Here is a 43,358-nt window from a genome sequence, read left to right on the forward strand (position 1 = left end):
CCCGCGGCGCCGCCGCCGCCGGCGCCGGCGACGAGCAACGGCGACGCGCCCGGGTCGCCGCCCCAGAGCGCCGTCGTCCCGCCACCCGCCGAGCCGCGCGGCGTGCTGCCCTGCGCGGTGCCGCCCGGGCCGCCGTCGCCGAACGGGCGGAGGTCGCTGGCCGCGTACCCGCCCCAGCCGATCGTCACGTTCCAGGTGGCGCCGCCGGCGCCGGTCACCGGTACGGTGCCGGCCACGAACGCGCCCGCGCCCCCGCCCGGCGCGGCGGCGAACGGTGTGGCCGAGGCGCCGCCGCCACCCGCGCCCCACATCCGGGCGTCCACCTCGGTGACGCCGGGCGGGACGCGCACGGACTGGTTCGCCGGCGGGTTGGTGAAGGTCACGACGACGCAGTCGGTGAACGCTCCCGTCGGCGTGCAGCCGGCGACGTCCGCCGCGGCCGGCTCGACCTCGCCGAGCACCGCGCTCCCGCTCGCGAGTGCCGTCCCGAGGACGAGCGCGCCCACCGCCAACGCCCCGCGCCAGCCGCGCCGGACCGGCCCCGGGCGCGCGCCGTCCCGGTGGCGTCGCGCCCCCGCGCTCGTGTGGTGTGACCGCACCGGACCTCGCAGCAACGTCGTCACGGCGCCGCCCCCGCGACGCCGTCCCCCCCTGACGCCGGCCGGCGGCGCCCTGCCCCCGAGACCGTCGCCCCGGTCATCGCGAGGCTAACCAGCGCACGCCGATCGCGCATGAGATACGCGACTTACCCCGGCTCACCGGTCGCGGTCCGAGGGCGCCACCCCGACGATAAGAACGCGGCGGCGCGGCCGTGCACGGTCCGGGAACGTCGAGCGGAAGGCGGTGGTGTCGTGCGCGTACGGCCTCGTGCATGGATCGGCGTGGCGGTGCTCCTGGGGTACCTGGTGATCGTCGTGGTGGTGGGCGCGATCGCCGGGGTGCCGTTCGACGAGGTCGGGACGAGCGCGGAGTCGATCTACCGCTCCACGGTGCCGTCGTTCGTGGTCGGCGCGGTCTACCTCGTCGCCGTGACGACCGCCCTCGGCTGGTGGCGGCCCGCCCTGCACGACCGGCACCCCAGCGCGCGCCGGTGGCCGATCGTCGTGCCCGTGCTCATGGCGCTGCTCGCGCTGGTGAGCTTCGCGCAGACCGAGTGGTCCGCGTTCGACGCGTCGTTCCTGATCGCGCTGCTGCTGCTCGGCGTCGGGGTGGGGTTCTGCGAGGAGCTGGCCGCGCGCGGCGTCCTGCTGGTCGCCCTCCGGTCGCGCTACCGGGAGGTCGGGGTGTGGCTGCTGAGCACCCTGCTGTTCGGCGCGATGCACCTGGCCAACTCGCTCTCCGGGCTGGCGCCCGAGAAGGCGCTGCTCCAGGCCCTGATCGCGGCCGGGTCCGGCGCGGTGTTCTACATCCTGCGTCGCGTCACCGGATCGCTGGTGTGGGCGATGGTGCTGCACGGGCTGTGGGACGTGTCGGTGTTCACGGTGAACTTCGTCGACGACGAGACGATCCCGGTCGCCGGGCTCGCCACCCCGCTGATCGGCCTGCTCGGGCTCGCCGTCGTCGCGTGGGTGATCCGCGGCGCCGACGAGCGCACGGGGGCCGACGCGCCCGCTGCCGTCGAGGCGGAGGGCGCCGACCGTGCGCGTCCGTGACCTGCCGTTCGTCCGCGCGATCGACGAGGGGCGACGCCGCACACCGATCTGGCTGACGTACGTCGTCGGCATCCTGCTCGCCGTGCTGGTGGTGCAGGTGCTGATCGGCGCCGGGATCCGGCTCGCGACCGGCCACAGCACCGACCTGTCCAGCTTCGCGTCGCAGGTGATCGAGGGCGTCACCGACCTGTGGCCCATCGTCATCGTGCTGCTGTGGGTGGTGCTCTACGAACGGCGCCCGGCGGGGTCGCTCGGCCTGCGCGACCGCCGGTGGTGGGCCCGGATGCTGGTGGGTCTCGTGCTCGGCGGGGTGCTCGTCACGCTCGGTGCGCTGCCGTCGATCCTGTCCGGGCAGCTGGTCGTGACCGAGGGCGGGCCGGGCACCCTGGACGGCACCGCCGCGCTCGGCCTGGTGCTGGCCACCCTGCCGATCTGGCTGATCCAGGGCAGCAGCGAGGAGATCGTGTTCCGCGGCTTCCTGCTGCAGCGGCACCTGTACTCGTGGCCCGCCTGGCTGGCCGTCGTGTTCCTCGCGGCGCTGTTCGCGTTCATCCACCCCGGCGGCAACCTCCTGGCCAAGCTCAACATCACGCTGTTCGGCATCTTCGTGAGCCTGCTCGTGCTGCGGCAGGGCACCCTGTGGACGGCGATGGGGATCCACGCGGGCTGGAACATGGTGCAGGGCAACGTGCTCGGCATCGCGGTGAGCGGTGAGGGCCGGGACAACACCCTCGTGCGGCTCGCCCCCGCGGACGGGTCGAGCGCGGCCCTCACGGGCGGCGAGTTCGGCACGGAGGCGAGCGTGTACCTCACCGTGGTGCTGGTGGTCGTCGTCGCGGTCGCGTTCGTCGCGCTGCGCCGCCACCTGGCCCGGTCCGACGACAGCGCGGCCACGGGCCCGGCGGCCGGGGTGGCGGCCGCCGCGTAGCGGGGCACGAATCACCTTGCGGCGCTTGAGAGAATGGGACGTCGTGAGCACCGAGCCCAGCCCCGCACCGCAGTCGTCGTCGGACGACGGCGGTGCGCGTCGTCCCCAGGACCGGGAGCACGGTCGGGGTCGCGGCCGTGGTCGGAAGCGGGGGCAGGGCCGCGGGAACGCCGGGAACCGGCGCGGCCCGCAGCGCACCGGCCCGCGCCGGGTGAGCCGCGAGCAGCTCGAGAAGGCCGCCGCGCTGCGCGCCGCCGTCGAGGTGCCGCCGATCGTCTACCCCGAGCAGCTGCCGGTCTCGGCGCGGCGGGAGGACATCGCCGCCGCGATCCGCGACCACCAGGTCGTCGTCGTCGCGGGCGAGACGGGGTCCGGCAAGACGACGCAGCTGCCGAAGATCCTCCTCGAGCTCGGCCGCGGCCGGAAGGGCCAGATCGGGCACACGCAGCCGCGCCGGATCGCGGCGCGCAGCGTCGCCGAGCGCGTCGCGGAGGAGCTGGCCACCCCGCTGGGCGGCGTCGTCGGCTACCAGGTGCGGTTCACCGACGAGTCCAGCGACGACACGCTGGTCAAGGTGATGACCGACGGCATCCTGCTGGCCCAGATCCAGCGGGACCCCGACCTGCTCGCCTACGACACGATCGTCATCGACGAGGCGCACGAGCGGTCGCTGAACATCGACTTCCTGCTCGGCTATCTCTCGCGACTGCTGCCGCGGCGGCCGGACCTCAAGCTCGTCATCACGTCCGCGACGATCGACTCGGAGCGCTTCGCGGCGCACTTCTCCCCGTCGCACCTCGCCGAGGTGGGCGGGGCACCCGAGGCCGTCGTCGACGTGCTGCCGGACGCCGCGCCCGTCGTCGAGGTCACCGGCCGCACGTACCCGGTCGAGATCCGCTGGCGCCCGCTGTCCCCGGACACGGACCCGGACCAGCCCAAGAAGGCCAAGGGCGAGGAGAAGGACCTGGTCACGGGCATCGTCGAGGCCTGCGACGAGCTGATGCGCGAGGGCCCCGGCGACATCCTCGTGTTCCTGTCCGGCGAGCGGGAGATCCACGACGCCGCGGACGCGCTCGAGGGCCACCTCAAGGACCGCGTGCGCGACGCCAAGCGCCCGGACCACGTCGAGATCCTGCCGCTGTACTCGCGGCTGTCGGCGGCGGAGCAGCACCGGGTGTTCCAGTCGCACCCGGGCCGGCGCATCGTGCTGTCGACGAACGTCGCGGAGACGTCGCTGACGGTGCCGGGCATCCACTACGTCGTCGACCCGGGCACGGCGCGCATCTCGCGCTACTCCAAGGCGACCAAGGTGCAGCGGCTGCCGATCGAGCCGATCAGCCAGGCGTCGGCGAACCAGCGGTCGGGGCGCTCGGGCCGCGTGGCCGACGGCGTCGCGATCCGCCTCTACTCGCAGGACGACTTCGAGAACCGGCCGGAGTTCACCGAGCCGGAGATCCTGCGCACGTCGCTCGCGTCCGTGCTGCTGCAGATGATCTCGGTCGGCGTCGTCACGACGCCCGACGACGTGGCGAAGTTCCCGTTCGTCGAGCCCCCGGACACGCGGGCCGTGCGCGACGGCGTGCAGCTGCTGTCCGAGCTCGGCGCGCTGGAGACGACGGACGGCGCGACCCGGCTCACCGACGTCGGCCGCACGCTCGCGCAGCTCCCGATGGACCCGCGCCTGGCGCGCATGATCATCGAGGGCTCGAAGCGCGGCGTCGCGCGCGAGGTGGCGATCGTCGCGGCGCTGCTGTCCATCCAGGACCCGCGCGAGCGGCCCACGGAGTCGCGCGCGCAGGCCGACCAGCTGCACGCCCGGTTCACCGACCAGACGTCCGACTTCCTCACGGCCCTGAACCTGTGGGAGTACGTGCGCGGCCAGCAGCACGAGATGGGCTCGTCCGCGTTCCGCCGGATGTGCAAGGCCGAGTACCTCAACTTCCTGCGCATCCGCGAGTGGCAGGACGTCGTCGCGCAGCTGCGCGAGATGGCCAAGCCGCTCGGCATCGACATGTCGTTCAAGCCCCGCGCTGCGTCCTCGGTCGAGGACGAGGCGGTCGAGGTGGACCATCGCCTCACCTGGGACGACGACACCATCCACCGGTCGCTGCTGGCCGGGCTGCTCAGCCAGATCGGCATGCAGGACACGGGCGAGATCAAGGCGTCGTCGGTGGCGCACCTGCGCGGCGAGGCCCGCGCCCGCGCGCTGCGGCAGGCCGCGAAGCGCGCCCGCAACGAGTACGTCGGCGCGCGCGGCGCCCGGTTCGCGATCTTCCCCGGCTCGCCGCTGAGCAAGAAGCCGCCGGAGTGGCTCATGGCCGGCGAGCTCGTGGAGACGTCGCGCCTGTGGGCGCGCGACGTCGCCCGCATCAAGCCGGAGTGGGCCGAGGAGCTCGCGGGCCCGCTCGCCAAGCGCACGTACTCCGACCCGCACTGGTCCACCAAGCAGGGCGCGGCCATGGCCACGGAGAAGGTGCTGCTGTACGGCGTGCCGATCGTCGCCGACCGGCCCGTGCTCTACGCCAAGGTGGACCCGGAGGCGGCGCGCGAGATGTTCGTGCGGCACGCGCTCGTCGAGGGGCAGTGGACCACGCACCACAAGTTCTTCGCGGAGAACCGGCGCCTCCTCGCCGAGGCGGAGGAGCTCGAGGCGCGCTCGCGGCAGCGCGGGCTCGTCGCGTCGGAGGACGACCTGTTCGCCTTCTACGACGAGCGCGTGCCCGACGACGTCGTCAGCGCCGCCCACTTCGACCGCTGGTGGAGGACGGCGCAGCGCGAGACGCCGGACCTGCTGACCTTCACGCTCGACCAGCTCGTCGACTCGGGCGCCGTGGACACGTCCGAGTTCCCGGAGACCTGGACGCAGGGCGAGGTCACGCTGCCCCTGACCTACCAGTTCCAGCCCGGCGCGGCGGCCGACGGCGTCACCGTGCACATCCCGCTGTCGATCCTCAACCGGGTGGCCCCCGAGGGCTTCGACTGGATGGTGCCCGGCCTGCTCGACGAGCTGTGCGTCGCGACCATCAAGTCGCTGCCCAAGGCCGTGCGCGTGCAGCTCGTGCCCGCGCCGGACGTCGGCCGCGCCGTCGCCGGCTGGCTGCGGGAGAACACGCCGGCGTGGGAGGACATGACCCGCGCGGGCGACATGGCCGAGCCGTTCCACGTCGCGTTCTCGCGCGCCGTCCGCGCGCTGCGGGACGTCGTCATCCCCGACGAGGTGTGGGACGCCGAGCGCGTCGAGCGGCTGCCCGCCCACCTGCGCATGACGTTCCGGGTCGAGGACGCCGCCCCCGCGCCGTCGAGGGGCGCCGCGAAGGGCAAGGGACGCGGCAAGGGACAGGGGCGACGTCCCGCCCCGGCTCCGCTCGACGAGTCCAAGGACCTGCTGTCGCTGCAGAAGCGCCTCGCGGCGCAGGCCGAGGCGGCCGTCCGCGCGGCCGTGAAGGGCGCCGTCGGGCTGGCGCTCGAGGAGGCCCGGCGCTCGGCGGGCAGCCCCGCCTCGCCGACCCTCGCGCCGACGCCGGGACGCCCCGCGCCCCGGCCTGCCGCGTCGTCCTCCGCGCCCGGCGCGAGCTCGGTCGTCCCCGAGCAGACGGACCTGACGACGTGGCCGGAGGGCCTGCCCGACGGGCGCCTGCCCGACGCGGTGTCGACGGACCTCGGGGGCGGCGTCGTCGTGCGCGGCTACCCCGCCCTGGTCGAGGAGGAGGATGCGCGGCGCAAGCCGTCCGTCGCGCTGCGCGTGCTCGCCGACGCCTCGGGGCGCGACGTCGCCCACGCGCGCGGCGTCCGGCGCCTGCTGCTGGCCGAGACCGCCCTGCAGACGGGGCGCGTCACGTCACGCTGGTCGTCGTCGCAGTCGCTGACGCTGGCCGCGGCGCCGTACCGGAACACGGAGTCGCTGGTCGCCGACCTCCGGCTCGCCGCCGTCACCGCGCTGACCAGCCCCGACGCGGAGAAGGCCCCCGGCACACCCACCGGCGGCCCCGTGGCGGCGCAGGTCCGTGACGCGGACGCGTACGCCGAGGCGCGCGCGTTCGTGCGCCGGCACCTGGAGGACGAGGTGCACCGGGTCGTCGGGCACGTCGTCGCCGCGCTCACCGCCTGGCGGACCGTCGAGGGCGAGGTGCGCTCGTCGTCGTCGCTCGCCCTGCTCAACACGCTGCAGGACATCCGCGAGCACGTGGCCGGGCTGGTGCACGACGGCTTCATCGCCCAGACGCCCCCGCGCCGCGTGCCGCACCTGGTGCGCTACCTGCGCGCGGCGTCGTACCGGCTGGAGAAGGCGCAGACCAACCCGGCGCGCGACGCCGAGCTCGCCTGGCGCGTGCACGACGTCACGGAGGCCTACGACAAGGCCCGTGCCGCGTACGGCGCCGGCCCCGCCGACCCGGTCCGGGCGGCGGAGCTGGCCGACGTGCGCTGGCTGATCGAGGAGCTGCGCGTCTCGCTGTTCGCCCAGCAGCTCGGCACCGACGGCGCCGTCAGCGAGAAGCGCATCCGCAAGGTGCTCAGCCCGAACGGCTGGTGACCCGGCCCCGACGCCGCGTCAGCTGCGGTAGGCGGCCCTCCCGTACCCGCTGCGCGGCGCGGCCTCGCCCTTCGGCACCAGGAGCACCTGCACCGCCGTTGGCCGCGTGGTGTACGACGACGTGCCGGACGCCGCGCCGTCGTGCGCCCAGCCCAGCCAGCCGACGCCCTGGACGTACGTGCGGTAGTAGAGGCGGTAGTGGTCCGCCATCGCACCCGTGAGCCGCATGCGGTACGCCGAGGTCGGCGAGCCGTAGCCGGTCGACCCGGCCGTGCGGTCGTTGCCGACGTACGGCCGCCATCCGTCGCCCTTGACCTTGGCGGAGACCTGCACGCTGCCGGAGTACCGGCCGTCGAGGTCCACCCGCACGGCGTTGAGCCGCTGGGGCGCGCTGACGCTGTCGGCGCGACCCGCCGTCGAGCCCCCGCCCATGGGCACGCGCCACACCTTGCTCGGGTGCATGAACGCCTCGACGTGCACCTGCTTCTGCGTCGTCCGCGAGTAGTACGGCGCGTTGCCCGTCCCGGACGCCGTGGGCGTCGTCCCGTGGCGCAGCACCTTGATCTGCACCGCCTCGATGCGGCTGCCGTAGCCGACGGTGCCCGACGTGCCGCCGTTCGTCGCCCAGCCCAGCCAGCCGCGCCCCGGCACGTAGACGCGGTAGAAGACGTCGTAGTACGGCGAGACCGGCCCGGCCGTGTCGATGCGGATCGCCTCGAGCCGGCGCTTCCCACCGATGCTCCCGACGTAGGGCACGTTGTCGGTCTTCTGGATCTTCTGCCCCGACCACCCCTGCCCCTGGACGTAGCCGCTGATCTCGAACCACATCGCGGAGTATTCGCTGGGGCCAAAGCTCGTGGCGTAGGCCCGGGATCCCGGCGTCGCCGACAGCATCTCGACGGTGTACCCGCTGCCGGGCCAGCCCGCCGTGTCGCCGTCGCGGGTGGTCCGGTAGGTGAACCGGTGCTCCCAGTCGAACCTCGTGAACTTCACGCCGTAGTCGACGTGCATCTCGTCGCGGTCGCCCACCAGGACGGACGACGACGTCACGGAGCGCGGCGTCATGCGCGGGCCGTGCGCGGTCACCCTCACCGAGAGCCGATGGCCCTGATCGGTCGGGACACCGAAGTAGTCCTTCGTCGTCGCGCCCTTGAGCGCCTTGCCGTCGCGCAGCCACTGGTAGGTGTAGGACCACGGAGCGGGCGAGAACCCGGACACTCGGGCAGTCAGGTCGGTGGTCACGCTGACCCTGCCGCTGTCCGAGCCGACCGAGACCTTGCCGCCGCTGAAGGGGCACGAGCCGGCGCACACCCGCGCCGTCGTGACGACGGGCGCGGCCCCGGCGAACTGCCGGTACTCCACCTGCAGGTCGCGGAACCCCGTCCCGAGGGCCGCCTCGTCGACCAGCACCGGCTCCGACATCGAGTCGAAGGTGGTGCGCCCGAGCTCCGCCCCCGTCGACGAGCGGACGATGGCCTCGCCCATCGGGAACGATTGGCCGTCCCTGCCCCTGAGGTCGGCGGAGAGCCTGACGTTGACTGGGACGCGTCCGTCATCCGGCGCGGTGTCGTTCCCCACGCTGAGGGTGACAGCCGGTGCGGGGCTGACCGCGCTGCCTGCGGCGACCTTGAACCTCCGCGTCTCCCAGGCCCCCCGCACCCCGTCGGCGTCGATGCCCGCCACCACGAGGAAATGGGTCCCGGGCGTCGACGGGACGACGGGGATCTCGGCGGTCCCGTCCTCGCTCGCCTCGATCTGCGTCAGCTCGGTGGGCTGGGTGCCGTCCGCGTCGGTGAAGCCGTACTCGAACGCGACGGCGTCACCTCGCACCTTCGGGACCGCCACGAACGCCCCGGGGACGCCGACGCCTCCGCTGTTCACGGAGGTGTACACCCCGGGCTTGCCGAGCACCGGGAGGACCTCCGGCCAGTGCGGGCCGCCGTGCAGCTCGAAGGCGCAGTCGAGCGCTTCCTCGGAGAGCCCCTCGGCCGACACGCCGCGCACCCGGTACGTGTACCGCTCGCCCTCCACGATCCCGTGCGTACCGCGGACGAGACTCACGCGACCCCGACGGTCGCGCACCTCGACCTGCGTCGCGTCCATCCGGACGTCGCCGTCCTGCTCGAGCACCTCGACGCGTGCGGTCGTCACCTGGGCGTCGGCGAACGCGAACTCGAGGAGGACCGTGTCGTCGGCCTCGCCCTCGAACGTCGTGACCAGCGGCTCGGAACGACACACCTCGCCGTTCACCGCCAGCACCGTCGGCGCAGGCGGCAACCCTGCGGGCGTCGCTGCCGTCGCTGGCCCGAGCCCGGCCGTCACGACCGCCAGGGCGCTCACGCCGACCCACAACGGTCGTAGCCTCCGGGCCGTCCGCGTCAGACGCCCGCGCGCCAGACCTCGCTGCTGCATCGTGCTCCCCGCTCCTGGCAGAACACCCGGACGGCGCCGTCCGAGGGCGAAGACGCACGCTCGCCGAGCGGGAGCATAGCGCCAGGTCAACGGCTGCTGGAAGCGCCCTGGAGAGCCGCGGTCGGCGCGGTGGTCCGGGTCGCCCGTGCCGGCTTCTCCGTCAGCAGCAGCACGCCGGTGACGACCAGCGCGAGGGCGGTCAGCCCGTGCACGGCCAGCGCAGTAACGACGGACCCGCCGGTCGTCAGGATGAGGACGGCGTCGGCCAGCGGGACCACGGCCCAGAGGGTGAGCACCCACCCGAGCGCGCGACGCTGCCCCGTGAGCAGGAGGGCGAGCGGGACGAGCCCGGACGCGAGGTCGCGGGCCCCCTTGGTGGCGAGGAAAGACGCGGCGTCGCCCTCCGGCCAGACGGCCATGCCGAACTGCGGCGCCGTGGCCGCGGGGAAGAACAGGTAGCTGATGCCGACGTAGCCGATGCCGAGGGCGAGCAGCACGGTGAGGCCGGTGGCCAGGTGCCGGCGCATCAGGCGCGCCCGCCCCGGGAGAACGGACCGAGCACGCGGACGGCGGCGCGGGTGACGGCCGACGTGGGCCGCATGACGTCGCGATAGGCGTGCAGCACGCCGGCGAGCGGGACCAGGCCGGCCCGGCCCTCGCGCTGCAGCCGGTCCATGGCGGTGAAGAACTCCTCGACGCGGCCGGCCGGGGTGCTGAGCCAGCGCAGCACGGCCGGCTCGTCCCCCGGGTTCCACATGTGGTGCGCGGTGCCGCGCGGGACGACGAACGACTCGCCCGCGGCGTAGTCCCGCTCGCGGTCGGCGAAGCCGACCCGGATGGTGCCCGCGAGCACCGTGAACTCCTCGTCGTGGTGCGGGTGCACGTGCTTCGGGGGTCGCTCGCCCCGCGGCTCGTAGGTGGCCTCGACCTCGAAGCGGTCTGCGGCGGAGTCGAGCACCACCAGGGACTCGGACCCGTTGAGCGTCAGCGTCGTCGTCATTGCTCCTCCTCAAGTTACTTGCGTACGAGTGACTTGGAACGAAGCTAGACCCCAAGTAACTCGCGCGCAAGCTAAAGTGGCCGGGTGGACGACAACGACCGCATCGACGCCCTGGTCCAGCAGTGGGCCGACCAGCGCCCCGACATCGACCGCGACACGATGGCGCTCCTCGCGCGGCTGACCCGCGCGGCGGCGCTCGTGGACGCCCGGACCGAGAGCGTCGCGGCGGACTACGGCGTGAACCGCGGCGACGGGGACGTCATGTTCGCCCTGCGCCGCGCGGGCGAGCCGTACCGCCTGTCCCCCACCAGCCTCGCCCGGGCGCTCCTCATGACCACGGGCACGATGACGGGCCGCCTCGACCGGCTGGAGAAGCGCGGCTGGATCGTGCGCGTGCCGAGCGCCCACGACCGGCGCAGCCTCGACGTCGAGCTCACCGCCGAGGGCAGGCGCCTGGTGGACGAGGCCGTCACGAAGCACGCCGCCGGACAGGCCGAGGCCGTCGCCCCGCTCACCAGCCGTGACCGCGCCGATCTCGACCGCGTCACGCGCAAGCTCGTCGCCCACCTCGCGCAGGGCTGAGCCCCCGCGACGACGTCAGCAGGCGTCGTACAGGTAGCCGTCCTCGCCGGCGGCGACGAGGTTCCGGTCGCGCAGCACGGTGAGCGGCGCGCGGTCGGGGAGGCCGCACACGTCGTCGAACGTCAGCCCCGCGTCGTCGAGGGCGTCGGGGTACTCGACCTGCAGCACGTGGTCGCCGTAGACGTCGGTGTACGCGGCGCACTCGTCCCACGCGGCGCACTCCTCGGTGACGGCGAGGTCGAAGCCGAGGTCCTCCTTGGCGGTCCGGGTGATCTCGGCGGCGTTCTTCTGCGCGACCGCGAGCCCGGCGCCGTGCGCGAGGTCGACGTACGCGCGGGCCAACGCGTGCGCCCCCGCCTCGTCGATCTCGTCGAACCGCGTCCACGTGTCGAGGTTGTCGAGCTCGACGGCGTCGAAGCCGGCCTCCGCGCACCCCGTCACCACCGGCCCCAGCACCTCGAGGATCCCCGCGCGCTGCTCGGCCGTCGACGGGTCCAGCACGTGCTCGTCCGGCCAGTCCGGGTCGACGACGAGGTCGCCGTCGGCGTCGTGCAGCAGCAGGTCCTCGTGGCCGGCCCACAGGTCGTCCTCGCCGGGCTGCGTCTGGAAGCCGTTGACGTAGCAGACGGAGTACGCCCCGGGCAGCGGGTCGGCCGTCGCGTCACGGACGACGACGTCGATCGCCGTCGGCCCGTCCCCGGCCTCCACCTCGTCGTACGCGCCGCCGAGCTGGTAGTCGAAGGTGCCGCTCGTCGGCGGCAGCGCGACCTCCGGCGTCGTGCCGGAGGTCGCGGGCGACGACGAGGCCGCCGGTCCGGACGTGCAGGACGACGTCGCCGCGAGCGCCAGCGCGCCCGCCAGCACAGGTGTGAGCACCGCCCTCGTCCGTCGCATGCCCCGAGTATCACCTGGCTGCGGCGGGTGACGCGCGCCTACGGTCGGCCCATGCCGCTGCACGACGACGAGGTCCCCGTCACCGCCGACGACGTGCGCCGCCTGGTCGCGGCGCAGCACCCGCGGTGGGCCGCGCTGCCGGTGACGCCGGTACGGGAGTCCGGCACCGACCACCTGCTGTTCCGCCTCGGTGACGAGCTCGTGGCGCGGATGCCGAAGGTGGGATGGTCCGGGGAGCACGCGCTCGCCGACGCCCGGTGGCTGCCGCGGATCGCCCCCCACGTCCCGCTGACGGTGCCGGCGCCGCTCGCCGTCGGCGAGCCCGACGACGCGTACCCGTTCCACTGGTCCGTGGTGCCGTGGGTGCCCGGCGCGGCCGCGTCCGACCCGCTCGACCCGGACGCCGTCCCGAACCTGGACCCCGCCGGCGCCGCCGTCGACCTCGGCGCCTTCGTCACCGCGCTGCGCGCCGTCGACCCCACGGACGGGCCCGTCAAGGAGGGCACCGGCCGCGGCGTCCCGCTCGCCCGCCTGGACGACGACGTCCGCCGCGCCGCCGCCGAGGCCGGCGACCGCGTCGACGGTCCTGCGGTGCTCAAGGCGTGGGACCGCGCACTGGAGGCCGCGTCCGCCCCCGTGCCCGGCGCGTGGCTGCACGGCGACCTCATGCCCGGCAACCTGGTCACCGGGGGCGGCCGCCTCACCGCCGTCATCGACTGGGGCGCGCTCGGGGTCGGCGACCCGGCGGCGGACCTGCCGCCCGCGTGGTGGCTGTTCGCCGGCCGCGACCGTGACGCGTTCCGCGAGGCGGCCGGCGCCGGTCCCGGCGGCGACCTGGACGACGGCGCCTGGGAGCGCGGGCGCGGGTGGGTGCTGGTGCAGGGCATCATCGCCCTGCCGTACTACTGGGACCGCTGGCCCCAGTTCGCCCGGGCGTCCCAGCGGCGCGTCGCGGCCGCCGTCGACGGCTGACGCCAGGAGCTCACCGGAGGTCGAGCACGCGCCGCATCGCCGCCGGCACCGGCTCGACCACGGTCCCGATCCCGCTCGCGGCGATCCGCCGCGCCGCGCCGCTGAGCGGGCCGCCCGCGATGATGACGGCCTCCGCGCCGTCCTCCTCGAAGCACGCCCGGGCCGCCTGCTCGAGCTCCAGGTCCTGGAGCTCGGGTCGCTCGGCGAGGGCGGTCGGACCGGTCCGCGTCAGCCGGATGCCGGCGAACCCCGCCGCGACGTCGTGCCGGCGCACCATGGCCTCCAGCGAGCCCACCAGGCCCGGGGTGGTGGTCGCCATCCCGAAGCGACGGCCCCCCGCCGCGGCAAGCATGAGGGAGGACTGCCCGATGCCGACGACGGGGACGTCGACGGCCGCCGCGAGCGCCTCCCGACCGGGGTCACCGAACGCGGCGACCACGATCGCGACGACGCGGCCTTCGTCGTCCGCCAGCCCGCGGCGGGCCGTGTCCAGGACCTCGCCGGCCGAACGCTCCAGGTCGGTAGCGCCGACGATCATGGCGGGCCCGGACGCCGCGGTCACGCCGCGGACCTCCAGGCCGACGGGATCGAGGGTGGTCCGAGCGACGTCGACCATGAGCGCCGTCGTCGACGCGTTGCTGTTGGGGTTCACCAGGAGCACGAGCGGGCGGCTTGTCTGCGACAACGCGGTTCCTCCAGGCGTACGGCACGAAGTCCGAACGCTAGCCTGACTCCCGACACGGATGGTCGGACGAGGGGCGGCGACAGTTGGCAAGGCAGGCTTCGAGCCGTCTGTACCGCAACAGCAAGCCGCTGCGCGACATCGTGGGGGACGCGCTCCGCACCGAGATCTTCGACGGTCGGCTGCAGCCGGGGGATCGCCTGGTGGAGCGCGACCTCGCTGAACGGTTCTCCGCGTCGCGCCACCCGGTGCGCGAGGCGCTGCGCATGCTGGCGCGCGAGGGGTTGGTCGAGAGCCTGCCGTCGCGCGGTCTCGTGGTCAGCGGGCTGGGCGAGAAGCAGGTCTCGGAGCTGTTCGGCATCCGCGAGGCGCTGGAGGTCCTCGCCGTCCGCGAGGCCACGGTGCGGATCGCCGCCGGGGAGCCGCACGGGCTCGGCGAGATCGTCGAGGCGGCGTCCCGGGCCATCGCCGACGGCGACGACGACGCCGCGCACGCGGCCAACGCCCGCTTCCACGACGAGATCATCGCGCTGGCCGGCAACGAGCTGTTGCAGGACATCCTCCAGCCCCTGCTCGGCCGGCTGCACTGGCTGTTCCGTCAGATCCTCGACCTGGATCTGGTCAACCAGGAGCATGCCGCCCTCTACGAGGCGATGACGGCGGGCGACCCGGAGCGCGCGGCGGAGCTCGCCCGCGACCACGTCACGGCTTATCGCGCGCGAACCATGGCGTACCTCTTCGGCGACGACGCCGAGAAGTCCTGACGCGCCGCTGAGACCACCGGGGACACACCCCGGGAACCCCGACGACACGTCGGCGTAACTTGGGCTCCCAAACTCTTGACAGATGGGATCCCGAGTTGCCACGATCGCCGCACAACTTCATGCACGGGTCCCGGCGGACGGAAACCGCCGCGACCCGTGACCGGTAGATCCGCACGACGCCCGCAACGCCGCGGGCAGACGGCCGCCCGTCGCTCCCGTGCCACCTCGACGACGAGGTCACCCCGCACCGAGGCATCCGAACACCCGGTTGGAGAGACTCGCATGAACGCACTTCCGTCCACCGACGTCACCGACGTCCGGACCGACAAGAAGACCCTTCGACGCGTCGTCGGCGCCAGCGCCGTCGGCACCACGCTGGAGTGGTACGACCACTTCATCTACGGCTCGGCCGCAGCACTCGTCTTCCCCCAGCTCTTCTTCCCCGAGGGCGACCGCCTGACCGCGACGATGCTCTCGCTCGTCACGTACGCCGTCGCCTTCGTCACCCGGCCGCTGGGCGCCGCGATCTTCGGCCACTTCGGTGACCGGTACGGCCGCAAGAACGTCCTCATCGTCACGCTCGTGCTCATGGGCACCGCGACCGGCCTCATCGGCGTGCTGCCGACGTACCACACCGTCGGCATCCTTGCCCCGCTCCTGCTCACGATCCTGCGCTTCGTGCAGGGCGTCGGCCTCGGCGGCGAGTGGGGCGGCGCGGCGCTGATGGTCGGCGAGTACAGCAGCTCGGGCAAGCGCGGCTTCCTCGGGTCGCTGGTGCAGATCGCGAGCCCGCTCGGCCTGCTCATCGCCAACGCGGTGTTCTCCGTGACCACCTACCTCGTCTCCGAGGACGCGTTCTTCGCCTGGGGCTGGCGCGTGCCGTTCCTGCTCAGCACGCTGCTCGTGGCCGTCGGCCTGTGGATCCGCTCCCAGGTGCAGGAATCCCCGTTGTTCGAGGAGGAGGCGTCCGACAAGGACGAGAAGACGCCGCTGCGCACCGTGCTCACCGAGCACTGGCGCCCGCTGCTCATCGCCATCGGCTCCCGCGTGGGCAGCGACGTCGCGTTCTACGTCGTCAACGTCTTCATCCTCGTCTACGGCACCACCCAGCTCGACCTGCCCCGGCAGCTGCTCCTCAACGCCGTGCTCGCGGGCGCGGCGAGCCAGGCGCTGTCGATCCTCTTCTGGGGCCGGCTGTGCGACCGGCTCGGCCGGCGCCCCGTCCTCCTGCTGGGCGCGGTCGGGTCGATCGTGTGGGCGTTCGCGTACTTCCCGCTGCTCGGTTCCGGGAACACGGCGCTGATCGTCCTCGCGCCGGTGGTCGGCAACTTCTTCATCGCCGCCATGTGGGGCCCGCTCGCCGCCTACGTCCCCGAGCTGTTCCCGACGAAGGTCCGCTACACCGGGGCGGGGCTCGGCTTCCAGAGCGCCGGCGTGTTCGGCGGCGCGGTCGCCCCGATCATCACGACCGCGATGATCGCCCGCCTCGACTCCTGGGTGCCCGTCGCGATCTACCTCGCCGCGACGCTGCTGGTCCTGGTCGTCTGCGTGCTCCTCGCGAAGGAGACGGCCTCGACCGACCTGCGGGAGGTGGGCCGGTGACCGTTCCCACCGTTCCCACCGTCCCCCCCGTTCCCGCCGGTCGCGACGACGAGCGGTTCCTGCGTGCCGCCCTCGCCCAGGCCCGGCGCGCCGGGGACCGCGGGGACCTCGCGGTCGGCGCCGTGGCCGTCGTCGACGGGGACGTCGTGGCCGCCGGCGGCAACGAGGTGATCACGAGCGGCGACCCGTCCGCGCACGCCGAGGTGGTGGTGCTGCGTGCCCTCGAGGCCACCGGCCTGCCGCCCGGGGACGCCGTCCTCTACACCACCTTCGAGCCCTGCCCGATGTGCCTGGGCGCGTGCCTGGTGCACGGCGTCGGCGCGGTCGTCGTCGGCGGCACGCGCCGGGCCGGCGACCGCGCCTGGGGCGGGTACACGCCCGCCGGGCTCGCCGCGCAGGTCGCCGACGGCGGCCCGCGCGTCGAGGTCCGCGAGGGCCCCCTCGCCGACGAGTGCCGCGAGCTCCGCGCGGCCTCCTTGCCCTGGGCCGACCCGGCCCGAGAGAGGAAGCACGCATGACGACGGCCACGAACACCGCCCGCGACCTGGTCGGCTACGGCCGCGAGGGTGCCGCGATCGAGTGGCCCGGCGGCGCGCGCGTCGCCGTCTGCCTGGTCATCAACTACGAGGAGGGCAGCGAGCTCTCCTACCCGGTCGACGGGCGCAACGAGGTGCCCCAGGAGTTCGACTACCCGCCGCTGCCCGTGCGCGACCTCGGCAACGAGTCGATCTTCGAGTACGGCTCCCGCGCCGGAATCTGGCGGCTTCAGCGGATCCTCGACGAGCGCGGGCTGCCCGCCACGATCCAGGGCTGCGCCGAGGCGCTCGAGCTCAACCCCGAGGTGGGCGCCTGGATCGCGGAGCGTGGCCACGACGTGTGCTGCCACGGGTACCGCTGGGAGAACGTCAGCGTCCTGGAGCGGGACGTCGAGCGCGAGCGCCTGCACATGGCGGTCGAGTCGATCGAGGCCACCTGCGGGGAGCGGCCACGCGGCTGGTACAGCCGGCAGCCCGCGTCGGTCAACACGCGCGAGCTGCTCGTCGAGGAGGGCGGGTTCCTCTACGACAGCGACTCGTTCGCCGACGACGTGCCGTTCTACACGCCGGTCCACGGACGCGACCACCTCGTGGTGCCGTACTCGTTCACCCTCAACGACGGCTTGTTCCTCCCGGGCCAGTCGTACTCCAGCCCGGACTCGTTCCTGGACTACGGGCGGCGGGCGTTCGACCTCCTCTGGGAGGAGGGCGCCACGCGGCCGAAGCTCATGAGCATCGGGCTGCACGCGCGGCTCATGGGGCAGCCCGCCCGGGCGCACGTGCTGCGGGAACTGCTCGACCACCTGCTCGACCACGAGGGGGTCTGGTTCACCCGCCGGCTCGACGTCGCCCGCTGGTGGCTCGACCGCTACCCGACCGCCACCTCGCGACCCGCCTGACCACACCACCCCACGAGCGAAGGAGCACACCGTGGACGCAGTCACCCTCCTGACCCACGCGACGGTCGTCACCGTCGACCCGCAGCGCACGATCCACCAGGACGGCGCCGTCGCGATCTCCGGCCGGCACGTCCTGGCCGTCGGGAAGACGGCGGACCTCGAGGTCGCCTACCCCGACGCGACGCGTGTCGACGCCCGCGGCCAGATGGTGCTGCCCGGCTTCGTCAACCTGCACGTGCACTGCGCGATCGGCGTCACCCGAGGGATCGGCGACGACATGGGCGGCGCGCCCATCTACCGGCGCGACATCCCCCAGGGCGTGATGATGTCGCCCGACGACACACTCACGATGTCGCGGCTCGGGGCGATGCAGGCCCTGGCGATGGGCTCCACGACGATCGTGGAGAACTACATCCACGCCGAGAGCAACGTCGAGGCGCTGGCCGAGGTCGGGATCCGTGCCGTCGTGAGCGAACGGGTGCACGACGCCGACCTGTTCAGCGTCCGGCACGGGCAGTACACCTACGACGAGGCGCGTGGCCGCCGGCTGCTCGCCGCGAACGCGCGACTCATCGAGGACTGGCACGGCTACGACGACGGCCGGATCACGTGCCATGTCGGGCCGCACGGCCCGGACACCGCGTCCCCCGACCTGCTGCGCCGCGCCCGGGCGCTGGCCGACGAGGCCGGCGTCGGGATGTTCGTCCACCTCGGGCAGAGCGCGGGCGAGGTGGACCAGGTCCACGCGCTCACCGGGCGGGGCTCGGTGGAGCACCTCGCCGACGTCGGCGTGCTCGGCCCGGACCTGGTCGCCGGGCACTGCGCATTCCTCGGCGACGGCGAGGCCCAGCTCCTCGCCGACTCCGGCGCCACCGTGTGCCACCTGCCGGCGGTGAACGCGAAGAGCGGCTGGATCGCACCGGTCCCCGAGCTCCGCAGGCTCGGCGCCCGGGTGGGGCTCGGCACCGACAACATGGCCCACGACATGATCGAGGCCATGCGCTTCGCCGTCGCCGTGAACCGCGTCGCGGCGGCCGACGCCGGCACGATCAGGGCGATGGACGCGCTCGAGATGGCGACGATCCAGGGCGCCCGGGCCCTCGGGCGCGAGCACGAGCTGGGGTCGATCGAGCCGGGCAAGCTCGCGGACCTGATCCTGGTGGACCTGGACGGCCCGCACGTGGCTCCCGTGCTCGACCCGGTCGCCTCCATGGTCTACGCCGGGCACGGCTCGGACGTACGGTCCGTGCTGGTCGGCGGGCGGTTCGTGGTCCGCGACCACGAGGTGCTCACCGTCGACGCCCGCACCGTCGTCGCCGACGCCCAGAAGCGGGCCGAGCACCTCTGGGCGCACGTGGCGGGCTGGGCGCCCGCCGACGGGCCGACCGGGCACCGGTGCTGACGTGTCCGTCGTGACCCCGCCCGTCCCCACCCTCGCCGACGCCGCCGCGCGCCTCGCCGACGGCACGCTGACCAGCGCCGCGCTGGTGGACGCCGTCCTCGACGTCGCCGCCGCCACCGAGGGCGACGTGCACGCCTACGCCGCCCTCGACCCCGGTGCGGCGCGCGCCGCCGCCCGGGCTGCGGACGCCGCCCCCGAGCCACGCGGGCCGCTGCACGGTCTCCCGGTCGGCGTGAAGGACCTGATCGCGACGGCCGGCCTGCCCACGCGGGCCGGGTCGGCGTCCTGGACCCCGCCCGGGCCCCCGCGGGACGCGGCGGTCGTGCGGGCGCTCCGGGCCGCCGGGGCGGTCGTCGTGGGCAAGCAGCACACCCACGAGTTCGGCTACGGCACCAGCGAGCCGCCCACGCGCCGCCCCGACCGCCCCGACCTGTATGCGGGCGGGTCCACCGTGGGGGGCGCCGTGTCCGTGGCCGTGGGGTCGTGCCTCGCTGCGATCGGCACCGACGGCGGCGGCTCGGTCCGTAAGCCCGCCTCGCTGCTGGGCCTGGTGGGCCTCAAGCCGACGCACGGCGCGGTGAGCACCGACGGCCTCCTGCCCGGCGCGACGTCGAACGACCACGTCGGCTGGATCACGCGGGACGTCGCCGGGTCGGCGCTGCTGCTCGACGCGCTCACCCCGCTCGGCGGCACGCTGGAGCGCACCGTCGGCGGGCTCCGGATCGGCTGCCCCGGCGCCCTGTTCCGGGACCTGGAGCCCGGGATCGAGGCCGCCGTGCGCCGCTGCCTCGGCCTGCTGGCAGCCGCGGGCGCGGAGGTGGTCCCGGTCGAGATCCCCGAGCTCGACCTGGCGGCGGACGCGCACGGCACCCTCGGCGCGTTCGAGTCGGCCGCCATGCACCGCGACGTCGCGGCGGCGGTGCGGGACGGGTACCACCCCGGCACCCGACGCTTCCTCCACGAGGCCGCCCGCGTGACGCCGGAGCAGGCCGCCGGCGCCCGCACCGTCCGCGCGCGGGTGCGCGCCGCGGTCGACGCGACGCTCGACGACGCCCACCTGGACGTCCTGTGCTCCCCGACCCTCGCGCTCGGCGCGGTGCCGCTGGCCGGGATGCGGCCGGAGGCGGACCTGCCCCGCTACTGCCGGCTCACGATGCCGTTCAACCTCACCGGCCACCCGGCCGTCAGCGTCCCCTGCGGGGTCGACGGCCCCACCCCCGTGGGGTTCCAGGTCGTGGCCCGGCACGACGCCGACCTCCTCGCCCTCCGGGTGGCCGCCGCCGTCGAGGACCTCGTGGCCCCCGGCTGACCCCGCCCGTCGCCCACCCCGTCCCCGAACCCCACGGAGCCCTCGTGCAGCTGCTCGTCGTCAACCCCAACATCAGCGAACCCGTCACCGACCTCGTCGCCGCCGAGGCCCGCCGCGTCGCGAGCCCCGGCACCGAGGTCGTCGTCCGGACGGCGGCCAGCGGCGTCGCCTACATCGAGACGCCGCTCGAGGCCGTGCTCGCCGGGGCCGCGGTCGCGGAGGTGCTCGCGGCCGACGGACGCACCGCCGACGCCGTCGTCGTCGCCGCGTTCGGTGACCCCGGGCTGCCCGGGCTCAAGGAGCTCCTCGACGTGCCGGTCGTGGGCATCACGGAGGCCGCGTTCGCCACCGCCTCCCTGCTCGGCGCCCGGTTCTCGATCATCGCCATCTCGGAGCGGATCACCGCCTGGTACCGCGACTGCGTGGAGCGCCACGGCCTCGCCGGTCGGCTCGCGTCGATCCGGTCCCTGCGCGACCCTCTGCGCGGCATCGGCACCGTGCAGGAGGACTTCGGCCCCGAGCTGGTGCGGCTGGCGAACGAGGTCGTCTCCCGCGACGGCGCCGACGTCGTCGTCCTGGCCGGCGCGCCCCTCGCCGGGCTGGCCCGCACCGTCGCGCACCGCATCCCCGTGCCCGTCGTCGACGGCGTCTCCGCGGGCGTCGCGCAGGCCGAGGCGCTGGTCCGCCTCGCCCCCGGCGCCGCCCGCGCCGGTTCGGCCGCCCCGCCGCCCCGCAAGGACACCGCCGGCCTCTCGCCCGCGCTCCGCGCGGCGCTGCGCCGCGAACCCCGCCCCTGACCACCCGCCCACGGCACCGCCGCCACCGGCCCTAGGAGGACCTGTGCTCCACGACCTGCTCATCACCCACGCCACCATCGTCAACGCCGACGGCACCACCCGGGGGCACATCGGCGTCACGGGCGGCACCGTCACCGCGATCTACGCGTCGGAGGTGACGGACCTGCCGCCCGCCGTCCGGACCGTCGACGCCACCGGCATGCTCGTGATCCCGGGAGGGGTCGACGCGCACTGCCACGTGGAGCAGGTGACCGGGGCGTACAGGTCGCTCGACACCTACGAGACGGCCACGACCGCGGCGCTGCACGGCGGCACCACGACGATCGTCGACTTCGGGATCCCCGCCGACGCGAGCGAGAGCCCGCTCGCCGCGCTGCGGAACAAGCTCGGGCTCCTCGACGGCGCCCGCTGCGACGTCGGGCTGCACGGCGCCGTCGTGGCGTGGGACGACGACGTGCCCGCCCAGCTGCAGGAGATGGCCGACCTGGGCGTGCCGTCCGTGAAGGTGTACACCACCAACCGCGGCACCACGATGGCCGACGAGGACACGATCCTGCGGGTCATGAAGGAGACGGCCCGCCGCGGCGGGCTCGTCTACGTCCACTCGGAGCACGACGCGATCGTCGTCGACCGCACCGCCGCCTGCGCCGCCGACGGCCGCATCGGCATCGAGGACCTGCCGCGCTCGCGGCCGGAGATCTCGGAGGACGCCTCGGTGCGCGAGATGTTGGCCGTCGCCGCGTACACGGGCGCCGCCGTCTACTTCGTGCACCAGACCACGCCCGCCGCGGTCGAGGCCGTCCGGGAGGCGCGCGCCCGGGGCCAGGTCGTGTACTCCGAGACCTGCCCGCACTACCTCCTGCTCGACGAGTCCGTCTACGCCTCCGCGGCTCCGGAGAAGTTCGCGTGCTGCCCGCCGATCCGGCCCGCGTCGGCGGCCGCCGGCCTCCTGAACCGGCTCGCGCGCGGGCAGGTCGACACCGTCTCCTCCGACCACTCCTGCTACGACCTCGCCCAGAAGCAGCGGTCCCGCCACGACGTGCGCCGCATGCCCCACGGCCTGCCGGGGGTCGAGACGCGGATGCCGGCCGCGTTCACCGCGCTGGTCACGCGCGGGGGCCTGCCGGTGGAGCGGTTCGTCGAGGTCTTCGCCACCGCTCCCGCCCGGATCAACGGCCTGTCCACGAAGGGAGTCGTCGCCGTCGGCTACGACGCGGACCTCGTCCTCGTCGACCCCGCGGAGCGCAGGACCGTCGACGGGGCGGCCCTCCACCAGGGCACCGACTTCTCGCCCTTCGACGGGATGATGCTCTCTGGCTGGCCGCGGACGGTCGTGTCCGGCGGTCGGGTCGTGCTTGACGAGGGCACCTTCCACGACCCCGGCCCCGTCGGCCGGTTCCTGCCCCGCACCGGCCCGGGTCAGGGTTCCTCAGGGTCGAACGGGGGGACCACCCGATACCGAGCGCGCGGCGCCGCTCGTACCGTCGAAGCATGACCACACCGACCTCGACCCCCTACGTCCAGCCCTCCCCGGCACCGAGGCGCAAGCTGTTCCGCCCGAAGCACGGCCGCGTGCTCGGCGGCGTCTGCGCCGGCCTCGCCGACTACCTCGGCTGGAGCCGCGGCCTCGTCCGCGTGCTCTCCGTGGCGTCGATCCTCATCCCCGGCCCGCAGGTGCTCGCCTACATCGTGCTGTGGATCCTCATGCCCGACGAGGACAAGGCCCTGCGCACGGCCTGACGCCGGACCCGTTCCCGACCCACCAGGAGGAGCCGTGGAGCTCACCCTCGAGCGCGGCGACCTCACGACCGTCGCCACGGACGCGATCGTCAACGCCGCGAACTCGTCGCTGCTGGGCGGCGGCGGGGTCGACGGCGCCATCCACGCCGCCGCGGGCCCGCGCCTGCTGGAGGCGTGCCGCGAGCTGCGCCGCAGCACCCTGCCCGACGGCCTGCCCGTCGGCGACGCCGTCGCGACCCCCGGCTTCGACCTGCCCGCCGCGTGGGTGATCCACACGGTCGGCCCGAACCGGCACGCCGGCCAGACCGACCCCGCGCTGCTCGCCTCCTGCTTCACGCGGTCGCTGGACGTCGCAGCCGACCTCCGCGCCCGGACCGTCGCGTTCCCCGCCGTCGGCGCCGGCGTGTACGGCTGGTCGCCCGACGACGTCGCGCGGGCCGCGCTCGACGCCGTCCGCGCGTGGGACGACGCCAACCCGGCCGCGATCGACGAGGTCCGCTTCGTCCTCTTCAACGCGCCCGTGCTGGCGGCCTTCGAACAGGCGCTCGCGACCGCCTGACCTGCGAGAACGGTTGTCCACAGGCGGTCGTCCACAGCCTTGTGGCGGCACCTCGCGAGCGGTAGGTTCGAACACGTGTTCGAGACCGTGTCCGGCTCCCCCGACCCGCCCCCGGCGGCGCCGTCGCTCGCGACCGTGTCGACGGCCATCGACGAGGTCGTGGAGCTCCAGCGGCAGGTCGACGCGCTCGAGGCACGCAGGCTCGCCGCCGTGGCGCGGGCCGGGATCGCCGCAGAGCGCGCCGAGTCGGCGCTGCTCGTGCACGACGACGTGGAGCTGGGCCGCGCCGGTGCAGGACGGCGCCGCGACCTCGCCCGGCGCGCCTTCACGGCCGACCTGGCGACGGCGCTGCGCCTCACCGAACAGGCGGCCGCCCACCTCGTCGACACGGCGCACACCCTGGCGGTGCGCGCCGGAGAGGCGGGGCACGCCACCCTCGACGGGCTCCGGCAAGGCCGCCTCTCGCTGGCCCACGCCACCGCGATCGCGGACACGCTGGCAGAGCTCCCGACCACGGAAGCACGCGCCCTGGTCGAGGCCGGCGTGCTGCCCCGCGCCGCGGCCTGCACCGTGCCGCAGCTGCGTCGGCACCTGCGTCGCGCACGAGACCTCGCCCACCCCGAGCCGTTCGTCGAGCGGCATCGCCGGGCCGTGGAGTCGCGAGCCGTCTACGTCGACCCCGGTGCCGACGGCATGGCCTGGCTCACCGCTCTCCTGCCTGCGCACGCGGCCCATGCCGCCCACGACCGCCTCACCGTCGCGGGACGACGGGCGCAGGAGGCCGGAGACCCCCGCACGCTCGCGCAGCTTCGCGCGGACGCGGTCGCCGACCTGCTCCTCACGGGCACCGACGACGGCACCGACGGCGGCGTCGAGGGCCAGGGTTCCGTGCCGGACCTCGCCGAGATCGCCCGCCGCATCACGCCGACCGTGCGAGTGACGGTGCCGATGCTCTCGCTGCTGGGCGCCTCGGACGCGGCGGGCGACCTCGACGGCCACGGGCCGGTGGACGCGGCGACCGCCTCGACGCTCACGGCCGGGGCGCCGTCGCTGCGCCGGCTGCTCGTCGACCCGGTGAACGGCAGCGTGCTCACCATCGACCCCGGCACGTACACGGTCCCCGCGGCGCTGCGCGACTTCCTCCGGGCGCGCGACGGCGTCTGCCGGTTCCCGGGCTGCACCCGCGCAGCGGCGCGGTGCGACGTCGACCACGTGGTCGCATGGTCCGACGGCGGGCGCACGGTCGCGAACAACCTGGCACACCTGTGCCGGCACCATCACGTGATCAAGCACCAGTCGACGTGGCATGGCGTGCTCGGCCCGGACGGCACCCTCACCTGGACCTCGCCGACCGGGCGGGAGCACCACGACCCTCCGGCGGAACTCACCGGCCCCGACGGATCCGGTCCCTCGACACCGAAGCCCAGTGCACCCCGACCGGGCGCACCCGTGCGCCCTGATGCCGACCCGCCTGAGGCCGAAGCACCAGAGCCCTGGTCCTGAGGCGACGCCTGAGGGTCGGTGCACGGACGCGGCGACGAGCGTCTGCCGCAATGCGCGTGCGCCGCCCGCCGGCGACCTGCCACGATCCGTCCGTGAGCACCCCGGAGGGCACCCCCGAGACCTTCGTCCGTGTCCAGGCGACCTACCGCGGCCGACTGGGTGTCGAGGTCGGGATCTTCGTGGCCGTCGACCATCTCCGTCGTGCGGGCGTACTCACCGACGGGGAGGTGGCGGAGTATCTCGACCTCCACGACTGGTTCCTCGAGCACCTGCAGAACCCGGACTTCTACGCCGACGGCAACACGGTCGGCGCGGTGACATGGTTCCGCACCCCGCTCCCGGTTGCCGTGCAGGACGGCGTGGACCGGCTGTGCGCGATCCTGGCTGCGCACGGCGTCGCGGTCGACGTCGTGCGCAGCACCGACCCGGGCACGCGCGTGTACGAGGACGAGCTCCAGGTCGGCGTCGTGCCGTACGTCCGTCACGACCCGACGCCGCTGCCCGACGGCCTCGTGCAGGCGCCCACCAGCCCGGGGTCGCTGCGCGCCGTCGCGGAGTCGCCGATCCGGCACGTGCTGTTCGACGCCGACGACGTGCTGCAGGTCGTACCCGGCGGGTGGTACGCGCTGATGGAGCCGCACGCCGGGGAGCGTGCACGCGACGTCGTGCACCGGGCGTGGAAGGCCGAGCGGCCGACGCTCGCAGGCGAGGGCGACCTGCTGCTCCTGCTGGCCGAGGTGCTCACGGAGCAGGGCGTGACCGCGCCGGTCGAGCAGGTGTTCGCCGACGTCTGGTGCCGCGTCGAGACGGCGCCGCAGACGTTCGCGGTCGTCGACGCCCTGCGGCGCAACGGCTACGGCATCCACCTGGGCACCAACCAGGACCGCCACCGGGCGGCCTACCTGCGCGGGACGCTCGGCTACGACGACCTGTTCGACGTCAGTTGCTACTCCCACGACCTGGGCGTCGCGAAGCCGGACCCGGCGTTCTTCGTCGAGGCGGCACGCCGGATCGGCGCGGACCCCGCGTCGATCCTGTTCGTCGACGACCGGCCGGCGAACGTCGAGGGCGCCCGCACGGCCGGTCTCGCGGCGGTGTGCTGGACGGTCGACGACGGCATCCCTGCGCTCGCCGACCTGCTGGCCGAGCACGGCGTCGACGGCCGGGTGACTCCTTGAGTCGGCCGACCGCCGGACGCGCCCGTCAGCGCTTCGGGTAGCCCGCCTGCGGCCGGTCCTCGTCGAGCTCCTCGACGTGCTCGAACTCGGTGGGCTCGTGCCGCACGGTGCGGTTGTACAGCCAGGTGACGAACGACAGCACGATGCCGACGGCGAGCAGCCCGCCGGCGATGACGTACTGCTCCTGCTGCTCCTCGTTGCGCGCCCACGGACCCGCGAGGAAGGCACAGGTGACGGCGCCGAGCAGCGCGATCCACGTCTTGGTGCGGAAGTGCTCGTGCTGCACGGGCTTGCGGCGCAGCACCAGCAGCGCCACGTTCACCACCGCGAACACGGTGAGCAGCAGCAGCGACGTCGTGCCGCCCAGCAGGCTGATCGCGTCCGAGCCGGCCTCGGTCGCGCTGGCACGGACCACGTAGATGATGAGCCCGAACGAGATGAGCGTGGTGACGATGATCGACACCCACGGCGTCTTGCGGGTGCGGTGCACCCTGCCGAAGCTGCGCGGCAGCACGCCCTGGTGCGCCAGCCCGTACAGCAGGCGGGACGCCATGAGCATGTTGATCAGCGCGGAGTTCGCGACGGCGAACATGCCGATGAACGGGAAGATCGTGTCGAACGGCAGGCCCGGCGCCCCGGCGGCCACGACCTGGGTGAGGGCGGACCCCTTCGAGTCGTCGGCCAGGTCGCCGACCGGCACCAGCGCGACCGCGGTGATCGCGACGAGCACGTAGATGAGCCCCGTGATGGACAGGCCCGTGAGCATGGTGCGCGGGAAGTCCTTCACGGGGTCGCGGCACTCCTCGGCCATGTTCACGGAGTCCTCGAAGCCCACCATCGCGAAGAACGCGAGCGTCGTCGCCGCCGTGACGGCGAGGAAGACGCTCTTGTCGTCGGCGCTCTCGAAGACGACCACGCGGGAGAAGTCCGCCCGCCCCTGGGTCATGCCCCACATTCCGACGAAGATGACCATGAGCAGGCCGGACAGCTCCACGAGAGTGAGCACCACGTTCGCCTTGACGCTCTCGCCGACGCCGCGGAAGTTCACCAGCGCGACGAGGGTCATGAACCCGAGCGCGATGAGCAGCAGCCCGGAGCCGCCGGGCTCGAGGCCGAGCCCGAAGCCGTCGTTGAGGAAGCCCGCGAACGCGTTCGACGCCGTCGACGCCGACGTGATGCCGGAGCACATCACCATGAACGCGATGATGAACGTGACGAAGTGGATGCCGAACGCCTTGTGCGTGTACAGCGCGGCGCCGGCGGCCTGGGGGTACTTGGTGACCAGCTCCAGGTACGAGAACGCGGTGAGGGTCGCCACCAGGAACGCGATGAGGAACGGCGCCCAGGCCGCGCCGCCCACCTCGCCGGCGACCTGCCCGGTGAGGGCGTAGACGCCGGTGCCGAGGATGTCCCCGACGATGAAGAGCAGCAGGAGCTTGCGCCCCATCACCCGCTTGAGGCCCGGTTCGGGGGCGGTGCCGCCCGCCCCGCCGCCCGCCTGATCGATCGTCTGGCTCATCGCGACCTCCTGGATCCTGCAGTGGATCGTGCTCTCGCGTGGATCGTGCTCTCGCACGGTTCGTCCGTGCCCCTCGCCTCGTCGCGCGGGCCTGGCCGTCCTTCAGTCCCCTCATGGAACCGCGCCGAGGCCTGACCTGCATGGGCGACGCGCGGGCGGGCAGGGCAGAGTTGCGCGCAACAAGGTCTCGCACGGTGCGGGTGCAGGGGGCAACCGGACTGACGAGGTGCATGCGGGTGCGACGAACGGTGGTCACGGGAGCGGGGGCGGTCACGCCCGTCGGCGGCACGGTCGAGGAGACGTGGGCGGCCCTGCGGGCCGGTGCGAACGGTGCCGGCGCGATCACGGAGGAGTGGGCCGGCACGCTGCCGGTGCGCATCGCCGCGCGGGCGGACGACTCCTTCGCCGCCGGGCTGAGCGTGCCCGAGCGCCGCGCTCGCGACCGGGTGGAGCAGCTGACGCTGGTCGCGGGCCGGGAGGCCTGGACGTCGGCGGGGTCGCCGGACGTGGACCCCACCCGGGTCGCCGTGGCCGTCGGCACCGCGCACGGCGGCATCGCGACGACCGTCGCCATGCAGGACGTCCTCGGGACGGCCGGCTACCGCCGCGTGTCCCCGCACACCATCACGATGGCGATGGCGAACGGCCCGGCCGCCTACCTCTCCCTCGACCTGCGGGCCAAGGCCGGGGCCCGCGCCCCGGTGAGCGCGTGCGCCGCGGGGGTGGAGGCGATCGCCCAGGGCCGCGACCTGATCCGCTCGGGGGCGGCGGACGTCGTCGTGTGCGGCGGGGCGGAGGCCAGCATCGTGCCGCTGTCCCTCACCGGGTTCGGCCGGGTCCGCGCCCTGTCGACGCGCAACGACGAGCCGCTGCGCGCCTCGCGCCCGTTCGACGTCCACCGCGACGGCTTCGTCATGGGCGAGGGAGCCGTGCTCGTGGTGCTCGAGGCCGAGGAGCACGCCCGCGCGCGGGGCGCGACGGTCCTGGGGGCCGTGGACGGCGCGTCCCTCACCTCCGACGCGTTCGACATCGTCGGCGGCGACCCGGCCAACCAGGCCCGGACCATCACGCTCGCGCTGCGCGACGCCGGCCTGGAACCGGGCGACGTCGGGCTGGTGCACGCGCACGCGACGTCCACGCCGATGGGCGACGTCAACGAGGCCGCGGCCCTGCGCGCCGCGCTCGGCAGCCCGCCTGCCGTGACCGCCACGAAGGCGTCCACGGGTCACCTGCTCGGGGCGTCCGGCGCCCTGGGCGCGCTGGTCGCGCTGCTGGCGCTGCGCGACGGCGTCGTGCCGCCGACCATCAACCTCGACGACCCCGACCCGGCCGTCGACCTCGACGTCGTCACCGCTCCCCGGACGACGACGGCGCGGCACGCGCTCGTCGACGCCTTCGGCTTCGGCGGGCACAGCGCCGCGCTGGTGCTGTCGCGGGGATGAGCGCCGGAACCGGCGCCGGAACCGTCAGGAGAGGGCGGAGGCCAGGAAGCCCTCGACCGCCTCGAAGTAGGCGTCGGGCTGGTCGCGGCGCACGCAGTGGCCGGCGTCGGCGACGACGACGGTGCGCAGCAGCGGGTTGGTCGGGCCGGGTTCGTCGGGCGCCGGGCCGACGCTGTCCCGGTCGGGCAGGACCAGCAGGGTCGGCACCGTCAGCCGGGACACGAGGTCGGCCCAGCTCTCGCGACCGAGGTGCAGCCCCCGGCGCAGGTAGTCGCGCTGGACCTGCGGCTTGCACCGCGCCCAGGCCCGGGCCTCGGGCGGGCTCCACGCGCTCTCCGTGACGAGCGCGTCGAGCTCGCCGTGCGCGACACGCGCGCTCACGCCCTCGACGAACGCGAGGAACCCGGCGGCGTGCTCGGCCGGGCTGGCGCCGCCGTCCGCACGCGGCGGGTCCTCGAGCACCAGCGCGCGCACCGCCGCCGGCCGGGCGACCGCCGCGCGCAGCGCGAGCGCGCCGCCCATCGAGTGCCCCAGCAGCACGACGGGCTCCGGCTGGTCGTCGAGGACGGCGAGCACGTCGGCGAGCATCAGCTCGGCCGTGCCGCCCAGCTCGTCGTCGCGGAACCGTGGCGACGTGCCGTGGCCGCGCATGCTCGGCGCGACGATGCGCCAGTCCTGCTGCCAGCGGTGCACCAGGTCGGGGAAGTTGTCGCCCGCGTCGGTGAGGCCGTGCAGCACCACGACCGTGGGGGAGGCGGCGTCGCCGGCGGTGTGGATCGTCAGCTCTGAGGTCACGGCCCGGGAGCCTAGCGTCCCGGAGTTCACCCGAGCCCGGCGTTCCGGGGCTGCGTCTCCTCCCTCTTCTTCGGTACGTCGACGACGATGTCCGACGGGTGACTTCCGGTCACGATTCGGGCGAAGGTTCCCCGGGTGCCTTGACACCGTGACCGCGCCGGTCGTGCGATGAGAGCGAGACCGGGGCGCAAGGACGCGCCAGGCCGGTGCCGCGCGCACCGACCCCCCACCGGCCCGAGGGCGTAGGGGTGAGGCACATGCGAGGAGCTCCCAGGACGTCGGCGGTCGCCGCGGTCGCGGCCGTGGCGGCGTTGGCGTTGGCCGCGTGCGGCAGCAACGGCGGTGAACCGGAGAGCGGCGGCAGCGGCAGCGGCGGCGCGGACGAGGTGGAGGTGTTCACCTGGTGGGCCGCCGGGTCGGAGAAGGCCGGCCTGGACGCGCTGGTCAAGGTGTTCGACGAGCAGCACCCGGACGTGACGTTCGTCAACGGGGCCGTGGCCGGCGGCGCAGGGTCGCAGGCGAAGGACCTGCTGCAGACCCGCCTGCAGGCGCAGGACCCGCCGGACACCTTCCAGGCCCACGCGGGCGCGGAGCTGCAGGACTACATCGACGCCGCGCAGATCGAGCCCGTCTCCGACCTCTACGACGAGTTCGGGCTGACCGACGCCTTCCCGCCCGACCTCGTGGACCGGCTGAAGGCCGACGACGGCGAGATCTACTCGATCCCGTCGAACATCCACCGCGCCAACGTGGTGTGGACCAACCGGCAGGTGCTCACCGACGCCGGTCTCGACCCGGACGCCACCTACCCCGACCTCTCGTCGTGGATGGACGACCTGGCCAAGCTGAAGGACGCGGGCGTCACGCCGCTCGCGATCGCGCAGGCGTGGACGCAGGTGCAGCTCCTCGAGACGGTGCTGCTGTCCGACCTGGGTGCCGAAGGCTACTCCGGGCTGTGGGACGGCTCCACCGACTGGAGCGGCCCCGAGGTCAAGGCGGCGCTGGAGGACTTCGAGACGCTCATGGGCTACACGAACACCGACCGGGACGGCCTCGACTGGCCGGAGTCGCAGCAGCTCGTCATCGACGGCAAGGCCGGGTTCACCGTGATGGGCGACTGGGCGGAGGCGTCGTACGTGGAGCAGAAGCAGGAGCTCGGCACCGACTACTCGGCGTACGCCGTGCCGGGCACGGACGGCGTCTTCGACTTCCTCGCCGACTCGTTCACGCTGCCGGTGGGCGCCCCGCACCCCGGCGGGGCCAAGGCGTGGCTCGAGACGGTGGGTTCGGCCGAGGGGCAGGAGGCGTTCAACAAGGCCAAGGGCTCCATCCCGGCCCGCACCGACATCGACATGTCGACCTTCGGCGAGTACCAGCAGTCCGCCGCGGAGGCGTTCAAGAGCGACACCATCGTGTCCTCGTTGGCGCACGGTGCCGCCGTCCCGGTGGCGATCTCGACGGCCATCACGGACGCCACGAGCAAGTTCACCTCGGGGGCGTCGGACCTGGCGACGTTCCAGTCGGAGCTGGCCGCCGCGGTCGCCGGCTGAGGCGCGATGCCCGCCGCCACGCGCAGGCGGACGGGGGTGCGCCGGGCGGTCCGCCGCGCCGGCGCGCCCCTGCTCCTGCTGCTGCCCTCCCTCGTCCTGGTCGGGGTGTTCGTCTACGGCCTCATCGTGGCGAACGCGCGCCAGTCCGCGACCGACAACCACACCGCCGCCCAGGCGACGGGCCAGGCGCCGACGACGGGCGTCGGGCTGCGCAACTACCTCGACCTGCTGGCCAGCGACGAGTTCCAGCACTCGCTGACGAACCTCGTGCTCTACACCGTGGTGTTCCTGGTGGGCACGATGATCATCGGCTTCCTGTGGGCCTGGCTGCTCGACAAGCCGCTGCGGGGCGAGGGGTTCTTCCGGTCGATCTACCTGTTCCCCATGGCGGTCTCGTTCATCGCGTCGGGCGTGGTGTGGCGGTGGCTGCTCAACTCCAACCAGGGCGAGCAGGCGTCGGGCCTCAACCGGCTGTTCCAGATGATCGGGCTGGACGCGCTGCAGAACAACTGGTGGAACAACGTGTCCGTGGGCATCGTCGCCATCGCGATCCCCGCGATCTGGCAGCTCTCGGGGTACGTGATGGCGCTGTTCCTCGCGGGCTTCCGCGGCATCCCCGTCGAGCTGCGCGAGGCCGCCCGGGTGGACGGCGCGAGCGAGTGGAAGCTGTACCGGCACGTGCTGTTCCCGCAGCTGTCGCCCATCGCGCTGTCAGCGCTCATCATCATCGGCCACATGTCGCTCAAGGCGTTCGACCTCATCATGTCGATCTCCAAGCCGGCGAACTACCAGACCAAGGTGCCCGCCGTGGACATGTACGTGTTCAAGTCGGCCTTCGACTACGCCAACGCGGCCGCCGTCGGCACGATCCTGCTGGTCATCGTGGCGATCGTCATCGTGCCGTACCTGGTCCACACCCACCGGCAGGACAAGCGATGACCGCCGTCGTCGAGGAGGCCGGACGCCCCATCGACCTCGGCCGCCGTGCCGCGCCGCGGGGCCGCTTCACCGTGGGCCGCACGCTGCGCTACCTGGTGCTGCTGCTCTTCGTGCTCGTGGTGCTGGTGCCGGTGTACGTGCTGCTCGTGACCAGCTTCAAGGGCCCGGGCGACGCCGCCCCGACCCGGGCGTGGAACCTGCCGCAGGTGTGGACCACGGCCAACTGGGAGACGGCGTGGTCCACGCTCTCGCCCGCCATCGCGCGCACGGTGCAGATGGTGGTGCCGGCCGCGCTGATCTCGGCCTTCCTCGGGTCGCTCAACGGGTTCGTGCTGTCGCGGTGGCGGTTCCCCGGCGCCGACCTCGTGTTCACGCTGATCCTGTTCGGCATGTTCATCCCGTACCAGGCGGTGATGATCCCGCTGAACCAGCTGGTGCTCGGGCTGGGCGTACCGAGCGGCGTCCCGGCCCTGATCCTGCTGCACGTCGTCTACGGCATCCCCATCACGACGCTGATCTTCCGCAACTACTACATGACCGTGCCGCAGGAGCTGGTCGAGGCGGCGCGCGTCGACGGCGCGGGCATGCTGCGCACGTACGCGTGGATCGTGCTGCCGATCTCCGTGCCGAGCTTCGTCGTCGTGCTCATCTGGCAGTTCACGTCGGCGTGGAACGACTTCCTGTTCGCCGTGTTCTTCTCGTCCAGCCAGAACGGGCCCGTGACCCTCGCGCTGAACAACCTCGCCAACGGCGCGCTGCTGCAGGACTACGGCGTCTCCATGGCGGGCGCGCTGTTCGCCTCGCTGCCCACGCTGCTCGTGTACGTGCTGCTGGGCCGGTACTTCATGGGCGGACTGATGTCCGGGTCGGTCAAGGGCTGAACGGACCACGCGGGCCTGTGGACGACCGCGGCCGGGTGTCGGGAGCACCGGGCAGGCTGGGGGCATGACGACGACCACCCCCGCCGCCCGGTGCTTCGGCGACGGCGACCCCCTGTACGAGGCGTACCACGACACCGAGTGGGGCGTGCCCGTGCACGGCGAGGCCGCGCTGCTGGAGCGGATCGCGCTGGAGGGCTTCCAGTCCGGCCTGTCGTGGATCACCGTGCTGCGCAAGCGCCCCGCGTTCCGGGAGGTGTTCGCCGGGTTCGAGCCGGAGAAGGTCGCGGCCCTCACCCCCGACGACGTCGAGCGCCTGCTCGGCGACGCCCGGATCATCCGCAACCGGCAGAAGATCGAGGCCACGATCGGCAACGCCCGCGCCGTGCTCGCCCTGCACGACGACGGCCGCACGCTCGACGAGCTGTTCTGGTCGTTCGCGCCGGAGCCGCGCGTGGCACGACTCGCGTCCTGGCAGACGGTGCCCGCCATGACCGACGAGTCGAAGGCCATGGCCAAGACCCTCAAGAAGGAGGGGTTCCGCTTCTTCGGCCCGACGACGGCGTACGCGGCCATGCAGGCCTGCGGGCTCGTGGACGACCACCTCGCGACGTGCCCGGTGGTCACGGGCCACCGGTCAGTGGCGGGCGGCGCGGCGTAGGGCGGCGAACGCCCCCGTCGACCAGAGCGCGAGCGCGACGAGAGCCGGCTGGAAGAACAGCCGGGCGAACCGCTTGGCGTCGGTGTCGAGGCCGAACCCGTCCTTCCGTTCGAGCCACTGGCCGACGTTCCCGGGGAAGATCACGACGAAGAAGGCTGCGACGACCAGTCCCACCGCGACCTTCCACCGGGCGAGCGCCACGAGCGACCCGCCCAGCACGATCTCCACGGCCCCGGACGCGAGGACGGTGACGTCCTCGTCGACCGGGAACCAGGCGGGGACCTGGGCCCGGAACTCCTCGCGGGCGACCGTGAGGTGGGTGATGCCGGCCCCGGCGAGCGCCACGCCGAGCGCGACCCTCCCGATCCGGCGAGGCATCGACGTGGGCTCCGGTCGCACGAGCTCCTTCAGGTCCATCCGGCGATGCTCGCAGCACCGGCCGCGCGACGCACCCGAGGGCTCGGTCGGGTGGACGGGCGGCCGACCGTGCCACCTGGTCCAATGTCCGCATGACCGGGTTCTGGTGGGGCCTGCTGGGCAGCTCGTCGCTGCTGATCGGCGCCGCCCTCGTGCTGTGGCGGACGCCGAGCCGGCGGCTCACGGGCCTCATCATGGCGTTCGGCGCGGGCGTGCTCATCAGCGCCGTCGCGTACGACCTGGTCGAGGACGCCTCGCGGGCGGCGAGCGGCTGGGTGCTGCTCGCGGGGCTGGCCGCCGGTGCGCTGACGTTCTTCGTCGGCGACCTGCTCATCGACCGGCGCGGAGGACGGGACCGCAAGCGGTCCACGGGCGCGCAGTCGGAGGGGTCGGGCGGCGCGATCGCGCTGGGCACCGTGCTGGACGGCATCCCCGAGTCGGTGGTGCTGGGCTCGACCCTGGTCGGGGGTGGCGGGGTGAGCGTCGCGGTCCTCGCCGCCGTGTTCATCTCCAACCTGCCCGAGGCGATGTCCGCCACCGTCGGGCTGCGCCAGGCGGGCACGTCCACCGCCCGGCTGGCGCTGCTGTGGGGCGGCACCACCCTGGTCTCCGCGGTCGCCGCGGGCGTCGGCTACGCGGCGCTGGGCACCGCCGACCCGGTGACCATCGCCGTCGTGCAGGCCTTCGCCGCCGGCGCGCTGCTCACCATGCTGGTCGACACGATGATCCCCGAGGCCACCGAGTTCGGTGGCCCGGTCACCGGGCTCGTCACCGTGCTCGGCTTCGCGACCGCCTTCGGGCTGTCGGCGCTGGGCTAGGCCGCCGGCGCCGCCGCCGCGAGCTCGGAGACCGTGCCCGACATGATCGTCCGCACGTGCCTGGTGACGTGCTCCACCGGCCAGTCCCACCACGCCACGGCGAGGAGCCGCGCGACGTCGTCGGCGTCGTACCGGGTCCTCAGCAGCCGGGCGGGGTTGCCGCCGACGATCCCGTAGTCGGGCACGTCCCGGGTGACCACGGCACCGGCCGCGACGATCGCGCCGTGACCGATGCGGACACCGGGCATGACCGTGGCCCCGTGGCCGAACCAGACGTCGTGGCCCACCACCGTGTCCCCGCGTCCGGGCAGGCCGGTGATGAGGTCGAAGTGCTCCGCCCACGCGCCCCCCATCGTGGGGAACGGGAACGTGGAGGGGCCGTCCATGCGGTGGTTGGCGCCGTTCATGATGAACCGGGTGCCGGTGCCCAGCGCGCAGTACCGGCCGATCACGAGCCGCTCGGGGCCGTAGTGGTAGAGCACGTTGCGGGTCTCGAACGCCGTCGGGTCGTCGGGGTCGTCGTAGTAGGAGAAGTCCCCGACCTCGATCAGCGGCGAGGCCACGAGCGGCTTGAGCAGGACGACACGCGGGTGCTCGGGCATCGGGTGGAGCACCGTGGGATCGGGCAGGACGGGCGGCATCGCGACGGCAGTCCTCTCGTCGGTCAGGAGTCGGAGGGCGCGAGGGTGCGCAGGACGTCGAACTCGTTGCCCTCGGGGTCGGCCATGACCACCCAGGTCCGGTCGGCGCCCTGGCCGACGTCCGCCCGGGTGGCGCCGAGGTCGAGCAGCCGGGCCACCTCGTCGGCGGTGCTGCGGTCGACCGGGCTCACGTCCAGGTGGAGGCGGTTCTTCACGCTCTTGCCCTCCGGCACCCGGGTGAACACGATCGTCGGCGGCATCTGACGGGCCTGGATGTCCTCGACGGTCGGCTCCCAGGAGGCGATCTCGACCATGTCGTCGCTCCGGTCGAGCACCGTGAAGTCCAGGACGGCGCACCAGAACGCCGCGAGCCGTTCCGGGTCGTGGCAGTCGACGGTCAGCTCGGTGAACCTGCTCGTCATGTCTCTCCCTCGAGGTGCCGATGTCCTGCGGCGACGGTCGTCGCACGAGGAACCTCGCACACCCTGGACGCCTTCTCCACCGAATTGGACCGCTCTAGAGTCGGCACGATGATCACCCTCGCCGCCCACCGCCCGGAGTTCGCCGACGAGTTCCGTGCCGAGGCCGCGCGACTCCGGGCGGCCCTGGACGACCGGGTGACGACGGTCGAGCACATCGGCAGCACCGCGGTGCCGGGACTGGTGGCCAAGCCGATCCTCGACCTCGCCGCGCGCGCGGCTCCCGACGTCGACCCGTTCGGACTGGGGCCGGACGTCGCGCCGCTCGCCTACGGTCGGATCGCGCACGGACCGAGGAACCACGGCGTGTACGTGCGCGAGCACGACGGCGCGCGCACCCACATCCTGCACGTCTTCGCCCACGACGTCTGGGAGACGTGCCCCCAACGGCTGTTCCGCGACAGGCTGCTCCACGACGCGACGGCGCGGCGCCGGTACGGCGAGCTCAAGACCCGCCTGGCGGCGGAGCTCACCGACGGGCGGGAGTACACCGCCGGCAAGCGGGCGCTCGTCGAGGAGCTCCTCAACGCCGAGCGCGCGGCCCGCGGCCTGCCGCCGACGACGGCCTGGGACAAGTAGCCCGGGCCGTCGTCGGGGTCGGTCCGTGCGTCAGACCGCCGCGCGGTCCGCCTCCTCGACGGCGGCGACCTGCTGCTGCACCTCGCGGACGCGGGCGACGTCGAGCTTCTCGGACCGGTCGAAGCGGTACACGCCGTTCTGCTCCTGGAACACGTCGGTGAGCTGGGTGTAGCAGTAACCGAACATCAGCGGGTCGCCGAGCAGCACCTCGGTGAGGCCGCGGAACCGGGCGTGGAACTCCTCCTCGTCCGCGACGCGCTGGCCGTAGCCCCACGACTCGGCGGTGTCGTTCCCCGCCGCGGCGGCCGCCGCCTCCGGGTTCCACCAGATGCCGCCGTACTCGGAGACGAAGTAGGGCTGCCCCCGGTACGGCACGGACATCGCTGCGTCCTCGCGCCGGTTCTCGTACGGCGCGCCGTCGGCCAGCCCGGCCATCTGGCGCGCGAACCGCTCCGGGTCCTGCTCGTAGCTGTGGGAGTCCCAGACGTCGGTCTCGAGCACCCGGTGCGCGTACCCGCTGGCGTCGATGACGGGCCGCGAGGGGTCCGCGAGCTTGGTGGCGAGGAACATGCCGCGGGTGACGTCGTCGAGCACGGTCATCCGGTCGTGCAGGTCCTGGTGCGTCTCGTTGAGCGGGCACCAGCCGATGATCGACGGGTGCGAGTGGTCGCGCTCCAGCACCTCGAGCCACTGGGTGGTGAACGACGCCGTGGGCTGCTGGTTGTGGCCGACGGTGCCCTGCCCGCTCACGCCCCAGTCGCCGAACTCGCCCCACACGAGGTAGCCGAGGCGGTCGGCGTGGAACAGGAACCGCTCCTCGAAGACCTTCTGGTGCAGGCGCGCGCCGTTGAACCCGGCCTCGAGGCCGAGCTCGATGTCGCGCACGAGCGCGGCGTCGGACGGCGCCGTCATGAGCGACTCGGGCCAGTACCCCTGGTCGAGCACGAGGCGTTGGAACACGGCACGGCCGTTGATCTTCACGGCCTGGCCGTCGATCGCGACGGACCGCAGGCCGGCGTAGGACTCCACGGCGTCGACGAGCGCGCCGTCACCGTCGCGCAGCTCCACCCGCAGGCCGTACAGGTGCGGGTCCCCCGGGCCCCAGAGCCGCACGCGACCCTCGGGAACGACGACGCGAAGCGCCGGCGCGAGGTCGACGTCGGCGTGCGCCGTCTCGGTGGCCACGACGCCGTCCGCGTCGGTGAGCGTCGCGGTGACGGTGTGGCCGGGGCGGTTCGCCGTCAGCGGCAGGACGACGTCGAACGCGCTGCTCGCCACGTGCGGCGTGACGCGCGGGCGGCGCAGGTGGGCGCCCGGCACGGGCTCCAGCCACACCGTCTGCCAGATGCCCGTGGTGCGCGTGTACTGGCAGTGGGTGTTCGCGTACCAGGTGGCCTGCTTGCCGCGGGCCTGCCGGGCGTCGCGGGGGTCGCGGGCCCGCACGACGACGGTCACGGTGTCGCCGGGCGCCGCCACGCCGTGCAGGTCGGCGGTGAAGGGCGAGAACCCTCCGCGGTGGCGCACCACCTCGGTGCCGTCCACCCACACGGTGGTGTCGTGGTCGACGGCGCCGAAGTGCAGCAGCACGTGGGTGTCGTCGCCGGCGACCGCGGCCCACTCGGCCGGGACGGTCACCTCACGGCGGTACCAGACCGCCTCCAGGAAGTCCGTGTCCCCGATCCCGGACAGCTCCGACTCCGGGGCGAACGGCACGGTGATGGTGCCGGTGAGCTCCCGGTCGCGCAGCCCGCGCTCGAGCCCGGAGTCGCCACGGTCCAGCTCGAACTGCCAGGTGCCGTTGAGGTTCAGCCAGCGCTCGCGCACCACCTGCGGGCGCGGGTACTCGGGGCGAGGGACGTCGATGCCGTCCGGGGCGGACGGCGGGTCGAGGAGGGGCAGGAAAGGCATCGGCGGGCTCCGTTGCATCGTCGTCGAGAGGGCGGTCGGGGCCGATTCACCCTCGCCGCTGCCACTGAGTGGATCACAGGATCACCTCTGGATGCAACGTTGAATCATCACCGGCCCGCGCGCGTGCTCTCGCGCATCAGAAGCCGGTGCGGCACCACCAGGTCCACGACGTCCGAGCCCCCGTCGCCCTGCGCGGCCGCGTCGAGGTCCGGGCCGGCGGCCGGGTCGATCCGGCGCACGAGCCGGTCCACGGCCGCCTCCGCGATCGCCCGGACGTCGGGCGCCACCGTCGTCAGCGACGGGTTCGCGTACCGCCCGTCCTCCGTGTTGTCCCAGCCCGTGACCGCCACGTCGTCAGGCACGCCGATCCCGTTGGTGCGCAGCGCGAACACGGCGCCCAGCGCCAGCTCGTCGTTGGCGCACACGAGGCCGTCGATCTCCCCGGTGCGGGCGAGCACGCTCTCGACGGCAGCGGCGCCGTCCGCGCGCGAGAACCGGCCGCCCGGCAGGATCCAGCGCTCGTCGACCTCGATCCCCGCCTCCGCGCACGCCGCCCGGAACCCCCGCAACCGGGGCGCACCGGTCCGGGCGAGCGCCTCGGGCTCCGCCCCCAGGAAGCCGAGCCGCCTGCGGCCCGACGCGACCAGGTGCCGCGTGACCTCCTCTGCCGCCCCTACGTTGTCGATGCTCACGTGGTCGGTACGCCGGCCACCGGCCAGCCCGGGGTCGTCCCGCTCGCCCAGGAGCACCATCGGCGTCGCGCCTCGCAGCCCCGAGATCTCCGCCGGCCCGAGAGCCAGCGGCGAGAAGACGATCCCGTCGATCGCGTGGACGGCGAACCCTCGCGCGACCTCGAGCTCGACGTCCCGGTCACCACGGGTCTCCTCGATGAGCACGCGATACCCCCGGCCCCCGGCGACCTCGATCATGACGTGCGCCAGCTCGGCGAAGTACGGCGCGTGGATCCACGGCACCGCCAGGGCGAAGGTCCTGGTCCGCCCCTGCCTCAGCTGCCGGCCCGCGAGGCTCGGACGGTATCCGAGGTCCGCGATGACCCCCTCCACCCGCGCACGGGTGGCCTCCCCGACGCGCCCCGTGCCGTTCACGACGTTCGAGACCGTCTTCCACGAGACCCCGGCCGCCGCCGCGACGTCCTTGATCCCCGGCGACCTGACCCGTCCGCGACCCGCGCCCCGGCTCGCGCCGTCCGTCGTGCCCTGCTCGACCACTCGTCCCCCTCGCACCTACCGGCCTGGGCCGGTCCGCGCGTCACCCCTTGACGGCGACGCCTTCCGTAGTTCATCGTGATCCAACGTTAGACCGCAACGTTGCACCACGGGTCGAGGACGACCCCCGAGAGATCGGATGCTCTGTGACCGTGACCGGTGAGCCGATGACGGCGATACCCGACGCGCCCCGCCGGGACCGCGCACGAGGCGTGGCCAAGCGCCGGCGTGAGGCTGGTGCGGGGTTCGCGTTCTTGTCGCCGTGGTTGGTGGGTTTTGTGGTGTTGACGGCGTTCCCGATGGTGGCGTCGTTGTATCTGGCGTTCACGGACTATGACTTGTTCCGGCCGCCGTCGTGGGTCGGGATCGACAACTTCGTGAAGTTGTTCGAGGACCCCCGGTTCTGGACGTCGGCGAAGGTGACCGCGATCTATGTGCTGGTCGGCACGCCGATCAAGCTCGCGGCGGCGTTGTTGGTCGCGATGGTGCTGAACATGAAGCACCGGGGCCAGGGTGCGTACCGGTCGATCTTCTACGCCCCGAGCCTGATCGGCGCGAGCGTGTCGATCGCGATCGTGTGGAAGGCGATGTTCATCGATGACGGCATCGTGGACCGGATCCAGCAGCTGTTCGGGCTGCCGGCCGGGGGGTGGGTGGGTGACCCGTCCAAGACGATGCCGATGTTCGTGCTGCTCGCGGTGTGGACGTTCGGCGCCCCGATGGTCATCTTCCTCGCGGGGTTGAAGCAGATCCCGGCCGAGCTGTACGAGGCGGCCGCGGTGGATGGTGCGGGCCCGGTCCGCAAGTTCTGGCGGATCACGATCCCGATGCTGTCCCCGGTGCTGTTCTTCAACCTGCTGCTGGAGACCATCGGCGCGTTCCAGGTGTTCGGGTCGGCGTTCATCATCTCCGGCGGCACGGGCGGTCCGGCGGACTCGACCCTGTTCTACACGCTGTACCTGTACATCAAGGGCTTCGCGCAGTTCGACATGGGGTACGCCTCGGCCATGGCCTGGGTCCTGGTCGTCGTGGTCGGCGTGATCACCGCGATCTTGTTCAAGACGTCCAACGCCTGGGTCCACTACTCCGGAGACAACCGATGAGCGCGCACATCACGACACCGCCGCTGTCGAACCAGGCGGCCGCCACAGGAATCGCCACCGGGGGCGGGTCGTCCCGCCCGGCCGGGCCGGTCGACACGTCCCTGCGCAAGGCCGCGAAGCGTCGTCGGGGTGTCCGGTCGGTCGGGTTCCACGCCTTCATGGTCGTGTGCACGATCGTGGTGCTGTACCCGGCCGCGTGGATGCTCATGAGCTCGTTCAAGCCGTCCAACGAGATCATCGGGAACATCAGCCTCTGGTCGGACAACCTGTCGCTGTCCAACTTCGCGACCGCGTTGTCCGGGATCGGGGGGGTCGGGTTCTGGACCTTCTTCGGCAACTCCATGATCCTCGCGGTCGCCTCGGTGGTCGGGGTGATCCTGTCCTCGACCGTGGCGGCGTACGCGTTCGCGCGGATCGACTTCCCCGGCCGGGGCATCTTCTTCGCGATCATGATCGGCACGCTGCTGCTGCCGTTCCACGTCGTGATCATCCCGCAATACATCATGTTCAACGAGCTCGGCATGGTGAACACGTTCATCCCCCTGCTTGCACCGAAGTTCCTCGCCGGCGAGGCGTTCTTCGTGTTCCTCATGGTCCAGTTCATGCGGAACCTGCCCCGCGAGCTGGACGAGGCAGCCCGCATCGACGGCGCCGGCCACGGGCGTATCTTCGGCTCGATCATGCTGCCGCTGATGCGCCCCGCCATCATCACCAGCTCGATCTTCGCGTTCATCTGGTCCTGGAACGACTTCCTCGGCCCGCTGCTCTACCTCAAGAAGCCCGACCTGTACCCCCTGCCCATCGCGCTACGCCTCTACGTCGACCAGACCTCGGTGTCCGACTACGGCGCCCAGATGGCCATGGCCGTCCTGGCCCTGCTGCCCGTGATGATCTTCTTCATCCTCTTCCAGCGCTACATCGTCGACGGCGTCGCCACCCAAGGCCTCAAGGGCTGACGCCCGCGCCTGCACCACCCATCACACACCGACCAGCCGCGGCGGGCACGACCGCCCAGGCCCGACCCCCGCAGTGCTGCGGGACGGAGGAACACCATGAAGCTCGCACGACTCTCCGGCGCCGTCGCCGCCATCGCCGTCACGGTCGGCCTGACCGCCGCCTGTGGGAACGGCGGGGCCGACGCCGGCCCGGCCGCCAAGGTCTCCACGGACGAGGACATCACGCTGTCCTTCGCGTGGTGGGGCAACGACGACCGGGCCGCGAGGTACGAGAAGGCGATCGACGCCTTCGAGGAGAAGCACCCGAACATCACCATCCAGACGCAGTTCCAGTCCTGGGACGACTACTGGACGGCACGCTCCACCGAGGCGGCGGGCAGCGCCCTGCCCGACGTCGTCCAGATGGACGCGGGCTACGTGCGGCAGTACGGCGCCACGGGCCAGCTCGCCGAGCTCGACGGCCAGGTGGGCGTCAACCTCGACACCGGCGGCGTGGACGACACCGCGCTCGCATCGGGTCAGATCGAGGGCAAGACCTACGCCGTCCCCGTCAGCCTCAACACCCAGTCGATCATCTACAACGCGAAGCTCCTCAAGGAGCTGGGCATGGAGCCCCCGGCCGAGGGCTACACCTGGGACGACCTGGTCCAGTGGTTCGCGGACGTCGCCGAGGCGGGCGCGAAGCACGACCCGCAGGTGTACCCCGTGGGCGACATGACGGGGAACAACCCGTGGTTCCTGCAGTGGCTGGTGCAGCAGGGCAAGGCACCCTTCACCGACGACGGCCAGATCGCGTTCACCCAGGAGGACGTGCAGGCCTGGACCGACCTGTGGGCCCCCCTGCGCGAGTCCCAGGCCTTCTTCCCGGCGAAGCGAGCGGCCCAGCTCGAGCCCAAGACGGGCCTGAACTCCGCCGAGGTCGTGGCCGAGGCGAACTGGGACACCCTGATGCCCAACTACACCGCGGAGCTCGGCAGCGAGGACCTCGAGCTCATGCCCATCCCCACGGGTGACGACGGCAAGAAGATGTACTGGCACTCCGGCGTGATGCTCTCGGCGTCCGCCAACTCGTCCCACCCCGACGCGGCGGCCGCGTTCATCGACTTCATGACGAACGACCCGCAGGTGGGCGAGATCTTCGGCACCAGCAAGGGTGTGCCCGCCACCGACGCCCAGAAGGACGCGATGAAGATCGAGGACGGGTCGCCCGACTCCCGCCTGCTCGACTACGAGGACACCCACGCCGACGACGTCACCGAGCCCGCCCCCGTCCCGGTCGAGGGCTACGGCGAGATCGAGGTCGAGATGGCGCGCCTGTCCGAGGAGATGCAGTACGGCAACCTCGACGCGGACCAGTTCGCGGCCCAGTGGTTCGCCTACGTGCAGGACACCGTCAAGGCGCAGTGACACCCCGGGTGGGGGGGGGGGGGAGGAGGGGGAGCGTATGTACTGCGACAGCGCCCCCACAAGGCCCCGGGAAGCAACAACCCGCTAGGAGCGGAGTC

39 protein-coding genes and 1 pseudogene are annotated in these 43,358 nt (G+C 73.3%); 27 read left to right on the top strand and 13 right to left on the bottom strand.

The features are described from left to right. Positions 1-599 (bottom strand): annotated as a pseudogene (locus tag ACFVS0_RS06950) (hypothetical protein); the annotation flags it as partial. Positions 600-881: 282 nt separating this feature from the next. Between ACFVS0_RS06950 and ACFVS0_RS06955 the strand changes: the two are divergent. From ACFVS0_RS06955 to hrpA, 3 genes are read left to right on the top strand one after another with little or no spacing between them, the layout of a single operon-like run. Then, the gene (locus ACFVS0_RS06955; protein WP_430587531.1) at positions 882-1,652 is read left to right on the top strand and encodes a CPBP family intramembrane glutamic endopeptidase; all 771 of its coding nucleotides are present in this window, start codon (positions 882-884) and stop codon (positions 1,650-1,652) included. Continuing rightward, entirely contained in the window at positions 1,639-2,580 is a 942-nt protein-coding gene (locus ACFVS0_RS06960; RefSeq protein ID WP_430587532.1) for a CPBP family intramembrane glutamic endopeptidase, read from the top strand. Before ACFVS0_RS06955 ends, ACFVS0_RS06960 begins: the two co-directional genes overlap by 14 nt. Before the next feature lie 43 nt (positions 2,581-2,623). Beyond that, entirely contained in the window at positions 2,624-7,111 is a 4,488-nt protein-coding gene (hrpA, locus tag ACFVS0_RS06965; protein ID WP_430587533.1) for an ATP-dependent RNA helicase HrpA, read from the top strand. Positions 7,112-7,129: 18 nt separating this feature from the next. Here hrpA and ACFVS0_RS06970 read toward each other — a convergent pair whose 3' ends face one another. The 3 genes from ACFVS0_RS06970 to ACFVS0_RS06980 form a co-directional block, all read right to left on the bottom strand. After that, a complete protein-coding gene (locus ACFVS0_RS06970) occupies positions 7,130-9,361 on the bottom strand; it encodes a hypothetical protein (protein ID WP_430587534.1) in 2,232 nt (743 codons plus the stop codon). 248 nt (positions 9,362-9,609) lie between these two features. Next, positions 9,610-10,050 carry a DUF4267 domain-containing protein gene (locus ACFVS0_RS06975; RefSeq protein ID WP_430585705.1) on the bottom strand — a complete coding sequence of 147 codons (441 nt, stop codon included), beginning with the start codon at positions 10,048-10,050 and terminating at the stop codon, positions 9,610-9,612. Beyond that, complete coding sequence (locus ACFVS0_RS06980) at positions 10,050-10,523, bottom strand: cupin domain-containing protein (RefSeq protein WP_430587535.1); 474 nt, start codon at positions 10,521-10,523, stop codon at positions 10,050-10,052. The genes ACFVS0_RS06975 and ACFVS0_RS06980 overlap by 1 nt, the downstream gene beginning before the upstream one ends. A gap of 84 nt (positions 10,524-10,607) precedes the next feature. On the opposite strand from ACFVS0_RS06980, the gene ACFVS0_RS06985 reads away from it, so the two are divergent. Continuing rightward, on the top strand, positions 10,608-11,105 hold the full coding sequence (locus tag ACFVS0_RS06985; protein ID WP_430587536.1) for a MarR family winged helix-turn-helix transcriptional regulator: 498 nt from the start codon (positions 10,608-10,610) through the stop codon (positions 11,103-11,105). A 15-nt stretch (positions 11,106-11,120) separates the two neighbouring features. On the opposite strand, the gene ACFVS0_RS06990 is transcribed toward ACFVS0_RS06985, so the two are convergent. Then, positions 11,121-11,999, bottom strand: coding sequence for an endo alpha-1,4 polygalactosaminidase (locus ACFVS0_RS06990; RefSeq protein WP_430587537.1), 879 nt, complete (start codon positions 11,997-11,999; stop codon positions 11,121-11,123). A gap of 51 nt (positions 12,000-12,050) precedes the next feature. Between ACFVS0_RS06990 and ACFVS0_RS06995 the strand changes: the two genes are divergently transcribed. After that, positions 12,051-12,971 (top strand): aminoglycoside phosphotransferase family protein, encoded by a 921-nt coding sequence (locus ACFVS0_RS06995; protein WP_430587538.1) that lies wholly within the window; start codon positions 12,051-12,053, stop codon positions 12,969-12,971. A 10-nt stretch (positions 12,972-12,981) separates the two neighbouring features. On the opposite strand, the gene ACFVS0_RS07000 is transcribed toward ACFVS0_RS06995, so the two are convergent. Then, on the bottom strand, positions 12,982-13,656 hold the full coding sequence (locus tag ACFVS0_RS07000) for an aspartate/glutamate racemase family protein (RefSeq protein WP_430587539.1): 675 nt from the start codon (positions 13,654-13,656) through the stop codon (positions 12,982-12,984). An 83-nt stretch (positions 13,657-13,739) separates the two neighbouring features. On the opposite strand from ACFVS0_RS07000, the gene ACFVS0_RS07005 reads away from it, so the two are divergent. From ACFVS0_RS07005 to ACFVS0_RS07060, 12 genes are all read left to right on the top strand, one after another. Beyond that, complete coding sequence (locus ACFVS0_RS07005) at positions 13,740-14,417, top strand: GntR family transcriptional regulator (protein ID WP_430562597.1); 678 nt, start codon at positions 13,740-13,742, stop codon at positions 14,415-14,417. 282 nt (positions 14,418-14,699) lie between these two features. Then, entirely contained in the window at positions 14,700-16,019 is a 1,320-nt protein-coding gene (locus ACFVS0_RS07010; RefSeq protein WP_430587540.1) for an MFS transporter, read from the top strand. Continuing rightward, complete coding sequence (locus ACFVS0_RS07015) at positions 16,016-16,537, top strand: deaminase (RefSeq protein ID WP_430587541.1); 522 nt, start codon at positions 16,016-16,018, stop codon at positions 16,535-16,537. The genes ACFVS0_RS07010 and ACFVS0_RS07015 overlap by 4 nt, the downstream gene beginning before the upstream one ends. Continuing rightward, positions 16,534-17,454, top strand: coding sequence for a polysaccharide deacetylase family protein (locus ACFVS0_RS07020; RefSeq protein ID WP_430562600.1), 921 nt, complete (start codon positions 16,534-16,536; stop codon positions 17,452-17,454). The genes ACFVS0_RS07015 and ACFVS0_RS07020 overlap by 4 nt, the downstream gene beginning before the upstream one ends. 31 nt (positions 17,455-17,485) lie before the next feature. Beyond that, positions 17,486-18,856 carry an amidohydrolase family protein gene (locus ACFVS0_RS07025; protein WP_430587542.1) on the top strand — a complete coding sequence of 457 codons (1,371 nt, stop codon included), beginning with the start codon at positions 17,486-17,488 and terminating at the stop codon, positions 18,854-18,856. Between the two features lies 1 nt (position 18,857). Further along, on the top strand, positions 18,858-20,165 hold the full coding sequence (locus ACFVS0_RS07030; protein ID WP_430587543.1) for an amidase: 1,308 nt from the start codon (positions 18,858-18,860) through the stop codon (positions 20,163-20,165). A 44-nt stretch (positions 20,166-20,209) separates the two neighbouring features. Next, the gene (locus tag ACFVS0_RS07035) at positions 20,210-20,962 is read left to right on the top strand and encodes an aspartate/glutamate racemase family protein (RefSeq protein WP_430587544.1); all 753 of its coding nucleotides are present in this window, start codon (positions 20,210-20,212) and stop codon (positions 20,960-20,962) included. A 43-nt stretch (positions 20,963-21,005) separates the two neighbouring features. Beyond that, positions 21,006-22,457, top strand: a complete 1,452-nt coding sequence (locus tag ACFVS0_RS07040; protein WP_430587545.1) for an amidohydrolase family protein — start codon at positions 21,006-21,008, stop codon at positions 22,455-22,457. Beyond that, positions 22,454-22,702, top strand: coding sequence for a PspC domain-containing protein (locus ACFVS0_RS07045; protein ID WP_430550844.1), 249 nt, complete (start codon positions 22,454-22,456; stop codon positions 22,700-22,702). Before ACFVS0_RS07040 ends, ACFVS0_RS07045 begins: the two co-directional genes overlap by 4 nt. Before the next feature lie 34 nt (positions 22,703-22,736). Further along, on the top strand, positions 22,737-23,261 hold the full coding sequence (locus ACFVS0_RS07050; RefSeq protein WP_430585709.1) for an O-acetyl-ADP-ribose deacetylase: 525 nt from the start codon (positions 22,737-22,739) through the stop codon (positions 23,259-23,261). Positions 23,262-23,336: 75 nt separating this feature from the next. Then, positions 23,337-24,764 (top strand): DUF222 domain-containing protein, encoded by a 1,428-nt coding sequence (locus ACFVS0_RS07055; RefSeq protein ID WP_430587546.1) that lies wholly within the window; start codon positions 23,337-23,339, stop codon positions 24,762-24,764. 92 nt (positions 24,765-24,856) lie between these two features. After that, positions 24,857-25,942 (top strand): HAD family hydrolase, encoded by a 1,086-nt coding sequence (locus ACFVS0_RS07060; protein ID WP_430587547.1) that lies wholly within the window; start codon positions 24,857-24,859, stop codon positions 25,940-25,942. Between the two features lie 25 nt (positions 25,943-25,967). Here the strand turns inward: ACFVS0_RS07060 and ACFVS0_RS07065 are convergent, their stop codons facing one another. Next, the gene (locus tag ACFVS0_RS07065; protein ID WP_430550840.1) at positions 25,968-27,461 is read right to left on the bottom strand and encodes an APC family permease; all 1,494 of its coding nucleotides are present in this window, start codon (positions 27,459-27,461) and stop codon (positions 25,968-25,970) included. A 230-nt stretch (positions 27,462-27,691) separates the two neighbouring features. Here ACFVS0_RS07065 and ACFVS0_RS07070 point away from each other — a divergent pair, with 230 nt between their 5' ends. After that, entirely contained in the window at positions 27,692-28,903 is a 1,212-nt protein-coding gene (locus ACFVS0_RS07070) for a beta-ketoacyl-[acyl-carrier-protein] synthase family protein (protein ID WP_430587548.1), read from the top strand. 24 nt (positions 28,904-28,927) lie between these two features. On the opposite strand, the gene ACFVS0_RS07075 is transcribed toward ACFVS0_RS07070, so the two are convergent. Further along, positions 28,928-29,698, bottom strand: coding sequence for an alpha/beta fold hydrolase (locus tag ACFVS0_RS07075; protein ID WP_430587549.1), 771 nt, complete (start codon positions 29,696-29,698; stop codon positions 28,928-28,930). A 257-nt stretch (positions 29,699-29,955) separates the two neighbouring features. Between ACFVS0_RS07075 and ACFVS0_RS07080 the strand changes: the two genes are divergently transcribed. The 4 genes from ACFVS0_RS07080 (at position 29,956) to ACFVS0_RS07095 (ending at position 33,726) form a co-directional block, all read left to right on the top strand. Continuing rightward, positions 29,956-31,248 carry an ABC transporter substrate-binding protein gene (locus ACFVS0_RS07080; RefSeq protein WP_430550837.1) on the top strand — a complete coding sequence of 431 codons (1,293 nt, stop codon included), beginning with the start codon at positions 29,956-29,958 and terminating at the stop codon, positions 31,246-31,248. A 6-nt stretch (positions 31,249-31,254) separates the two neighbouring features. Then, positions 31,255-32,187, top strand: coding sequence for a carbohydrate ABC transporter permease (locus ACFVS0_RS07085; RefSeq protein WP_430562610.1), 933 nt, complete (start codon positions 31,255-31,257; stop codon positions 32,185-32,187). Continuing rightward, entirely contained in the window at positions 32,184-33,068 is an 885-nt protein-coding gene (locus ACFVS0_RS07090; protein WP_430587550.1) for a carbohydrate ABC transporter permease, read from the top strand. The genes ACFVS0_RS07085 and ACFVS0_RS07090 overlap by 4 nt, the downstream gene beginning before the upstream one ends. Positions 33,069-33,132: 64 nt before the next feature. Further along, positions 33,133-33,726: a DNA-3-methyladenine glycosylase I gene (locus ACFVS0_RS07095; RefSeq protein ID WP_430587551.1), complete on the top strand. Its 594-nt coding sequence runs from the start codon at positions 33,133-33,135 to the stop codon at positions 33,724-33,726. Here the strand turns inward: ACFVS0_RS07095 and ACFVS0_RS07100 are convergent. After that, positions 33,703-34,143 (bottom strand): hypothetical protein, encoded by a 441-nt coding sequence (locus ACFVS0_RS07100; RefSeq protein WP_430562613.1) that lies wholly within the window; start codon positions 34,141-34,143, stop codon positions 33,703-33,705. The genes ACFVS0_RS07095 and ACFVS0_RS07100 overlap by 24 nt on opposite strands. Positions 34,144-34,235: 92 nt before the next feature. On the opposite strand from ACFVS0_RS07100, the gene ACFVS0_RS07105 reads away from it, so the two are divergent. Continuing rightward, positions 34,236-34,961 carry a ZIP family metal transporter gene (locus ACFVS0_RS07105; RefSeq protein ID WP_430550832.1) on the top strand — a complete coding sequence of 242 codons (726 nt, stop codon included), beginning with the start codon at positions 34,236-34,238 and terminating at the stop codon, positions 34,959-34,961. Here ACFVS0_RS07105 and ACFVS0_RS07110 read toward each other — a convergent pair. Both ACFVS0_RS07110 and ACFVS0_RS07115 read right to left on the bottom strand, forming a co-directional pair. Further along, entirely contained in the window at positions 34,958-35,563 is a 606-nt protein-coding gene (locus ACFVS0_RS07110; RefSeq protein ID WP_430587552.1) for a CatB-related O-acetyltransferase, read from the bottom strand. The two genes, ACFVS0_RS07105 and ACFVS0_RS07110, sit on opposite strands and share 4 nt — an antisense overlap. 62 nt (positions 35,564-35,625) lie before the next feature. Next, on the bottom strand, positions 35,626-36,024 hold the full coding sequence (locus tag ACFVS0_RS07115; RefSeq protein WP_430562615.1) for a VOC family protein: 399 nt from the start codon (positions 36,022-36,024) through the stop codon (positions 35,626-35,628). Between the two features lie 108 nt (positions 36,025-36,132). Here ACFVS0_RS07115 and ACFVS0_RS07120 point away from each other — a divergent pair, with 108 nt between their 5' ends. Next, complete coding sequence (locus ACFVS0_RS07120; protein WP_430550829.1) at positions 36,133-36,660, top strand: GrpB family protein; 528 nt, start codon at positions 36,133-36,135, stop codon at positions 36,658-36,660. 30 nt (positions 36,661-36,690) lie between these two features. Here ACFVS0_RS07120 and ACFVS0_RS07125 read toward each other — a convergent pair whose 3' ends face one another. Beyond that, the gene (locus ACFVS0_RS07125; RefSeq protein ID WP_430587553.1) at positions 36,691-38,568 is read right to left on the bottom strand and encodes a glycoside hydrolase family 2 protein; all 1,878 of its coding nucleotides are present in this window, start codon (positions 38,566-38,568) and stop codon (positions 36,691-36,693) included. Between the two features lie 107 nt (positions 38,569-38,675). Then, positions 38,676-39,797: a LacI family DNA-binding transcriptional regulator gene (locus tag ACFVS0_RS07130; protein WP_430562617.1), complete on the bottom strand. Its 1,122-nt coding sequence runs from the start codon at positions 39,795-39,797 to the stop codon at positions 38,676-38,678. Positions 39,798-39,961: 164 nt separating this feature from the next. Here ACFVS0_RS07130 and ACFVS0_RS07135 point away from each other — a divergent pair, with 164 nt between their 5' ends. From ACFVS0_RS07135 to ACFVS0_RS07145, 3 genes are all read left to right on the top strand, one after another. Further along, positions 39,962-40,897 (top strand): carbohydrate ABC transporter permease, encoded by a 936-nt coding sequence (locus ACFVS0_RS07135; protein WP_430585734.1) that lies wholly within the window; start codon positions 39,962-39,964, stop codon positions 40,895-40,897. Further along, the gene (locus ACFVS0_RS07140) at positions 40,894-41,853 is read left to right on the top strand and encodes a carbohydrate ABC transporter permease (protein WP_430587554.1); all 960 of its coding nucleotides are present in this window, start codon (positions 40,894-40,896) and stop codon (positions 41,851-41,853) included. The genes ACFVS0_RS07135 and ACFVS0_RS07140 overlap by 4 nt, the downstream gene beginning before the upstream one ends. A 96-nt stretch (positions 41,854-41,949) precedes the next feature. Then, positions 41,950-43,260 (top strand): ABC transporter substrate-binding protein, encoded by a 1,311-nt coding sequence (locus tag ACFVS0_RS07145; protein WP_430562619.1) that lies wholly within the window; start codon positions 41,950-41,952, stop codon positions 43,258-43,260. Positions 43,261-43,358: the final 98 nt, after the last annotated feature.

Origin of the sequence: Isoptericola sp. NPDC058082, assembly GCF_042885055.1 — a bacterium.
Taxonomy (GTDB): Bacteria; Actinomycetota; Actinomycetes; order Actinomycetales; family Cellulomonadaceae; genus Isoptericola.

What these genes read in the sequence shown, in the direction of transcription:
- ACFVS0_RS07100 (WP_430562613.1), bottom strand. Translation starts at nt 34,143, where the DNA reads ATGGACCTGAAGGAGCTCGTGCGACCGGAGCCCACGTCGATGCCTCGC.
- ACFVS0_RS07115 (WP_430562615.1), bottom strand. Translation starts at nt 36,024, where the DNA reads ATGACGAGCAGGTTCACCGAGCTGACCGTCGACTGCCACGACCCGGAA.
- ACFVS0_RS07125 (WP_430587553.1), bottom strand. Translation starts at nt 38,568, where the DNA reads ATGCCTTTCCTGCCCCTCCTCGACCCGCCGTCCGCCCCGGACGGCATC.
- ACFVS0_RS07070 (WP_430587548.1), top strand. Translation starts at nt 27,692, where the DNA reads ATGCGGGTGCGACGAACGGTGGTCACGGGAGCGGGGGCGGTCACGCCC.
- ACFVS0_RS07090 (WP_430587550.1), top strand. Translation starts at nt 32,184, where the DNA reads ATGACCGCCGTCGTCGAGGAGGCCGGACGCCCCATCGACCTCGGCCGC.
- ACFVS0_RS07105 (WP_430550832.1), top strand. Translation starts at nt 34,236, where the DNA reads ATGACCGGGTTCTGGTGGGGCCTGCTGGGCAGCTCGTCGCTGCTGATC.
- ACFVS0_RS07120 (WP_430550829.1), top strand. Translation starts at nt 36,133, where the DNA reads ATGATCACCCTCGCCGCCCACCGCCCGGAGTTCGCCGACGAGTTCCGT.
- ACFVS0_RS07020 (WP_430562600.1), top strand. Translation starts at nt 16,534, where the DNA reads ATGACGACGGCCACGAACACCGCCCGCGACCTGGTCGGCTACGGCCGC.
- ACFVS0_RS06980 (WP_430587535.1), bottom strand. Translation starts at nt 10,523, where the DNA reads ATGACGACGACGCTGACGCTCAACGGGTCCGAGTCCCTGGTGGTGCTC.
- ACFVS0_RS07085 (WP_430562610.1), top strand. Translation starts at nt 31,255, where the DNA reads ATGCCCGCCGCCACGCGCAGGCGGACGGGGGTGCGCCGGGCGGTCCGC.
- ACFVS0_RS06995 (WP_430587538.1), top strand. Translation starts at nt 12,051, where the DNA reads ATGCCGCTGCACGACGACGAGGTCCCCGTCACCGCCGACGACGTGCGC.
- ACFVS0_RS07135 (WP_430585734.1), top strand. Translation starts at nt 39,962, where the DNA reads ATGACGGCGATACCCGACGCGCCCCGCCGGGACCGCGCACGAGGCGTG.
- ACFVS0_RS07095 (WP_430587551.1), top strand. Translation starts at nt 33,133, where the DNA reads ATGACGACGACCACCCCCGCCGCCCGGTGCTTCGGCGACGGCGACCCC.
- ACFVS0_RS06975 (WP_430585705.1), bottom strand. Translation starts at nt 10,050, where the DNA reads ATGCGCCGGCACCTGGCCACCGGCCTCACCGTGCTGCTCGCCCTCGGC.
- ACFVS0_RS07145 (WP_430562619.1), top strand. Translation starts at nt 41,950, where the DNA reads ATGAAGCTCGCACGACTCTCCGGCGCCGTCGCCGCCATCGCCGTCACG.
- ACFVS0_RS07110 (WP_430587552.1), bottom strand. Translation starts at nt 35,563, where the DNA reads ATGCCCGAGCACCCGCGTGTCGTCCTGCTCAAGCCGCTCGTGGCCTCG.
- ACFVS0_RS06990 (WP_430587537.1), bottom strand. Translation starts at nt 11,999, where the DNA reads ATGCGACGGACGAGGGCGGTGCTCACACCTGTGCTGGCGGGCGCGCTG.
- ACFVS0_RS07010 (WP_430587540.1), top strand. Translation starts at nt 14,700, where the DNA reads ATGAACGCACTTCCGTCCACCGACGTCACCGACGTCCGGACCGACAAG.
- ACFVS0_RS07065 (WP_430550840.1), bottom strand. Translation starts at nt 27,461, where the DNA reads ATGAGCCAGACGATCGATCAGGCGGGCGGCGGGGCGGGCGGCACCGCC.
- ACFVS0_RS07080 (WP_430550837.1), top strand. Translation starts at nt 29,956, where the DNA reads ATGCGAGGAGCTCCCAGGACGTCGGCGGTCGCCGCGGTCGCGGCCGTG.
- ACFVS0_RS07140 (WP_430587554.1), top strand. Translation starts at nt 40,894, where the DNA reads ATGAGCGCGCACATCACGACACCGCCGCTGTCGAACCAGGCGGCCGCC.
- ACFVS0_RS07045 (WP_430550844.1), top strand. Translation starts at nt 22,454, where the DNA reads ATGACCACACCGACCTCGACCCCCTACGTCCAGCCCTCCCCGGCACCG.